The following is a 57,140-nucleotide window of genomic DNA, read 5'->3' on the forward strand; positions in this document are numbered from 1 at the left end:
AAGGATTCCAGCCAAGAGCAGAACGGCGCCTGCCAGAATCAGATCTTTTTTCTTCATATAGTTTTCCTTATTCTGAATCAGATGCCAGCCCATAACAGCAGTGTCAGCAGGAATACAGCACGGAACAGCGTAAAGAGGATTTCATTTCCGTGAAATTCCTTTACCCCGCAGCGGATATTACCTTTCGGACACGTATCAATACATTTCTGGCACTGGAAACAGTCGCCGGAGATCTCCACGTATCCATCGGATGGCAGTTCCACCGCTGACGGGCACTGTCTCGTGCAGGCGCTGCAGCCGCGGATGCAGTTTTCGCGTTTCCGGTGCAGAGTAAAGAACGGCAGGATCGGAAGCAGAGAAAAGACAGCTCCCATTGGGCACAGGAAACGGCAGAAAAAGCGCTCCTCAAAGAACATGCCGACCAGGATCAGCACCAGAAGAACAATGCCTGGAATATAAGAGGAAAGTCGGAAATTTCCCGCATGCAGCATGGAAAAGACATCCCACGGGCTTGTTCCTCTTGCTTTCTGATAAACTCCTGCAAAGCAGCAAAGAGCAATCAGAAGCAGAATGCCGTATTTGACCAGCGCCAGTTTTTTTGCCAGCTCCGGTTTGATGCATCTGGGCTTCTTTTTACGTTTCTTACAGATTATACCATAAATTGCGTGCATTGCATCCCCCAGACTTCCAAAAGCGCATGCAAAACCGCAGAAAAATCTGCCGAAAACAATCGTAAATGCACAGACAAGAAGCAGAGCCGACACAAACGCGGTCATCTCAATTTTTTCACCCTGTCCAAGCTGCGTAAAAATGTATTTCACTCCGTTAAATGCAGCGGTAAATACTGACGGAAGAAACAGGAAATATAAAAGCTGGATTCCGGCACGCAGGCAGGAAACGATCTGTTTTCTCTTCTTTGCCGGTAATGTGGATAGATCTAAATTTTTCATGTTATTTCTCCGCCTTTTCTATTGCTTCCTGCGCCGCATTTCTGATACCGGTGGAGCTGAATGTTGCTCCGCTGATCGTATCAACATCGGCGGACTGTGCCTCAATAATCTTTGGAATGATCGCCTCCGCGTTTGACAGATACGCACTGTCCTCGCCGTCGGCGGATGTGATGGCAAGATCGGTAATCTGGCCGCCCTCTACGGTTACTTCAACTGCAATGGTGCCGCCGAAGCCGTCAGCTTCACCGTCATACGTACCGTCCACGTACTGCCCTTCTGCTTCTGCTGCTTCACTTGCGGCCGTATCCGCCGTGTTGGATGCAGCTGCTGCGGCCTGCAGATTTTCCTTCTGAAGCTGGGTCGTCTCAAGCTCTGCCGAGAGCCGCGCGATCTGATCCTCTTTGTCTCTTTTATCGAGTACGGTATTGTAGCCGATCAGAACAGCAGCAATGACAGCGACATTCAAAAAACGAACAATCAATTGTCTCATCTGTTTTCCCCTTTATTGCGTTACTTTCGCAGCATCCAGCGCATTCCGGCATGCCTCAAGAATGGCTTTTGAGGAGCAGGTTGCACGGGAAACGGTGTCGATGTTTTCAAGCGTTCCGGTTTCCAGAATCTGAGCGGAAACGCCTTTGATTTTGGAGGTTCCTTCGGATGCGCGGCGGATGTAGGAGGCATTCTGACTGTCTCCGTCACCGGTGATGTTGCTTAACGCTACGATTTTATCGTTTTCAATTGTTACCGTCACAGAAAGCTGATAAGCGGTAAAATCTTCATCTTCATCCGGCTCGCAGACGGCAATCGCTGTGTATTCGCCGTCCTGATAGATCTTTTGTTCCGGAGTTTCCGTCGGGGTTGGTGTTGGCGTCTCAGTTGGCTCCGGGATTTCGGTCGGGGTTGGTGTTTCCGTCGGTGTCGGGGTTGGATTTTTCTTTTCCTCAGTTACGCGTTCTGCCTCTTTTAAAGCTTCCTCGATTGCCGCAAGAATTCCCCTGGAGCTGTAGGTTGCGCCGGAAACGGTGTCAACTTCCAGTGTCTGGTTTTTCACAACGTCCTTTGCTGTCTGTTTTGCGCGTTTTAAGAATGCTTCGTCATCTTCACTCTCGGTCACGAGAATTGCCTTGATCGTCTCATCCTGAATGACAACTGCCGTTGTAATGTCTCCCAGATAGCCCTCGCCGGTTCCGTAGTAAATGCCTTCCTCGTATGGGAATTTTCCTTCCGGAATCGTTGTGGTTCCGCCGCTGCTCGTTCCGTTATCCGGAACGGTCTCGCCGTTTGTTGCCTTCTTCGCATTTTCCAGCGCCTGTTTTACTGCGTTCTGGATGCCGCGGGAGCTGTACGTTGCGCCGGATACGAGATCCACATCGGTTTTCTGTCCGTCTACGATGCGGTCCGCTACGACTTTGGCACGGTTGAAGAATGTCTCGTCATCTTCGTTTTCCAGAATCAGTACCGCTTTGATCGTCTGATCCTGCAGGGCTACCGCCACTTTGATGTCTCCCTGGAAACCGGCGGCCGTGCCGTAATAAATTCCGTCCTGATAAGGGAAACTTCCCTTGGATGCAGACGAATTGTTATTGTTCTGATTATTATTCTGGCTGTTGTTTCCGTTGTTTGTATTGCTCTGGCTTCCTCCGTTTGTACTGGAAGACCCGTTCACTGCCGCCTGACTTAAGGCACTCCGCACAGCTTCAATAATACCGCGGGAGCTGTATGTCGCGCCGGAGACCGTATCCACATTCGTACTCTGTGTTGAGATAATCGTCGAAATCAGAGAGGAAGCACTGGAAAGGTAGCTTGGCGTATCGCTGTTTTCCACAATATCAATCGAAGCAATTTTTCCGCCGCTGACAACAACGCAGACTTTCATTGTGCCGCCAAATCCTGTTCCGGTTCCGTAATACGTTCCATCCCGGTAGGCAGCCGGTTCTTCGATTTTAGATACTGTAACGGTTCCGCCGGCAGAGGCTCCGCCGCCTGCCGCTCCTGATGCGGATGCCGGTTCTGAAGTGTCCTCCTGACCGGTCAGTGCATTTTTCACGGCTGCAAGGATACCTTTTGAACTGAAAGTTGCACCGGAAACCGTGTCCACATCCACACTCTGGGATGCGATGATACGGTCGATAACTCCCTTCGCACGGTTCAGGAAAGCTGCGTCCTCGCCGGGAGCGCTTACAATCGAGATCGACTGAATCGTTTTGTCTTTCAATACGACAGAGACTGTAATCGTACCGCCAAAACCTGTTCCGCTTCCTTCGTACGTTCCGTCCGCCAGCTCAAAGCTGCCGGAACCGACGGCTGCGACAAGTTCTGCTTCGGTATCGGTTGTCTTTTTGGTATCGTCCTTCTTTTTTGTATCATCTTTCTTTTCCGCTGCATCGGTATCCTGTTCCGGCTCCGGTGTCACCAGTGCCTCCGGCTGCTCTACGGCGTAAACCGGTGCAGTGTAGCCGTTCAGCGAAATACCGGCACAGGCTGCTACGATAACTGCCGCGAGAGCCGGTGCAAATGCTGTCAGTTTTTTCCATTTTCCCATGGTTATGTATCACCGTCTTTCCTGATAATGTTTGTCTCGTGATCGGATGTGAAATCGTCAGCAATTCCTTCGGTTACATACAGAACGCCGTCCGCATCCTCCAGAATGGTGTCAAATTCATCGCTGTGTGCACGCCAGTATTCGGCCGCCTTGTCCTTCCCCATGATGAAAAGAGAAGTAGAAAGGCCATCCGCCAGTGTTCCGTCAGCACTTACGATCGTCACCGACACCAGACCGTTATTTGCCGGATGACCGGTCGATGGATCGATGATGTGATGATATTTCATGCCGTCCTGTTCGAAATACCGCTCATAGCCGCCAGAAGTAATAACCGCCCGGTTGGCCGTCGAGAGAATGCCGAGATAATCATCCTCTGCCTCCGGACTCTGCACGGCAACGCGCCATTTACTGCCGTCCGTTTTCGTGCCGACAACCTGAACGTTTCCGCCGAGGTTGATGAGCCCGCTCGTCACACCGCATTCCCGGTAAATATCGGCGATTCTGCCGGAGGTATAGCCCTTTGCGATTCCGCCGAAGTCAATTTTCATGCCGTCCTTGGCAAAGCTGATGGATGCGCTGTCCTTGTCGTATAGGATATCATTGGCATCGGTCAGCGGAAGGAGGCTTTCGATCGTCTCATCCGAAGGAATCGTATAATTTCCGGTTGTAAAACCCCAGGCGTCCATGATCGGATAAATTGCGATGTCGAAAACGCCGTTTGTGCTGTCATACAGATCCAGCGAGCGTTCCAGCAGATAGGTGGTATCCTCCGATAAGGTTCCGCCGCCGTTTGCATTGATCTGCGCTACTTCACTCGTCTTCTCTCCGGTCGACAGAAGTGCATCCAGCCGCTCAATCTCCTGCTGCGCCTGATCCACCGCCGTTTCTGCATTCGGACCATAGGCAGTGACCGTCATGTACGTATCCATCGCAAAAATATCTCGGCTGCTCGATGCATCTGCGGCATCGGAAGAAGCTGTGGATGATGCGGATTTCTGCGTGGAATTCTCTTCCGAAGCGTCAGAACTGCTCGAAGACTCCGAAACAGACGCCGGCTGTGTCTGACTTTCACTGCTCTCCGGCTGCGCTGCTGTCCCCGCACCGGAACATCCGCCGACCGTCATCACCATGGCAAGACAAAATGCTGCAACAATTTTCTTTTTCATAAATAAAACTCCATTTTTTCTTATGTTAGGAAATCCTAACTTTGGTATTATAACATTAACTCGTAACTTACGCTATGAATTACTTGATAAAAGTTTTTCAATTAGCGTTCTGCATCTGATAAATTTTCTCATTTTATGTACTCTAAATCAAGTGGATTTTACTGGAATTCAAGCAGCGATATACAAAAAGCCCCCACAGCCGCATTGCTGCGGCCGCGGGGGCTTTAGAAATAACATTTTCAGAAATTACATATGATCGTGGCAGGTACGTGCAATTACGTCCATCTGCTGCTCTTTTGTCAGGTCGATGAATTTAACTGCATAGCCGGATACACGGATTGTGAAGTTTGCATACTCCGGTTTCTCCGGGTGCTCCATTGCGTCGATCAGTTTTTCGGTTCCGAATACGTTTACGTTCAGGTGATGTGCACCCTGCTCGAAGTATCCGTCCAGAACGTGTACCAGGTTCTCGGTACGCTCTTCGTCGTTGTGGCCAAGTGCGCCCGGGTTGATGGTCTGGGTGTTGGAGATTCCGTCCAGAGCGTCCTCATACGGCAGTTTTGCTACAGAGTTCAGGGAAGCAAGAAGTCCGCTCTTCTCTGCGCCGTAAGACGGGTTAGCTCCCGGAGACAGAGGCTCACCGGCTTTTCTTCCGTCCGGCAGAGAACCAGTTGCTTTACCATATACAACGTTGGAAGTAATGGTAAGGATAGAGGTAGTCGGCTCAGAATCACGATAGGTATGGCAGTATTTCAGTTTGTCCATGAAGGTACGAAGCAGCCATACAGCGATCTCGTCTGCTCTGTCATCGTCGTTGCCGTATCTTGGGAAGTCGCCGGTTGTCTCGAAGTCAACAGCCATTCCTTCTTCGTCACGGATAACTTTAACTTTAGCGTATTTGATTGCGCTTAAGGAGTCTACTACGTGAGAGAATCCTGCGATACCGGTTGCAAAGGTACGTCTTACATCGGTGTCGATCAGAGCCATCTCTGCTGCCTCATAGTAGTATTTGTCATGCATGTAGTGGATCATGTTCAGAGTTCCAACGTACAGATGAGCCAGCCAGTCCATCATAACGTCGTATTTCTTCATAACCTCATCATAGTCCAGATACTCAGCAGTGATCGGCTGATATTCCGGAGCAACCTGCTGTTTTGTCTTCTCGTCTTTACCGCCGTTGATCGCGTACAGAAGGCATTTTGCAAGGTTTGCACGAGCGCCGAAGAACTGTATCTCCTTACCGGTCTCGGTAGCAGATACACAGCAGCAGATGGAGTAATCATCGCCCCATACCGGACGCATTACATCATCGTTCTCATACTGGATGGAGCTTGTCTGTACAGAAATATGAGCTGCATATTTCTTGAAAGCTTCCGGAAGATTCTCAGAGTACAGAACAGTAAGGTTCGGCTCTGGGGACGGTCCCATGTTTTCCAGTGTATGCAGGAAACGGAAATCGTTCTTTGTAACGATAGAACGTCCGTCGATTCCCATACCGGCAACTTCCAGAGTAGCCCATACCGGGTCACCGGAGAACAGCTGATTGTAAGACGGAATTCTTGCGAATTTAACCATACGGAATTTCATTACCAGATGGTCGATCAGCTCCTGAGCCTCTTTCTCGGTCAGGATTCCTTTTTCGATATCTCTTTCGATGTAGATGTCAAGGAAAGTAGATACACGGCCAACGCTCATTGCAGCACCGTTCTGAGTTTTGATAGCTGCAAGGTATCCGAAGTACAGCCACTGAACAGCTTCTCTTGCGTTCTTAGCCGGCTCGGAAATGTCATAGCCATAGGACTGTGCCATAACTTTCATATCCTGCAGTGCTCTGACCTGGTCAGCGATCTCTTCTCTTAACTGGAAGTCACCACGACGCATTCCCTGACGATTTGTTGCAGCGAAGTCTGCTTTTTTGCGCTCGATCAGGTAATCAATACCGTACAGAGCAACACGACGGTAGTCGCCTACGATACGGCCACGGCCATAGGTATCCGGCAGACCGGTCAGGATTTTATTATGACGGGCTTTCATCATCTCTGGTGTGTAGATGTCGAATACACCCTGGTTATGTGTTTTGTGATATTTAGTGAAAATTTCATGAAGCTTCTCACTTGGTTTGTAGCCGTAAGTCTCGCAGGACTGCTCAGCCATTTTAATTCCACCATACGGCATAAATGCACGTTTCAGCGGTTTGTCTGTCTGAAGACCAACTACCTGCTCCAGATCTTTCATGCTGTCATCGATATATGCTGCGCCGTAAGCTGTGATTCCGCTTACAACGTCTGTCTCCATATCCAGAACGCCGCCTTTTGCACGCTCTTCTTTCTGGAGTTCCTGTAATTTGCCCCACAGACGGTCTGTAGCCTCTGTTGGTCCCTCCAGGAATTTCTCATCTCCGTCATATGGAGTATAGTTGTTCTGAATAAAGTCACGTACGTCGATGCCTTCTTTCCAGAGTCTTCCGGTAAAGCCATCCCACTGTTCAAATTCTCTCATTTGCTTTGTTCCTTTCTGGTGTTATTTTGTTTCGTCACGCTCCGGCATCTTCTTTGCACCGGGCATGAACACCTCCGCATGCATAATATAACAAATCTCTGCTTTCCGCGCAAGATATGCACTTGAAAAAATACAAGGAAAACCACAAAATCTTGTATTTTTATAAGAACAAAATCTACATGTGGCGCTTTTCTTTTATGCCCCGTATCCGATTTCATATATCTGCTCTGCAAAGTCACAAATAACATATGTTCCATCGGAAAATTCACTCTTCTGTACGCTTCCGTCCACCGTCATACACTCGTGGCGTACCAGTTCCAGGAGTGCCGTTTTTTCATGCAGCTCCGTTACAACGCGGCATCTTTCTGTCATCTCTTCCAGACTGATTTTCTCCCCGTCAAATGCACCATCTGTATTCGGATATGCGCCGTCCCGTACAAGATACGGTGCACCGCCTGCAAGAAGCGCATACAGCATATAGTCCTCGTCTTTTGAAACACGGTCCATCATCCACGGCTCGATCACACAGTCATGATACACAAGATTAAAGAGCGGCACCGGGATTCCTTTTTTCGGTGTCTCTGCCGGGCGCAGCATAAAGTCGTACGGCGCATAATGGCAGAATACCAGATACGGAACGGCCCAGTCGCTGACCTCCTCGGAGCTTGAGAGAATCCCCTGTGATAGCAGCCAGGAGAAGCAGTTTCCGCGGTACGTATAGCAGTCTCTTCTCGTCATCACATGCTCCGGATTTGCGCACTCGTCGCCCTCGTTGCACGTAAACACATCGAGGTATGCACCGTCAAGCCGGATTCCGTTTTTCTTCAGCTCGGCAAAATTCCGTTTCACATAGAACGGTGCCTGCGTTGCACAGAGATAGCTCTGCGGTCCGCCCGCCCAGTAACTGTGTCCCGGTATCGTTCTATCCGGAAGGCGGCAGGCATAATTTTCATCGTAGCTCGGCGCTGCATGGTAATAATCGCGGTACTGGTCGTGAATACCGAATTTGTAGCCGAAATCATGCATCGTATCGACAAGCGATTTCATGTCTTCCCATCCGCCGGCCGCTTGGCATGCCGGTGTGTAGTCCGGATGCTGGTTGTCATACCCCGGTTCTGCCCAGCCGTCCAGATGAAGATAGACTTTCTCTACGCCGAGATCATGAATTTCGCGGATCTGCTGTTCGCGCACGGAAAACGGCACTACGCGGTTATTTTTCTCCGGATTCTGCGGATCGAAAAAGCCGGACTCCGGCTGCACAACCGTCTTGATTCCCGTATGAACAAAACACGTTCCCACAAGATCGTGAATGGACGGATTCTGTACTGCCTTTTCTTTCAAAGTGCGCAGATGGCCCTGTTCCCGTACATACTGACGGTATGTTTTGCAGAGGTCGTTATAATCGCAGTTATTTAAAAACGTATAACGGAATACGCGGCGGTAATTCATTGTTCCAAGGCTTGGCTCCAGCCATGCCCCCACGCTGGTATACGGGCCGCCTGCCGGGTGCTCTGCCTGATAACCGACGTTCCACGGTGTTGTACAGATCGCTGTATAGCCGCATCTTTCCTTCACCTGGCCAAACCACGGCATATAGCCGCCGGAGGTCTCAAATCTGCCGTCAAACGAAAGCTTTCCAAGTTCCGTCTTCCAGGTATTCGGAATCAGAAGTCCCTGTCCCTCGGTAAGGAGTGTATACCAGTCATCGCGCCCGTTTGTAAACTCCATTGCCGTCGGCCACAGCACCTTTACCGGATGCAGTCCCTCCTCGCAGAGCGGAATCCACTCCATCCAAAATGTTTCATCCACAGCTTCGATCCAGATAATCGTCTCGAAGGCATACGGTGTTCCCGCAAATCCCGCATAACGGCTCCGGATGCCGCATCCGACGCCGAAGGAATAGACCTCATGGGAAATCTCCTCTGCATCCAGGAAACGGTATGTTCCCTCTGCAAAAATCAGTTCCGGTGTCTTTTTCGGATCCGTATTCCAGACAACGCCGTCTTTTTCGATCCTAAGTCCCAGCGTCTCTTCATCGAGCATCACAGCAAGCGATCCGCTTTCTATTTTTTTCATCGTGTGATATTCCCCTTTTTCTTTATCATATGCGTTCCAAACACCAGAAAGGCGCAGAGAACCCGTCCGCCTTTCTCTGCACGGTTCCGGATTTTCTGCGCCTTTTTCCACCTAACTTACATAATCTCTTCTTTTTCTACGACTTTACCGTCTCTCCAAATTCTCTCCAGATCGTAGAACAGGCGGTTCTCCTCATCAAAGATGTGGATGACAACATCGCCGTAGTCCATCAGAATCCAGTTTGCGGTCTGATAGCCTTCGATCTGTTTTGGATGTACGCCGGCCTTTCCGAGTACCTCCTCCACGTTGTCTGCCATTGCCTGCACCTGGTTACGGTTGCTTCCGCTGGCGATCATGAAATAATCTGCCAGGGTAGAAACATGGGTAATGTCCAGAATGCGGACATCCATTGCTTTTTTATCTTCCAGTGCTTCCAGTGCAAGTTTTGCAGTCTGTTTTGCTTCGCTCATTTATACTTCCTCCTTTGCCGTCCGTTCCCGGTGCAGTGCCTCATAGAACTGATATGCCTGCTCCGTCATCGGGTCCATCGTCTTCGGGTTTTCCGACAGATACGCCATACTGTCTTTTAAAATTTCATACATGCATTCGTCGATATCGGTGAATGCCAGCTTCCGAAGGCGGGTAAGATGAGGCGCCTTGTTTCGTGCCGGCTCGATATAATCTGCGATATAGATGATCTTCTCCAGCAATGTCATATCTTCTTTTCCTGTCGTATGCCAGGTGATGGCGCTTAAGATCTCCGGATCTTCCACCTTATACTTGTCCTTCGCCAGAAATGCACCGAGCTTGGCATGGATCAAAAACGGATTGTTCCGCTCAAACTCAGTGATTTCAATCTTATTTTTCTCACACATGGTGATTTTTTTCTTATTCGGAATGCATTTTGCACAGTCGTGAAGCAGTCCCGCGACACGGGCTTTTTCGAGATCCTCGCCCCATACCATCGCCATGGATGATGCGGTAAACATCACACCGAGCGTGTGATGATAGCGGTCTTCATCGACTTCCTTCTGGAGTTTTTTGTCCAGTTTCCATAAATCGTACTGTTCCATCCTGCTCTTCCTCTAATCCTGATAGATTTTCTGCTCCTGAATGTAGGAAATCACAGAATCCGGCAGATAGTATTTCACGGATTTTCCTTCCCGGATCCATTCCCGCAGTTCGTGGGAAGAAACATCCAGATTCGGTGTGTCGAGTTTCAGAAAGGTACCGTGAAGTTTTTCTGCATTTCGTTCCATACAGGCCAGAAGCTCTTCCTCTTTTGCCAGATCCCTGGTCGCCACAAGGATCTTTGCCGCGGCGCAGATCCGCTCTGGATTTTTCCACTCATCAAAATAGAACAGGGAATCCGCTCCAATGATAAAGTAAAACTCCGTGCCCGGATGTTCCTTCCGCATCGCCTCAAGCGTCCGATAACTGTAGGTATAGCCCTCATCTTTCATCTCTTTGGTGCAGAGCACAAAATGCGGATTGGATGCGATGGCACGGCGCACCATCTCGACACGCTGTGCATCCTTTGCCTGTCCCGCCCGGTTCCGCTTATGTGGCGGATTTCCGGCCGGAAGAAACCAGACTTCATCAAGCCCGAACTGCTCGTACGCCGCCTCGCCAAGGATCAGATGACCGATATGAATGGGATCGAATGTGCCTCCCATAATGCCAATTTTTCTGTTTTTCTTTTCCATACGTTTTCCTCAAAAAGCGCCGGAACTGCAGCGGTATGCTCCGGTCCCGGCGGTTCTTTCCTGCGGATTATTTCGGAAGCTGAATTTTCTTTTTCTCTTTTTTGCCCTCTTTGTACAGCACGATCTTTTTGCCGATCACCTGTACGACCTGGGAATTGGTGCGTTCTGCCAGAACTTCTGCGATCTCTCTTGGATCATCGAGGCAGTTCTGCAGTACATTGATTTTAATTAGTTCTCTCGCCTCAAGTGCCTCTGCTACAGCAGCGGTATGCTCCGGCGTGATGCTGCTTTTTCCTACCTGCAGGATCGGTTCCATGGTCATGGCAAGGCCTTTCAGGTATGCTCTCTGCTTGCTGGTCATACGTCTCCTCCTTCGTTATTTATTCGTTCTATTTATAATAATCAAATTCAAATCCATACATCTTGACGGTATCGCCTTCCTGGATGCCGGCCTGCTCGAGTTCGTCTAAGATACCGGTATCTTTTAAGAACCGCTGGAAGAAAGCAAAACCTTTCTCGGAATCCAGATTGGTGTAGCCGAGCATTTTCTCGATCTTCGGTCCCTCGATGATGAAGCGGTGCTCGTCCTCCGGGTCCTGCTCGACGGTGTACGGCAGGTTCTCGGCAAGAAGCATATCCTCCGGGAAGAATTCCTGCTCGAAGACCATACGCTCTTTCGGAAGCTCATCGAGTTTTTTCTGTACGGCATATAAAAGCTCTTTTAAGCCTTTTCCGCTGACGGCAGAAATCGGATAAACCGGGATGCCTTTCGGCTCGAACTCTTTTTTCAGACGTTCCACCGGATCCTCTTCGCCCTCTTCTACATAGATCGCATCGGTCTTATTGGCCGCGATGATCTGCGGGCGTTTTGCGATCTCCGGGTTATAGGCTTCGAGCTCTTTGTTGATCTTGTTGATATCATCCACCGGATCTCTTCCCTCGGTCGATGCAACGTCTACTACATGGATCATCACGCGGGTTCTCTCGATGTGGCGCAGGAATTCATGGCCGAGGCCGACTCCTTCCGATGCACCCTCGATCAGTCCCGGGATATCTGCGATAACAAATCCGCTGCAGCCCTCAAGGTCTACGACACCGAGGTTCGGGGAAAGTGTGGTAAAGTGATAATTTGCAATTTTCGGTTCTGCATTTGTCACGCGGGAAAGCAGGGTCGATTTTCCAACGTTCGGGAAACCGACGAGTCCGACGTCCGCGATGACTTTCAGTTCCATTCTTACTTCCAGCTCCTGTGCCGGCTGGCCTGGCTGGGCGTATTTCGGAACCTGCATGGTAGCGGTTGCGTAATGCATATTTCCGTTTCCACCTTTTCCGCCTTTTAATACAACCTGACGGCGGTTTTCACCGGACATATCTGCGATGACTTTTCCGCTCGCAGCGTCCATAATGACGGTTCCTTCCGGTACTTTCAGGACAATATCTGCGCCGTTTCCGCCATGGCATCTGCGTTTTCCGCCCGGCTCGCCGTCGGTAGCAGAAAACTTTCTTCTGTGGCGGTAATCAACCAGTGTATTCAGTCCTTCGTCAACTTCAAAAATAACGTCTCCGCCTTTGCCGCCATCGCCGCCGTCCGGCCCGCCGTTCGGTACAAAAAGCTCTCTGCGGAAACTGACATGTCCGTCTCCGCCCTTACCGGAGCGGATCAGAATTTTTGCTCTGTCTGCAAACATGGTATTCTCCTGTCTTGTTTTATCTAAATCCCAATCGGTCTGCTGGACCTTTAATTATTATTAACAAAAACGGCTTCAAACCTCTTAAGATTTGAAGCCGCACCTTTGTCTTACTCTTCTGTTGCTACCGGATATACGGAAACCTGTTTTTTGTCACGTCCTTTTCTTTCGAAAGCTACGCGTCCGTCAACCATAGCGAATAAGGTATCGTCTTTTCCGATTCCTACGTTCACGCCTGGATGAATCTTGGTTCCACGCTGTCTGTAAAGAATGTTTCCAGCCTTTACAACCTGTCCGTCAGCTCTTTTTGCTCCTAATCTCTTGGACTCGGAATCTCTACCGTTCTTGGTAGAACCAACTCCTTTTTTATGAGCGAAAATCTGAAGGTTCATATTTAACATGGTATTACACCTCCTTGAATGCGATCTCTAAGTATTGTGCTCCATAATCGCGGCGGATACTTTCGAGGCCCAGCAAAAGTGATTTTACAAGAAGTGCGGTACTTTCAGAATACCCATTCGGGAATGAAAAATACACGTATCCATCTCCAGCCTCACTTATAATCAGATCCTCTGTCAATGTTTCCACGGAATTTACGGTGTTTACAATCAATGCGGAGACAGCGGCACAGATGATATCCTGCCCTTCCTCTGCATAGCCTGCATGACCGTTTGACTCCACGGAGATGTACTCGCCGTCAGACTCTGTTACGGTTATACAAATCATAAGACTTAAGCGTTGATTTTTTCAATCTTCACTTCAGTGTACTGCTGTCTGTGACCGTTTTTCTTATGATAACCAGTTTTTCTCTTATACTTGTAAACGATAACTTTTTTGCCTTTACCGTTTCCAACTACAGATGCGGTTACGGATGCATTTTTAACGTCCTCGCCAACTTTCAGTCCGTCATTGCTTACTGCAAGTACCTGATCAAAAGTTACGGTTTCTCCAGCTTCAACGCCAAGTTTCTCTACTCGGATAACATCGCCTTCAGCTACCTTGTACTGTTTACCACCTGTTGCAATAATTGCGTACATATGGCACCTCCCTATCAATTACTCGCCAGATTCGGTGGTCTTTCGACTCTTTTACCTCTCTGTGCGGCATACTTCTACAATATATCATCACGTCTGCTGTTTGTCAATAGTATTTTTCAGGAAATTGCAGATTTTTTTTCACATGCAATTGCCAGTGCGCCAGGTCCGATGTGGCAGGCAACGCTTAAGGACAGTGGATGCGCATCGACTTCAAAATCCGGGAAGGCTTCTTTTACTTCGACAATCCATCCATCGATTACTTCTTTGTCGTTTGCGGTATAGGCAATGTGAAGTCCCATGATGCCGGCTGCACGCTCTTTTGCGAAGCGTTTGTCCATATCTTTTTTCATAGCCTTGATCATGGCTTTCTTTGCCTGTTTCACACCGCGCGCTTTTTCAAACGCGTCAAGCTTCTCTCCCTGGATCGTCAGCACCGGTTTGATATTTAAAACGGTTCCGATCATGGCTGCTGCCGGCGTAACGCGGCCGCCTTTTTTCAGGTATTTTAACGTATCTACCATAATATAGATACTTGCATCCAGCGCATCCTCTTCCAGAATTGCTTTGATGTCTTTTGCTGCCACGCCGCGGTTTGCCATTTTCTTTGCATCCAGAACAGACTGCTGCTGCGTAACGGAGATTCTCTGGTTGTTGACAACCTGCACTTTTCCTTCATAGTCCTCGGACAGCACGGTCGCTGTATCACAGGAGGTGGAAAGGCCGCTTGACATCGGAATGTAAACAATGTCATCGTACTCTTCGAGAATTTTGTTCCAGAAATCCATCAGATCTCCCGGAGACGGCTGAGATGTGGAAACAGCCGCATCCTCTGCCAGAATCTCGTAAAACTGTTCCTGTATCAGGTCGATATCCTCAAACTGGATTTTTCCGCGCATGAAGAAAGGCATCGGAAGGACAAAAACGCCCAGCTCTTTCGCCTGACTCTGTGTAATACCGCTGTTGCTGTCGGTAGCAATAGCTGTTCTTGCCATAGTTCTTATTCCTGCTGTCTCTTTTTAGAGAAACAGCTTTTCCTTTCTGTAATATCGTGTAACGCTTGATTTGCTGTTATTCTATCATAAATCGTACCTGTTTTCTACCCGGCTTGGACATTTCTGCAAAATTGCTCAAACTGCTTTTGATTCTTTTTACATCATACCAATACCAAGAAAAAACAGTCCGCCAAGGATCAGCAGAATGGTCGGAATTACGATTTTTGCAATGGTCTTTTTTCTTCTCTCCTTCGGGAAAAATCCTTCGCTTTTTGTCTGCTGGTACATCAGAAGACGGCTTCCCATATAAAGACCGATCGGCATCAGCGCCGCTTCGATCAGATACATGCCGATGTACGTTTCCGTTGCGTATCCGCTGCCTGCTGCTGCGTTCCCCTGCGAGAACATATAGAGGAAGCTTGCCGCAATGCTCGCCACAATCGTCGATGCGTTATGGACGAAATGAAACAGCGAGCTGTAAAACATGTTGTCGGTCTTCATCCGAACATACGAGAGAACGATTCCCATCATCATCATCGGAAGAAAACGGACGATGCTCATGTGGAAAGCGCCAAAATAAACGCCCATCAGAAGCAGCATCACCCATTTCTTTTTGATTCCGCGCAGGCTGTACTGCAGAAGACCGCGGTGCAGTGCTTCTTCACAGATGGCCGGTGTCAGCGCAACGACAAGCAGCTCGCCGAAATAGGAAAGGCCCGCCATACTGCTGTCCATGGATTCCGAGAGGCTTGCGTATTCCTGCGGGAAAATCCATTCCATCAGAAGGAAAAGGGCAAGCACACCGCGGTACGTCACATACCACATCAGAATGGTTCCGAGGATTCCGGCTCCATCCGGCTTTTTTAATGGGAACACTTCTTTTAACGGAATATGAAGTGCCCGTACGACGAGAATGGATCCGATCAGGAATACAATGATCTCGTCCAGCGCATTTCCATACATCCCGCCTGCAAGAACCAGCGGGATTCCGGCGAGATTAAAAAGAACCATCAGAAAGGCAAACACCAGCAGGCCCTGCCATGGTTTCAGTATCTTTTCTTTTTCCGCCGGATGCGGCCGTTTTGCCGGCATCTGGTTTCGAAAGGGTTCGTAAAGATATGGGGTATCATTTTCATTGAGGTGAATCGGTTTCTTTTGTGGTTCCATATTCATTCCTCCTTTGTAAGGTCACCGTCATTTCATCTGTTCTGCCAGCGGCCGGCGGATTTTCTTTCTCGTCAGTTCCACGAGATGAAGCGCCGTCATATCCACAACTTTGGTCTGGACGGGATCTTCCCGCACAAGACCCTGCAGGAAGCCGAGAAGGCGCTCCTCCTGCTCTTTTTCCGGCATGTTGATAAAGTCAACCAGGATCAGACCGGAAATCCCGCGCAGGCGGATCTGGCGGGCGATTTCGCGGGCTGCCTCCTGGTTTACGCTGTACAGAAACGTATTTTTCCGTCCGCCGAGCTGCTTTCCGCTGTTCACATCGATCGCGGTCAGCGCTTCGGTCGGTTCGATCACGAGGAATCCGCCGGAAGGCAGATCCACACGTTTGTCGAGTGCCTGTTTTACGTGATTTTCGAGATTTTCTTTCTTTGTCAGTGTGGTAAGCTGATCCTCATACCAGGTCAGGCGGCAGTCGTGAAAATCATGGCGCTCCAGATATTCTCTGCAGATCTCATACGTTTCTCTGTCATCTGTCACAAGTTCTGAAACTGACGGTGCATACCGTTTGACGAGCTCCGGCACGGCATCTGACGCCCGATACAGGCAGGAGTACAGGCTCCGCATCGTTCCATACTGGACAATCCGCGCGAGTTTTTCGGACAGCTCGAGATATTCCTGCCGGATCTCTTCTTCCGAAGCATCAGCGGATGCGGTGCGGAAGATCACGCCAAACGGAAGGCTTCCGCCGGAAAGCTCTGGAAACATCCGGCTTCCCAGTTCTTTTAACCGTTTTTTCTGCTCCGGCAGAAGGCGTCCCGAGCATGAGATTTCCGGCTTTCCATAATAGAGCGCCAGGGCACTTCCCGAAAGAGAAAGTTCTGCTGTCGCCGACGGAAGCTTCGTTTTCTGCGCTTCCCGCTGGATCTGCACGACAATTTCATCTCCGACATGCAGTTCCGTTCCCGGTGCTTTTTTCAGAAGATACCCTTCTTTTACACGGGACAGATCAAGAAAACAGCTCTGCTGCTCCGCAAACGAGACAAATGCCCCGCGGATCCCGGGCGCCAGTTTTTCCACCCGGCCGACATAGATATTGCCAAGCAGCGTTTCCTTCTCCCTGCAGAGGGCCGTCAGTTCGACCGGTCTTTCTCCTTCCACCAGCGTGTGTACCAGGTAATCTTTTCCCTCCCACGGCAGATGGGCAATGACAACTCGTTTACTCAACTTCTTCTCCTAATGCTTCCAGCGGAACCAGCTTTCGCTCTTCTTCCGTTCCGATGTCTGCGTAAACTTCCTCGCGCAGAATCGTGTATGCAAACGGCGGCAGTTCAACCCCGCACCATTTGCAGAACGCTTCCATCACGAGCTCCGGTTTCAGGTTCGAAACACTTCCGGTGGAGAGCTGCATCCAGACACCGCTTTTCTTTGCTTTCATATCGTAAATCCATGGGCGGATATCGGTCAGCTTTTCGCTTCGTTTTGTCTTTCGCATGATCTCAATCTGCGGAAGTGCAAAAAACACCGGTACTTTCGTTTCCAGATCAATCTCCGGCATTTTTCCCTCGCGGAACTGCACGAGATAATCGGCTCCTGCTACGAGAGACATTGCCTTGCTTGCTTTTCCATCCGGCACATGGCGGGCGGAAAGCACTTCCATTCCCTCAACCATCGTCGCATTCAGACGTTTTACAATCTCGTCGGTTTTCATATCTTCCGCGAGCACCATATCGAAATATTCACCGGTGCTGCTGATGCCGACACCGAGCGGAGAAGCAAACGACAGCAGCATGTGCGGGCTGAAGCCCTCGGAATAAGCGATCGGAAGTTCCGCACGGCGGATTGCTTTCTGGAAGTAACGCATCACATCCAGATGACCCACAAATTTCATCACACCTGTTTTGGCAAACTTAATTCTGATTTTCATAGCAGACACCTCCTCCGAATGATTTTGCTCCGCAGCCGGAACACTGCATCTTACAGTTCGGGGTAACGGTTTCCTGCTGTGCCCGCTCCCATTCGCGGATCAGGAATTTTTTCGTCACGCCGATATCAAGGAAATCCCACGGAAGGATCTCATCGGTGCTGCGCTTACGGCAGGCATAGAACGAAACGTCAATGCCGGTCTCTGCAAACGCTTCTTCCCAGGCATCTTTCCGGAAATACTCGGACCAGGCATCGAAAATAGCACCTTTTCTGTACGCTTTTTCAATAACTTCGGCACATTTCCGGTCACCGCGTGCAAGGAATCCCTCCAGAAGGGAAATATCTGCCTCATGATAAATGTAACGGATGCTCTTCTGATTCAGCTGTGCGCGGACCTCTGCCTTTACAATCGCCGCTTTGTCAAGAAACTCCCTCTCCGTGTTCATCGGTGCCCACTGGAACGGAGTGAACGGCTTCGGAATAAAGAACGAGGAGCTTGCCGTAATCTGGCATTTTCCGTTTCTCTGGTCTTTCGGAATCTCATAGTAACGCTCTGCGATCTTTTCCGCCAGATGCGCAATTCCTTTGATATCATCCTCGGTCTCGGTCGGAAGGCCCAGCATGAAATACAGTTTTACTTTATTCCAGCCGCCCTCAAACGCTTTTCCGGCTCCGTCGAGAATGACTTCCTCGGTCAGACCTTTATTAATAACATTCCGCATCCGCTGGCTTCCCGCCTCCGGTGCGAAGGTCAGGCTGCTCTTTTTGATATCCTGTACCTTGCTCATGACATCGAGGGAAAATGCGTCGATTCGAAGAGACGGAAGGGAAATATTGACACCTTTTTCCGGGCAGCTGTCGATCAGATAGTTGACAAGCTCCGGAAGATGGCTGTAATCACTCGAGCTCAAAGAACTCAACGAAATCTCATCGTGGCCGGTATTGCGCAGCATATGGGTCGCAAGTTCTTTTAACTTCTCCACATCGCGCTCTCTTGTCGGACGGTACACCATACCCGCCTGGCAGAAACGGCAGCCGCGGATACAGCCGCGCTGGATCTCCAGAACGACACGGTCCTGTGTTGCCTTGATAAACGGCACGACCGGTTTCTCCGGATACGTTGCCTCGGTCATATCCATGACGAGCTGTTTTTTGATCTTTTCCGGCGCTTCCGGGATGGACGGCGTAAAGGCTGCAACGGTTCCGTCCTCGTGGTACGTTACTTCATAAAACTGCGGTACGTAAATGCCCGGGATCTGGCATGCCTTTTTCAGAAAATCCAGACGGGTTCCGCCGTTCTTTTTATTTTCCAGATACGTGTCGAAAAGCTGGTCGTACACAACCTCACCCTCTCCGATGTAAAACAGGTCGAAGAACGGAGCGATCGGCTCCGGGTTGTACGTACACGGGCCGCCGCCGATGACGATCGGGTCCTCGCCGGTACGCTCCACCGCATGCAGCGGGATTCCGGCAAGGTCGAGCGCCTGCAGAACGTTTGTATAACACATCTCATACTGCAGGGTGATGAACAGGAAATCCTCGTTTTTCACCGACTCCTGGGATTCCAGGCCGAACAGCGGAATGTTCTGTTCACGCATCACGCGGTCCAGATCCGGCCATGGGGAATAAACTCGCTCGCACCACATGTCCTCGCGTTTGTTGAACATATCGTACAGGATCTGGATGCCAAGGTGGGACATACCGATCTCATACACATCCGGGAACAGGAATGCGCCGCGCAGGGCTACTTTCTCTTTGTCTTTTACGACACTGTTGAATTCATTTCCAATGTATCGCGCAGGCTGCTCAATCTGGAGCAGCACTTCTTCTGGCAATGCTAATTTTCTCATGCAATTCTCTCACTTGTTCTTATTTTTATTTGTCCAGATACGCCGCAAGCAGTTCCAGCGTATTCTTCACGCCGTCCACATGGCTTCTCTCATATCCATGGGATGCGTACACACCGGCGCCGATCAGGGCATGGCGTGCGTCTGCGCCGCCGCGGAGCGTTGCCTCCACGTCAGAGCCGTAGTGCGGGTAAACATCCGCCGCATAGTCGATTCCGTTTGCTTTTGCTGCCGCAATCAGCTCACCGGTAAAATCGTAGCTGTAAGGGCCGCCGCTGTCTTTGACGCAGATGGATACCTGATGCTCTTTACACTCCAGTCCGTCGCCGACACAGCCCATATCAACAGAAAGGATATCCGTCACACCCTCCGGCACGGAAGCAGATCCGCCGTGGCCGACTTCTTCGTACACGGTGATGTGCTGATAAACCGGACGGGACGGTGTGATATTTTCTTCTTTTAAATACTTCGCATAGCCGAGCAGGATTGCAACGCTCAGTTTATCATCGAGAAAACGGCTCTTGATGTATCCCTTCTCGGTGATGCGGGTTCTCGTCTCAAAGCAGACGATATCACCGGTCTCGATGCCGAGCGCTTTTGTCTCCTCTTTGGAGAAGACCATCTCATCCAGAACGACCTCCATATTGTCGTAGGTGCGGTCCTGCTGGTCGTAGGAACCGTTGACATGGATCGACGGGTTGTTCATCTGGAAGCAGCCCTCGTACCGTTTTCCGTCTCTTGTGATGACAACGCAGTTTTCCGTCTCCGCATTGTTCGGATTCATACCGCCGAGCGCGGTGAGACGAAGACGGCCGTTTCCTTTCACTTCCGCTACCATGCCGCCGAGCGTATCGGTATGTGTCTCCACAAGGACACCGCCGTTTCCTTCACAGCCTTTGGCAAGCTGCACCAGAAGGCCGCCCTTTGTGGTGATCACCGGCGCATAGCCCATCGCTTCGTACTCTGCTTTCAGCCATGCAATGGCATCTTTCGTGTAGCCGGTCGGGCTGTCGATGGAGAGCAGTTTTTTCAGTTTCTCTGTTATAAAATCAACATAAACCTTTGTATTTTTCATGTTTCTTCCTCCATTTTTGTTTCTGTTTTTTCTTCTTTTTTCGAAACATTTTGAAACAGAAACTGCAGATTTTTTTCTTTCCGAAAAAAGATCCTGCCCTTCATCATACCACAGAAATAAATTGGATACAACCATCGGAAAACGGAAAAATGGAAATAAGGAAAATGTAACTGGACAAACTACCATATGCCATGCTATGTTTGAAGAGGGGGATACATTATTAGCTGTTATTCAAAAAAGTTTCTTCTATAATAAAATGAAGGTCGCCTCAAATTCAAATAAAGGAGCAAAAAAATGGACACAAAAGAACAGGCATCGCAGCCTGCATTACAAACGTTAAAAGAATATGCTGTCATTACCGCAGCTGTTCTGATCATGGACATTGGAATTTATGTTTTTAAATTCCCCAATAATTTTTCTTTCGGCGGTGTATCCGGTATGGCCGTTGTCATCTGCCGGTTTCTTCCGTTCACTGCCTCACAGATCAACCTTTTTATCAACCTGCTGCTTCTGCTGGTTGGTTTTGCTGTGCTGGGGCGGAACTTCGGCGTCAAGACAGCCTACGTGACCGTGCTTTCCTCGGTTCTTCTGAACATTTTTGAAAAGCTGTTTCCGATGGCACATCCGCTTACCGATGAGATCATGCTGGAGCTCTGCTTTGCCATTATTCTTCCGGCACTGGCGGCAGCACTGCTGTTTTTTGAGAATGCCTCCGGCGGCGGCACAGACATCATCGCCATGATTATTAAAAAATATTCTACAATGAATATTTCCACTGCCCTGCTGGTGACCGACCTCATCGTTGTCATCCTTGCTTTCCTGATTTTCGATACCTTAACCGGACTTTGTTCGGTTCTCGGTCTGATAGCGAAAACACTGCTGATTGACAAAACGATTGAGCGGATGAAGCTGAATAAATTTTTTACGATTATCTCCAACAATCCGCAGCCGATCTGCGATTTCATCACAAAGGATCTCAATCACAGCGCAACCCTTTACGACGCCGTCGGCGCTTACTCCGACCAGCAGCGGACAGTCATTCTCACGGTTGTGGATGTCAAGCAGGCCGTCTATCTTCAGCGGTTTATTCATGATACCGAGCCGACCGCGTTTATTGCGATCACAAAGAGCAGCGAAATTATCGGAAAAGGCTTCATGAGTTATATCTGATCGATTCAAACCATATTTTTCACGCAAAAAATCCGAAGGTTTTTGACGCCTTCGGATTTCTTTGTATGTGCTTATTCTGTTTATTTCTCTTCTGCTTCTTCGGTATCTTCTGCCGATGCTTCTACGTTGTGGGAAGCCATCAGACTTACGACAATGGATTCCGGATTGGTCTTTATGGTGATATCCGGGTCAGCGGCCAAGGACAGATCTTTGACGCGGATGACATCACCGATCTTCATCTCTCCGACATCGACCATTACCTGATCGACCAGGGATGCCGGGTATGCCATGTAGGCAACCTCGTTCAGATCCTCCTGCAGAACGCCTTCTGCGATCTTTTCATGGTTTACAAGGACAATCTCTGCAACGGAATGAACTTTCTCGTTGCTGACCAGTGCCTGGAACTCGATCGAATCGATCTGTCCGGCTACCGGGTTATAATCAACATTTTTGATCAGGACATCGTATGCGGTTCCGTCGACATCCAGCATAATCTGGCTGCCTTTGTGGTCTGTCTTCAGCAGTTTCTCGATATCTCTTTTTACCATCTTAACTGGAATGGATTCTTTCATCTCTCTGCCGAATACATTGCCGACAACGTATCCTTCTCTTCTAAGTCTTTTTGCTTTTACATCCAAACTTCTCTTTTCAGCTTTTAAAGTATTCATTTACCTTTTCCTCCAAAAATCTGATTCTTAGCAGGCTTCTTATCTTGTGAAGGGTGTTAAGTTTGCTTTGCCTTGTGGCTATGAATAAGTTTCTTGGAACAGGATGTTTGGGAACATGCAAGGAAGAATTGGTTTCTTGTTGATTCCTTTTCTTTGTTCTAGATGTAATATAATACCACAAACACGATTTGTCAACCCGGATTTTCCGATTTCACAGTTTCTTCACATTTTCAGCACGCTTCCTTATATTCCATCAGTTTCTGGCGTGCTGTGCGGTTCAGACTGCGCGGTACAGCAATCTCAATCGTCGCATAATGATCACCGTGCACGTTCGCATCTTTCATCGATACCATGCCCTTGCCGCGCAGACGGAGCTTACTGCCGGACTGTGTTCCTTCCTTGATTTTGCAGACCACATCTCCGTACAGTGTCGAGACACGCGCTTCACCGCCAAAGACTGCCGTTGTGTATGGAATCTGAATCGTCGTGTAGATGTCCATTCCGCGCCGTTCAAAGCCTTTCTTTTCTTCTACATTGACCTTCAAAATCAGATCGCCGCGGCGGCCGTTTGATCCTGTATGGCCTTTGCCGCGCAGACGGATGCTCTTTCCGCTCTCGATACCGGCCGGGATTTTAACCAGCAGCGTATTGGTCGTTCCATCCGGGTTCCGCAGGGTAATCTGTTTTTCACAGCCCGATGCCGCTTCCTCCAGGCGGATCGAAACCTCAGCGTGCAGATCGAGATCCTCTGCCGTACCGCGGCCGGAAAATGCATCCTCAAACGGATGTCTGCTACTTCCCGAACGCGTATACCGCTCGCTTCCGAATCCACGGCTTTTGCCATGAAACATCTGATCAAAGAAATCGCCGAACATATCGTCCGCGTTTCCTTCAAAGTGAAATTCGTGATAGCCGCCGTTGTTTCCGCTTCCGCCGAACGGGTTTCCATACGCACTGCCGTACGGATTTCCACCGCCCTGCTGGCCGTACGCGCCGGCTCCCTGGTCGAACGCCGCGAATCCGAACTGATCGTACATTTTCTTCTTTTCCGGATCGCTTAAGACAGAATACGCTTCTGTCACTTCCTTAAATTTCTTTTCCGCATCCGGGTTTCCCGCATTCGTATCGGGATGATATTTTTTCGCCAGTTTCCGGTATGCACGCTTGATTTCTTTCTCGTCTGCATTCCGGCTGACGCCTAATACTTCATAATAATCTCTCTTTGTTTCCATCATCAGGCACCTCCAGTCAAGCCTTTTCCTGATTTCCCAGGTGAACAATTCCTGGCTCTCTTTATCTGTTCTATTTGTACTATAACACGCATTTTTTACACTGTCAATTCTTTTCACGGAAGATTCAAAATTCCTATACGAATTGAAAAACCTGCCGTGCACTGTTACAATAAGAGATATACGATTCTCACGATTTTTTATGGAGGTACTTGATTGATGCATTCCATTTTCTGGTTCCGCACCCGGCAGTGGGTGTTGAGCCGCGTTCTTCATCTGACAGAGCATAAGAAACAGACACTCCTTGCAGCACCGGATGCCGTTCTGCTGCTCCCCACGTTATTCCGGAAACGCCGGATCTCCCGGATTCTCCTGGTGACTACCCCCGGCTTTGTCCGCCGCGGAACACTGACGTCTCTGCTGGACGGCTGTAAAAAAGAAAACATTTCCGTCACCATTTTCTCCGAAATCGCCCCGGATCCGCAGATTGAGAGCGTGGAACAGGGTTTCCGTCTTTATCAGCAGATTCAGGCGCAGGCTATCCTCGCCATCGGCGGCGGATCCGTTCTCGATGCAGCAAAGCTGATCGGTGCCCGCGTCTGCTGTCCGAAAAAGACGGTTCCTGCGATGCGGGGCCTCCTGAAAGTCCGTCGGAAACTTCCGCCGCTGTTTGCCGTGCCGACGACAGCCGGAACCGGTTCGGAGGCAACGGCGGCAGCTGTCATCACAGACTGTATCGACGGGAAACCATACAAATACGCCGTCAATGACCTCTGTCTGATCCCGGATACGGCAGTTCTCGATCCGCGTCTTACGATCAGCCTCCCGTCCTCTATGACCGCAGATACCGGTATGGATGCCCTGACCCATGCCATGGAAGCTTTTCTGAACCTCTTCGCCTCCCACAGCGTGCAGAATGCATCCATCGAGGCAGTCTGCGAAAATTTCCATGCCCTGCCCGAAGCCTGGCGTGACGGCTCCCGTCTTGCCGCACGGCAGGAAATGCTTCATGCATCGTATCTGGCCGGTTTCGCTTTTACCAACAACTTTGTCGGCTACGTCCATGCCATCGCTCACGCCGTCGGTGCACTGTACCACATTCCGCACGGAAGAGCCAACGCGGTTCTGCTGCCTGCTGTTCTGCGCGAATACGGTTCCTGCATTGCGCCTAAACTTGCCGTTCTCGCCGATGCGCTTTCTCTCGGCGGAGATACCGTTTCTGAAAAGGCTGAGCGGATGATTGCAGCTATCGAGGCTATGCGCGATTCGTTTGACATTCCATCCACTCTGCCACACCTTTCGCCGAATGATTACACAGAAATAGCACGCCGTGCTTTAAAAGAAGCAAATCCCACCTACCCTGTTCCGCAGATCTGGGATTCTGAAAAAATCTTTTCTGTGCTCCGCCGTGTACAATCCTAAAGCCGCTGTTTTCTCGAATTTAAATTTGACAGAACGCAAAAAACATGGTAATTTATTAGAGATATCGCATAGAGGAGTGAATAAAATGAATAAAAGAACCATGAAAAAAATGGCCAAAGCGAAACAGCAGGCTGCAGAAGCTGCAAAAACAGCGGAAACCGTTGTAAAGACAGCGGCACCGGCAAAAGAAGTAAAACCAACGACTGAAAAAACCTTACATACAGAAGCAGCAGAAGGAAAAGCAGAAGCTGCAAAAGAGCCGAAAAAAGCAACCAAAAAAGAAACCGTTAAAAAAACAGTAAAAAAGGAGACCACGGAAACCATGGCAGAAGCAACCAAAACCCCACGTAAAATGACAAAAGTATCTGATACCGTTCTTGAGATCTTCGAGACAAAAGTATCTATGAAAGACCTCGAAGCAGTCATCAAAAAAGAAGTAAAAGCAAACGGATTAAAAGGCGAGATCAAAATCTACCTGAACGCAGAGCAGAGAGCCGCTTACTACACCGTAGACGGACAGGGATCTGACGATTTCAAAGTAGATCTGACCACTCTTGCTGAATAATTTTTCTGTCAGCTGATCTATCAGAACAGACCAAAAGCGGCATGTCCGAAACAAAGTCTTCCGGATTTTGTTTCGGACATGTTTTTTGCTGTCTGTTCCCAAACCCCAAAAAACGACAAGGTATTTTTCTATGAAAACTGTAAACCATCTCGGAACCGATCCGATCGGAAAACTGGTTCCCCGTATTGCTTTTCCGAGCATGCTGGCACAGTTCGTGAGTGTTCTGTACAGCATTGTAGACCGTATGTACATCGGCCACATTGCCTCTGTCGGTGATCTGGCGCTCGCGGGTGTCGGCGTCTGCGGTCCCATTCTCACCATGATCGGCGCGTTCTCCTCCCTCATCGGGGTCGGCGGCGCACCGCTGCTCGGCATCCGGCTCGGAGAGAAAAATGAAAAAGAGGCATCCCGCATCCTGGCTAATGCGTTTCTGATGCTTGTTTCCCTGTCTCTCGTTCTGACAGCCGCGGCGCTTTTTTTAACCCGCCCGATGCTGATGGCATTCGGAGCCAGCACCGTTACGTATCCTTACGCCAGAGCCTATTTTATGATCTACGTTTCCGGCTCTGTGTTTGCGCTTTTATCGACCGGCCTGAACCAGTTTGTGATCTGCCAGGGCTTTGCCAGTGAGGGAATGAAATCTGTTCTGCTAGGCGCCGTCCTGAATCTGCTGCTGGACCCTGTGTTTATCTTCGTTCTGCATCTCGGCGTGCGTGGCGCAGCAATTGCAACCGTGCTCTCCCAGATCGCAAGCTGTCTGTATGTGCTGCATATTCTGTTCGGAAAGACGATTCCGATCCGCATCACCTTCGGCGGGTATTCATTTGCGATCATGAAACGCATTCTGACAGTCGGTTTTACTCCGTTTCTAATCATTGCCATCGACAATGTGATGATCATTGCGATGAACGCCGTCCTGCAGCGGTATGCACCCGCCGGACAAGGAGACAGCTTCATCACCTGTGCAACGATCGTTCAGAGCTTTATGCTGATTATTACGATACCGCTCGGCGGAATCAGCGGCGGAACGCAGTCAATCCTCGCATACAATTATGGAGCTGGAAATTCCGGGCGTATTCTTGAGGCACAGAAAACCATCATCGCACTCTGTGCCGGATTTACGACCTTGATGTTCCTCGTCTCCAATGCCGCCGGAACGCTGTTTGCGCAGCTTTTTACTTCCGATCCGCAGATCGTCTCGATGGTGGTCCGCGCGATCCATATTTCGACACTCTCAGTCATTCCGCTCGGCATTCAGTACGAGATTGTAGACGGCTTTACTGCAATGGGCTGCGTGCGCTATTCGTTTGCACTCTCCTTCTTCCGGAAATTCGTCTACTTTACCGCTCTGTTTCTTCTGCCGCGGTTCTTTGCACTGGAAAACATCTTCTACGTGGAACCTATTTCCGACCTGATCGGGCCGGTTGTCTCAATGATTGTTTACTGGACTTCGATTCAGAAGATTCTGAAACAGCGGGAAGAGGCGGTACGGCTGATGCACACAAAAAAAGCATAAAAAATCTCATATCAAAAAAGCTGTTCTTTTCCGCGGAGTTTTCAAAACTCTCACCAGAAAAGAACAGCTTTTTCTGCTTCTGTTAAAATGTCTTCGGCATCGGAACGGTTTCCTGTACTTTCAGACCGTATTTTGCTGCCAGCTGCAGTGCCTTCTGTTCCGTCTCCGGATTCCAGACGGCTTTCGGCGTATGGGCATCACAGCCGAAAACGGCGGTGTTTCCTTCTTCGCCGGCGATCTTCCAGAACTTCTCGTTCGGATACCATCTTTCTTCCATCAGACCAAGGAAATTGATCTCCAGCGGAATGTTTCTCTTTTTCACCTCACGGCAGAGTCTCCGGTATTCCCGGTCGAACACTGCTTCGTCGCCGTTGAATAAAAAGAGATCCGGGTGTGCCAGATACAGGTATTTTCCGGTATCGATGCCTGCCAGGCACTGGTCCACATACTGTTTCAGGTAGCTTCCGTCTGTTGTTCCATGGCCGCTGTAGAGAATCTTTTCGATCTCATTTCCCAGGCTGTGCTGGCCAAGCACAAAGTACTCAAACGGATAGTCCGACAAAAAATCAATCAGCTGATCCCAGAATCTCGGGAAATACTCTGTTTCGAGTCCGAGATGGATTTCAATATCCTTGTCATACTCTTTTTTCAATGCCAGCACGGTGTCTACATAGCCTTCCACCTGATCGAGCCGCATCCGCATGCCGGAATCGTAGCCGTCCGGGAACGGATAAGGCGAATGGTCGGAAAAACCGAGAATTTTAAGGCCGCCCTCAATCGCGCGCTCCACATACTCCCGCTCCGTTCCGTCCGCATGGCGGCACCGCCATGTATGGGTATGATAATTTGCAATCATGATCTGTAACCTTCTTTATTTTGTATCTTATTCTGCTGCTTCTTTGGAGATATCCGTTCCAAAATATTTTTCCGAAAGCTCTGTCAGTGTTCCTTCTTCTGCGAGCTCGCCAAGTGCTTTGTTGACTGCCTCAAGCAGCGTCTTGGTCTCATCGCCTTTTTTCATCGGAATACCGACTTTTGTGGATTCCGGATCGAGACATGCAATTTTGATCTCTGCATCCGGGTGTGCTTTCATATAATCGTAATACGTTACCTCTGCGTTCAGAGTTGCATCGATACGGCCGCTTAAGAGAAGCTCGAAAGTCTGCTCCAGATCGTCAACACCGGTAACGGCTGCGCCATATTTCTCGGCAACTTCTGCATACGTACTGGAAATGGTGTTCGCGGTGCTCTTTCCGTCGAGATCCTCCATGGACTGGATTTCATCGTTAGCAGAGTTTACGATAACAGCGGTGCGGTTGTATGCGTATGGATCGGAAAAGCTGTATTTCTCAGCGCGCTCCTCTGTGATATCTACGCCGTTTACCATGATATCGTACCGGCCGGAATCGATTCCTGCAAGAAGGCCGTCCCACTCACCCTCTACAAAGGTTGCTTTCACGCCGAGTTTCTCTGCGATCTGCTGTGCCACTTCTACGTCATAGCCGACCAGGTTGTCGTCCTCATCGTGATACGTCCACGGTGCCCAGGTTCCTTCCATTGCCACAACGATCTCACCCTTGCTCTGGATCTGCTCTAAAAGATCCCCAGACGCACTTGCAGAAGATGCTGATGAAGAGGAAGAAGCACTGCTGTTATCTGCCGTGCTGTTTCCGCATCCGGTCAGTAAAAAGGATGATGTCAGGATACCTGCCAGAAATACTGCTGCCATTTTCTTTTTCATAATATTCGCCACTCCTTTTTTGTTTTGTTCTGGAAGAAGCTGCCTTTGCTTCTTCTGTTTTCTTTATTGCAAACTGTCCGGATTCCGTGCTCCGGGCAGGATTTGCCGCTTTGCGGGATACCTTACTCGTAATGCTGTTCAATATTCTGCAAAAATGTTCTCGTCCGCTCTTCCCGCGGATTTGCGAAAAATTCCTTCGACGGACCTTCCTCAACGACAACGCCGTTTTCCATAAAGACAACTTTGTTCGAAACGTTTCTTGCAAAGCCCATCTCATGCGTGACAACGAGCATTGTCATTCCCTCTTTGGCAAGCTGGCGCATAACACCAAGCACCTCGCCGGTCAGCTCCGGGTCGAGTGCTGAGGTCGGCTCATCAAAATAGATAATTTCCGGATCGGTTGCCAGTGCACGGGCGATTGCCACCCTCTGCTGCTGTCCGCCGGAAAGCTGATGCGGATAGTAGTCCGCACGGTCCAGCATGCCTACTTTTTCAAGCGCTGCACGCGCTTTTTCCTCCGCCCTGGTTTTTGGCATTTTTCTGCCGATGATCAGGCCTTCGGTTACGTTATGAAGGGCTGTTTTGTTCAGGAACAGGTTATAGTTCTGAAATACAAATGCGGTTTTCTGACGGATCGCCGCGATATCTTTTTTGCTGATGTTGTGGAACGGATATTCTTTCCCGTCAAAGATCAGGCTGCCGCCGTCCGCATGCTCCAGAAAGTTGACACAGCGCAGCATCGTCGTTTTTCCCGAACCACTCGGACCGAGGATTGCAACAACATCGCCCTGTTTTACTTTTAAATCTACACCTTTTAATACTTCCAGGCTGCCGAACGCTTTCTTTAATCCTTTAATTTCCAGCATGGCTTATTCCCCTTTTTTCTGATATGTACTCAGTTTCTTCTCTCCGATTCCCTGCAGCTTCGTGAGCACAGTGGAGAACAGCAGGTAGATCAGTCCTACTTCAATATACAGTGCCAGCGGCTCATGGGTGCGCGCTACAATCCGCTGCGTTACCATAAACATCTCCGTTACGGTGATATTTGCGGCAAGGGAAGTATCCTTTACCATGGCGATCAGAGAGTTGGAAAGCGGCGGGAAAGCGGTGCGCATCGCCTGCGGAAGGATAATTCTCCGCATGATCTGCAGATACGACATGCCGACACAGTAGCCGGCTTCGAGCTGGCCTGCCGGAACGGCTTCCAGGGCCGCACGCATCGTCTCGGCACTGTAGGCGCCCTCATTCAGGGAAAAGACGAGAACTGCCGCCGGAAACGGATCGATCAGAATACCGGCGCGCGGAAGTCCGTAAAACACAACGAAAAGCTGGACCAGAAGCGGGGTTCCGCGGAAAATCCAGATATAGAAACGTGCAATCTGACGAAGGCCTTTGATGTTTGCAAACTGTACCATAGCCATTGCCGTCGCAATTACAAGTGCAATGGAAAACGAGATTACAGTAAGCGGAATCGTCACCTTAAGGCCCGGCAGAAAGATTTTCCAGAAAGAATCCAGAAGAATATTCCATAATCTTTCGCTCATTTCGATATATCCCCCTTATTTTTACATTTTCCTAGATAGGATAACACTTCAAGTCCGCTTCAAGTCAAGTGTTTTTTCATATACCCCTCCCCCGCATGCAAGAATCCCCGGGAAACACGTTTTTCAACGGCCCCGGGGACACTTATTTATGGTTGGTTTTAAGAGGAAGGATCTTGTCTTTTTTTATGGTATTATGTTATTTACTGCTTAGTCCTGTGTCACATTAAATGCTCTTGCACCAGGGTATACAGCGGCCGTTCCAAGTTCTTCTTCGATTCGGAGAAGCTGGTTGTATTTTGCAACACGCTCGGTACGGCTCGGTGCACCGGTCTTGATCTGGCAGGTGTTCAGGGCAACAGCCAGGTCTGCGATGGTGGTATCCTCGGTCTCACCGGAACGGTGGGAGGAAATTGCGGTGTAGCCTGCTTTGTGAGCCATTTTGATTGCCTCAAGGGTCTCAGATACAGAACCGATCTGGTTCAGTTTGATCAGGATGGAATTTCCGCAGCCAAGGGAGATACCTTTTGCCAGACGCTCAGTATTGGTTACAAACAGGTCGTCACCGACAAGCTGTACTTTTCCGCCAAGCTCTGCGGTCAGCTCTTTCCAGCCTTCCCAGTCTTCTTCATCCAGAGCATCCTCGATGGAGATGATCGGATATTTCTCTACCAGTGCTTTCCAGTGAGCGATCAGCTCTTTGGAAGTAAATACAGTGCCGGCTTTCGGCAGTTTGTATTCACCCTTGGTTCCTGTCTTCCACTCGGAGGAAGCAGCATCCATCGCGATCTTGAAGTCTCTGCCTGGCTCGTAGCCTGCTTTTTTCACTGCCTCAAGAATGGTCTCGATGGCTTCTTCATCGGATTTCAGAGCCGGTGCAAAACCGCCTTCATCTCCAACCGATGTTGCCAGTCCGCGCTCTTTTAAGATGGCAGCCAGTGCATGGAAGACCTCAGCGCACCATCTTAAGCACTCTTTGAAAGAAGATGCTCCAACCGGCATGATCATGAACTCCTGTACATCCAGGCCGGAAGAAAGTGCGTGGCATCCGCCGTTGATGATGTTCATCATCGGAACCGGCAGACGATTTCCGGAAACGCCGCCGAAGAAGCGGTACAGCGGAATCTCAAGTGCGTTTGCTGCTGCTCTTGCGCAGGCAATGGATACAGCCAGAATGGCGTTTGCACCCAGGCGGGATTTATCTTTTGTTCCGTCTGCATCGATCATGGCTTTGTCTACAGCGTAGGTATCGGATGCATCCATACCTTTTAAGGTATCGTTGATGACGGTGTTGATGTTTTCTACTGCTTTCTGCACACCTTTTCCAAGGTATCTTGCTTTATCTCCATCTCGTAATTCCAGTGCCTCAAACTCACCGGTAGATGCGCCGCTTGGTGCCATGCCGCGCCCTACAACGCCCCCTGCAAGAACAACCTCAGCTTCTACGGTTGGGTTTCCTCTGGAATCCAGAATTTCTCTTCCTTTTACTTCCTCAATTTTCAGGCTCTTCACTTTTCGTGTGCTCCTTTCTCGTTTGTTTCTGGAGTTTCCCGCCTGCGAAGTGTCCAAGATCCGCAGACGGGAGATAACAATGATTGATTCACTTTGGTTAGTCTTTACTAACTGTAATTCATTATAACTAATTTTTTGAAAATTGCAAGTGGGTAAAGTGATACTTTTTCTCAGAAATGCAAAAAGTTTTTCTGTTCTTATTTTTCCTGTTTAAATGCCTCTTCCAGCGTATGCCATCCAAGCACTGCACATTTCACTCTTGCCGGCATGTGGGAGATGTCCTTCAGTGCACCAGCCTCCTCGAGTTTGTCAATCTCCTCGTCGGATGCTTCTCCTTTGATCATGCGCAGAAACAGATTTCCCAGGCGCAGTGCCTCGTCCTTCGTCTTTCCGATGATCATGCCGAGCATAATGTCCGCCGATGCCTGCGAAATCGCACAGCCGTCGCCCACGAACGCACCGTCCGTGATCACATCGCCGTCGACTTTTAATTTCAGCCAGATATCATCGCCGCAGCTTGGGTTGACGCCCTCGAGTACGATGTCCGCATCCGGCAGATCATGCTTGAATTCCGGACGCAGATTGTGCTCCGTCAAAATTTCGTTATAAAATCCTCTACTCTCCATAGCCCATTCTCCTTCTGATTGTGGATACACTTTCGATCAGTGCATCAATCTCTTCCGGTGTATTATAAAACATCATGCTGGCTCTTGTCGAACTTCGGACGCCAAGATATTCCAGAAGCGGCTGTGCACAGTGGTGGCCTGCCCGCACATCGATGCCGTCAGAAGAAAGAATTTCGCTCACATCGTGCGGATGCACGCCGTCAATCGTAAACGAAACGATGCCCGTATGGTTGGCCGGATCTTTGGAACCGAGGATATGAACGTACGGCAGCGCGCCGAGTCCTTCCATAGCACGTTGCGTCAGTTCCAGCTCTTTTTTCTGGATATAATCAAATCCTTTTTCCTGCAGATACCGGATCGCTGCGGCCAGCCCCACCGCACCGGCTGCATTTACCGTTCCCGCCTCAAATTTCTGCGGAACCGGTGCAAAAACGGCTCCGTCGCGGTGAACGGAATCGATCATCTCGCCTCCGGTTAAAAACGGCGGCATTTTTTCCAGCAGTTCCAGTTTTCCATACAGACAGCCGATTCCCATCGGGCCCATCAGCTTATGGCCGGAAAAGGCGAGAAAATCTGCATCCAGCGCATGTACGTCGACCGGCATATGCGGAACGCTCTGGGCGCCGTCCACAACGACAACGGCTCCCACGCGGTGCGCCATCTCCGTGATTTTCTGGAGCGGATTCACGCAGCCGAGCACATTCGATACCTGCGCAACAGCCACAAGACGTGTTCTCTCATTAATGCCCTTTTGGAGCTCCTCATCGGTCAGCTCGCCCTCACTGGTACATTCCAGATAATGGAGCTTCGCCCCAGTCATACGCGACACCATCTGCCACGGAAGCAGATTGCTGTGATGCTCCATGATTGTTACAGCGATCTCGTCGCCTTCCTTTAAAAAGTTCAGGCCATAGCTGTATGCCACAAGGTTCAGGCTTTCCGTTGTATTCCGGGTAAAAATAATCTCCTCCGGCTCTTCTGCATGAATAAACTCCTGTACGGTCTTTCTTGCCTCCTGATAGCTCTCCGTCGCCTCCAGGCTTAAAGGATAGAAGCCTCGCAGAGGATTTGCATTTTTCTGTTCGTAAAATTCCTGTACTGCAGCAAGAACGCATGACGGGCGCTGTGCCGTCGCCGCGTTGTCCAGATAGATCGTGTCCATTTGCTGCAGAAGCGGGAAATTTTTTCTGATGTTATCTGTTGTCACGGTCAAGCACCTCCGCAAGCTGTGTTTTTACTTTCTGTTCGATGTCCGCATCGCCGATCTTCTGGATTTTTGCTTCCAGTTTCGCCCGCGCTATCGTATTTTCTGCCTGTGTACGGTCCATGCCGCGCGCACCGAAGTAAAACAGTGTCTCTTCATCGAGTTCTCCGATTGCCGCGCCGTGGCTTCCCTGTACGTTTTCCTCTGCACAGAGGATCACAGGAATCGTCTTGTTGACTACATCATCGCCGAGCAGCAATACCTGTTCTGTCTCTGCTCCGACGGAATCTGCCGAACCGCGCACAAAGTCGATTGTGCCGCGGAAGATCTTTTCCGCCGCATCCATCAGCGTTCCGTCTGCCTGGATCGTGCTCTCGGTTACTTTTCCGAAGTGGCGCACATTCAGATTGACATCAAATTTCTGCTGATTCTGCAGAAGATAGCCGATTTCTGCCTGCAGTGATGCGTGATCCTTCTGCAGTTCGGTCCAGATACCGTCATAGACATCGCCTTTTCCGACAACGACCTGTAAAAGATCCAGTGCACCATTTTCCTCGCAGATGCATCCGACATCATTTAAAAGCTCCTGTTCCTCACCGCGCATCATCACCTGCACGAGCCGGATGCGGCTGTTTTTTTTCGCGTAAAGTTCTGTCCGCACCGCGAGCTGTCCCGCTGCCTGTGCCGGTTCAAATACCTCGAAAACGGTAAGGGAAGCTCCCTCTTCTGCCGCCGCGCGGATCTTTCCGGATGAAACCTTCTCTTTTCCCTGTCCGATGGAAAGCGTGACCTGTTTCGTCTGCCCCTCCTTTGCAGAGACACTCCAGTTTTTCGTCTGCTCCGGTGCAAAAAGGACATCCGTCTCTTTTCCTGCCCCGGTATTCATAGCTTCCGGAAAACCCGTTATCTCATCATCCGCAGACGGCTCTTCCGCGCAGATTTCACACGGCGCACCCGCCGCCCATTTTACTTTTGTATCATTTAATCCCAGCCAGTACCATGTTTTCGATGGAAGCTGGTTGATTTTCATGCTGTTCTGTTCTTCCATGTGTCTGGCCTCCTTATCCAATGCTGCCCTTCATCTCGAGGCGGATCAGATTGTTCATCTCCACCGCATACTCCAGCGGCAGTTCTTTTGAAACATCATCCGCGAATCCGCTGACGATGCACGCTCTCGCATCCTCTTCCGTCATGCCGCGCGACATCAGATAAAAGACGGCTTCATCGCTGATGCTTCCGATCTGTGCTTCATGGCCGATGTTCGCATCTTTTGTACGGATATCCATCGCCGGAATCGTGTCCGACCGGGAGATGTCATCGAGCATCAGAGACTGGCAGGAAACGGCTGATTTCGTGTTCTTTGCCGCTTTTGTTGCAGAGACTGACGAACGGAAGGTGCTGATGCCTCCGTCCTTCGAGATCGATTTCGTGTTAATATAGGAACTCGTATCCGGCGCGCTGTGGACAACCTTCGCTCCGGTATCGAGATTCTGGCCCTTACCGGCGAACGTGATGCCGGTAAATTCCATCTTTGCGCCTCTTCCTTTCAGCACGCTCATCGGGTACAGGTAGGAAACGTGGGAGCCGAATGAACCGGAAACCCACTCGATTTTTCCGCCCTCCTCGACCTGCGCGCGCTTCGTGTTCAGGTTGTACATATTCTTCGACCAGTTTTCAATCGTAGAATAACGGAGTCTTGCATTCTTTCCGACAAACAGCTCCACACATCCGGCATGGAGGTTGGCCACATTGTATTTCGGTGCGGAACAGCCCTCGATAAAGTGAAGGTCCGCGTCCTCATCGACAATAATCAGCGTATGCTCGAACTGGCCTGCGCCCGGCGCATTCAGGCGGAAATACGACTGCAGCGGGATTTCCACGGAAACCCCCTTCGGCACATAGACAAACGAACCTCCGGACCAGACGGCTCCGTGCAGTGCGGCAAATTTGTGGTCGGTCGGTTTCACCAGTTTCATAAAGTGTTTCCGCACCATATCCGCGTACTCACCATGCAGCGCACTCTCCATATCGGTATAGACAACACCCTGCGCCGCAACTTCCGCGCGGACGTTGTGATAGACCAGCTCCGAATCATACTGTGCGCCCACGCCGGCGAGTGATTTCCGCTCTGCCTGCGGGATGCCGAGACGCTCAAACGTATTTTTGATGTCATCCGGCACATCGGACCACTTTGCTTTCATTTTGGTATTCGGGCGGACATACGTTACGATGTCATCCATGTTCAGAGCCTCGATCGACGGACCCCAATCCGGAATCGGCATCTGGTTGTAGATCTGTAAAGAACGCAGACGGAACAGCTGCATCCAGGCAGGGTCTTTCTTCTCATCCGAAATTTTCTGTACAATTTCCGGCGTCAGGCCGGCTTTTACTTTATAGGCATCCTTTTCATCGTCTTTGAAATCATAGATGCTTCGGTCAATATCCTCTACATAACTTTTTTCTCTCACAGCGTTTTCATCCTTTCTGTACCTTCGGTTTTACGCCAGTGACTTTTCGTATTTTCCAAATCCGTCCCGGTTGATCTCCTCTACAAGAGATGCATCGCCAGTTTTGACGATTTCACCTTCCACCATGATGTGGGTCTGATCCACCATCAGCGATTCCAGAATCTTCGTGCTGTGCGTGATGATCAGAAGACTTCCTCCGCATTTTCTGCGGTATGCCTCAATTCCGGCAGAAACGGTGCGGACCGCATCGACATCCAGGCCGGAGTCGGTCTCATCGAGAATGGTAAGGGACGGCTCGAGCATCAGAAGCTGCAAGATCTCGGCTTTCTTTTTCTCACCGCCGGAAAATCCGACATTCAGATCACGGTCTGCATACGACGGATCCATCTGCAGAACTTCCATTGCTTTTTCCAGTTCTTTCCGGAACTCAAACAGACGCATCCGTTTGCCGGTCTTTAACTCGACGGCGCTGCGGATAAAAGAGCTTAAGGTTACGCCAGGCACCTCAAGCGGATTCTGAAACGAGAGAAACAGTCCCATTTTGGCGCGTTCATTGACCGGCTCTTCTGTGATGTTCTTTCCCTGGAACCAGATTTCGCCGCGTGTCACGTTATATTTCGGATTGCCGAGCAGCGTATTGCCAAGCGTCGACTTTCCGGTACCATTCGGTCCAAGCAGCACATGCGTCTCCCCTTTTCCAATCGTAAGATTGACGCCGTGCAGGATCTCTTTTTCTTCTACATTTACCGTTAAATCTTTCACTGTTAAAAGATTTTTTCCCATATTGATATCCTCCTTATTTTGCTTCGAGGTTAAAATCTCTGTTTTCGCCTCCGATTGTAGATCTTTTTTCCGAGTATTTCAATCGGATTTATATATTTGAAAAATTTTATCAAAAAACGCACCTGCCGCCGGATTTTTTTTCCGCACGACAGGCGCGTTTTCTATCAACATCGTTTCAGCCGATTCCGCCCAGCACGATTCCGAGAATCAGAACCAGCACACAGATCGGCACGTAGATATATTTGCAGATCGGATAATACAGATCCGTGAATTTGCTGCTTCTTCCCTTGTCTACCTGGGACTGCACATACTTCTTTCCGCAGATCCAGAAGAACATGACTCCGGCAAGGCCGGCGCCGAGCGGGCAGATGTAGATCGACAGAACATCCATCCACTGGGATACAATGCCCTGGATCAGAAGAGATACGACCACACCGATAACCCCGATCACACCGCAGGCTGCTACTCTTCCGAGATGAAATTTTTCCTGTACCGTTGCAATCGGTGCTTCGTACAGGTTAATCAGAGAGGTAAGGCCGGCAAAAAAGACAGCGACAAAGAAAACGATTGCGATCAGCGCGCCACCCGGCATAGACTTTATCAAATTCGGAAGGAAAATGAACAGAAGTCCAGGTCCTCCTGTATTTAACTGTGCTCCCGTAGTTGCCATCGCCGGGATAATAACCAGCGCAGCAAGCATAGCAGCGAGCGTATCAAAAAATGCTACTCTTCCGGCGGCGGCCGGAATATTTTCTCCATCTGACAAATAGGAACCATAGATCAGTGTTCCGTTTCCGGCTACAGACAGGGAAAAGAATGCCTGACCAAGTGCAAAAATCCAGGTCTTCGGATCTGCAAGTGCTTTTGGTTCCACACGGAAAATATAACGGTATCCATCCGCTGCACCGGGCTGAAAGGCAACATAGATACCAAGTGCAACAAACAGGAGAAAGAAAACAGGCATCAGCACCTTATTGACCTTCTCAATTCCCTTACCAACACCAAATGCCAGAATGACCATCGCAACCACAAGAGCTACGATCTGCCAGAAATTGTTTCCAAACGCAGATGCCATGGATTCAAACGCTCCGGCAAAATCCTCTACGCTCACAGCTGACAGTGTCTTTCCGGTAAAGGTTCCGATCATGTACCTGAAAATCCACCCCATGACAACCGTATAACCGATCGCCATTGCCAGGGAACCCAGCACCGGAATCAGACCAAGCGCCTCTCCGGCTTTTCGTTTTCCTTTCGTTTCACATGCAAAACCGAACGCATCAACCGGACCGGATCTTGTGGCACGGCCAAAACTCATCTCCCCGCTCACACCGGTAAAGCCGATCAGTGCAACGAACAGGAAATACGGAATCAGAAAGGAACCTCCTCCGTACAAGGAAACCCGGGTAGGGAACATCCAGATGTTGCCCATTCCAACTGCAGAGCCGATGCAGGCCAGGATAAATCCCCACCGACTGTTAAATGACTCTCTCTTTTTCATACTGCTCTCCCTTTTTCTTACTTTTTCTGAAGATATCATGGCCAAAGTACCTTTTGACTCCAACATCTTCTGAATATTTTATCATAAGCTATTGGGAAAAGCTATAGCATTTCTCATCTTCCTGCAACTTCACTTTATATTTTATGCTTTTTCCGCCTTGCTGCTGCCATTCCCGCGGAGAACATCCGCAGTGGCGTTTGAAATAGCGGCTGAAATGAGACAGATTGGAAAAACCGCAGATTTCCGCGGTCTGTCCGATGGAAAGTGCCTGATTTGTCAAAAGATTTTTCGCCTTGTCGAGCCGTACTTCAATCAGATCGCTGTGCGGGGTGCTGCTGAAAAACTGTTTATAATAAGAATAAAACTGGCTTTTTTCCATATTGGCCATCTGGCAAAGCTTTTCTGTCGTCCAGCCTTTCTCATAATGGCTCAACATCTTAAGGCGCAGCTCCTGGAATTCCTGATACAGTCCGGCCGGCTCCTCTGCCGCTTTCTGGTACAGCCGCATACCGCGCGATGCCGTAATCATCATCTGACGAACCAGTGCTTCCTCATATTCCACTGCGTATGGATCTTTCACAATATATTCCCTCTGCAAAAGGCGAATCAGCTCATCAATTGCTTCCGTATTCTGTGGATAAAAAACAGCATTCTGCGGAATTCCATACGTTTCACCCAGATTCTTACCGCACCAGAAATGGACATAGCTGTTGCGAAACTTCTGAACAGCCTGATAATGCTGCTCGTGATCCGGCGTGTAAAAAAGGCAGGCATTTTCCTGTGCAATGAAAAACGCAGTTCTGTCATACACCTTCATCGGCGTTTTAAACAACAGAAACAGATAGTCCCCGCTGCCCTCCGGCCGATATATCGTCTCATAATCGGCGTTGGATCTATTATATTCACAAATATGAACTGAAAATTCCATTCTTCTCGTTTCCCCTTTTCTTTTCTTCTCCCTATTTTACCGCAAAACCGGAAAAAAAGTCAAATTTGCCGGACAAAAATCTCTGGTTTTTTTCTATCTTCCTGTTAAAATTGAAACTATCCAAAGCGAAAGCGAAACGGTGGAATAAAATCATAGACACGCCGGTGATCCTTTGTTTTTCTGGATCGTGTCTGAAAACGAACATTTCTTTTAACAGGAGGATTTTTAAGTATGAAAAAAGCAGAGATTATCATTGACAAATATTTTCTCACCGGAAAAGTTGACAAACGAATCTTCGGTTCCTTTATCGAGCACCTGGGACGCGCCGTTTACGAAGGCATCTATCAGGAAGGAAGTGCTCTCTCCGACGAGCAGGGCTTCCGAAAAGATACCCTGGATCTTGTCAAAGAGCTTCAGGTACCGATCGTCCGTTACCCGGGCGGAAACTTTGTCTCGGGCTATCACTGGGAAGACAGCGTAGGTCCGAAAGACAAACGGCCTGCAAAACCGGATCTTGCCTGGGGCGTGATTGAGACAAACGAATTCGGTCTGAATGAGTTTGCGGACTGGTCGAAAAAAGCCGGCAGTGATATTATGATGGCCGTTAACCTCGGAACCCGCGGACCGGAGGATGCCAAAAATGTGCTGGAGTACTGCAACTTCAAGGGCGGCACCTACTACAGTGATCTGAGAAAATCCCACGGTTACAAAGATCCACACAACATCAAACTCTGGTGCCTCGGCAACGAGATGGACGGACCGTGGCAGATGGGACATAAGACCGCTTCTGAGTACGGACGTATTGCAGCAGAGACTTCCCGTCTGATGAAATTCATGGATCCGACGATTGAAACTGTTGCCTGCGGAAGCTCCAATCTTACGATGCCAACCTTCGGTTCCTGGGAATATACGGTTCTGGACGAATGCTATGATGAGGTGGATTACCTTTCTTTACACCAGTACTACGGAAATTATGCAAATGATACTGTCGATTTCCTGGCAAGCTCCAAGGGCATGGATGATTTCATCTCCGGTGTAGTTGCGATCTGTGATGCAGTCAAAGCGAAAAAACACGGCAAAAAGCAGATTAACCTTTCCTTCGATGAGTGGAACGTATGGTATCACAGCAATGAGCAGGATCAGAAGCTGGAGAAATGGGTACGCGCACCGCATCAGCTTGAGGATGTTTACAACTTTGAGGATGCACTTCTCGTCGGAAGCATGCTGATCACACTCCTGCGCCACGCAGACCGTGTCAAGATTGCCTGCCTCGCACAGCTTGTCAACGTTATCGCTCCGATCATGACATCCGATACCGGTGCATGGCGTCAGACGATCTTCTATCCATACATGCATGCAAGCGTATACGGCCGCGGAACCGTCTTAAATACACAGGTTCTGACACCGGTTTACGAGAGCAAAACGTACGGCGAAGCTCCGTATCTCGATTCTGTCTGCATCTGGGATGAGGAAAACGATGCACTGACCATTTTTGCAGTCAACAAGAGCCTGGATGAGGATATGGAGGTTTCCTGCGATCTGCGTCAGTTCGAAGGATGTCGTCTGGCTGAGCACATCGTGCTGACAAACGACGATATGAAAGCGGTCAACACCGAAGCAGATCCGAACCACGTTGCTCCGACCCATTCCGATGCTACCAAACTGGAGAATGGAAAAATGCACACCGTTCTTGGAAAACACAGCTGGAATGTGATCCGTCTTACAAAATAATGGAACCGTATAAGGTATGGCCTGAAAAACAGAACATCTGAATTTTTCATCCAAACATATGCATAAAGGAGTTTTATTTTATGGCACAGGCATATTTATTTGTTCATTTTCGGGAAAAAACAACACCGGACGGCGAACAGGTTTATTTCGGCATAAGCCGCGATGGTTTCCACTGGGAAGCTGTCAACGACGGCGTTCCGGGTGCCGGCCAGGGATATGTGCCGTTTGTTGCAGACAGCCTTGCTTCCGGAAAATTTGTTCGTTCTGATGCTTCCTTCTCGTTCCCATACGGCTACAAGCATGGAACGATTCTTCCGATTACAGAGGAGGATTACGAGCGGATCAAAAACCAGGACTGGTCAGATCACGGATATCAGTAAAATCGCTGTCCGCCTGATGGGATTTTCATACAAAAAGAACTGCGGCAGGCTTCCTTTTGGGGAAGTTCCTGCCGCAGTTCTTTTTCGCTTTTCTTTTCCGACAAAACCCATCCGCTTCCTTTTTGTTCTGGCGGACAGTACCTTTTCTGCAGATTGGTAAATGTATCGTTTTGATGGTGTCTGAATTTTTCTTTATCTCTGTGCCTGTGCAGCGGTTCTTGCATGGAACATGCGGAAGACGCCGGTCTGCTCGATCAACTTCGTCAGGCTATAGAAAATGATGGAATCGATCGGCCACATAATCAGGTTCTTTAAGGCACGTGCCGGAAGAAGCACCATGATTCCTTTTCCATACAGCATGCTGATCCACAGGGTGTTCAGCAGTACGTTGACAGTCAGCATAACGATGAACTTGGCTGCAAGCACACGTTTGATGGTCAGTTTTTTGCGATAGTAGAAGCATCCATACATAAAAGATGCCAGCATCGCATTAAAGGTGAATCCGAAGAAGAACGGGCCGCTCGGTTTCAGGAAGTATTTTACGACATCAAGAATGCCGGAGAAAAGACATCCTGTCACTGGTCCGAACAGGTAATCGACAAGGCGGTTCGGGATTCCAGAAAATCCGATGCGGACATAAGGTCCGATATCAATCGATGCTACCTGGTTCAGAATCATCGCCAGCGCTGCGAACATGGCACAGGCTGCGAGGGTTGTGACTGCTTTCAGCTCTTTTGCTGACTGCAGAAACATGTTTTTTGTTTCTTTTGCTGTTTCATTTGCATTTTTCTGCATAAAAAAATTACCTCCTTTACAGATATCTGACTACAATAGGAGATAATCTCTTGTCTCTATCTTCTGTTGCAGCGAGATGCAATTCATATACCGCAAGATTTTCTCTTTTCGTCTCCCTGGCTACTCTCTATCCTGGGAGCACTTTACGCATATGAACTTACTCTGCAGTTGTTTTTGTCCTGCTCATTATATAGTAAAATCCCCTTGATTTCAAGAGGATTTTACATTTTTTTCTAATTTTTTACGATCAAATATCAGCCCTGCATTTTACGGTCTTTCCGGTGATAAAACGGAGACAAACGCAAACTTTTTATCCAGCAGTTTTCCCATCAGCACAATGCCTTTTCCCATCGTAAAAGCAGCTGCTACCGTTCCGATTCCAAGACCTTCGATTCTTCCAAGTCCGAAGAAGGTGAACAATGCGGCTGTTGTCTGGGCTGTTGATCCAGAAAAGGGACAGTTGGGAGTTGGTCAGTGATCGGGTGACGGGTGGTCGTCAGCAATCGGTCACTGGATCAACTGGGTTGCCCTTTGACAACAAGATCTTTCTTCTTTTATTTTCGGATCTGTCCCGTTCCGTATACGATATTTTTAATCGATGTCAGCGCCAGCAGTCCCATCGGGCCTCTGGCGTGGAGTTTTTGGGTGCTGATTCCGATTTCGGCGCCGTAGCCGAATTCGAAGCCGTCGGTGAAGCGGGTGGAGGCGTTGACGTAGACTACAGCTGCATCGATTTCGTCCAGGAATTTCTGGGCGTGGGTGTAGTTGTTGGTGATGATTGCTTCGGAGTGTTTTGTGTTGTAGTGGTTGATGTGTGCAATCGCTTCGTCGATGGAAGAGACGGTTTTGATGGACACGATGTAGTCGAGATACTCTTTTCCCCAGTCCTCTTCTGTCGCTTCTTCTGCTTCCGGCATGTATTCTCTTGCCTTTTCGTCTGCGCGCATTTCCACATGTTTTTCTTTTAATCGTTCCTCCAGAACCGGGAGCAGTTTTTCACGTACATTTTCGTGTACCACAATCGATTCACATGCATTACATACGCCAACGCGCTGTGTTTTTGCGTTCAGAATAATATCCACTGCCATGGAAAGATCGGCTGTCTCATCCACGTAGATATGACAGTTTCCGGTTCCCGTCTCAATGACAGGAATCGTGCTGTTTTCCACGACAGCGCGGATCAGTCCGGCGCCGCCGCGTGGGATCAGGACATCGACATAGCGGTTCATCTTCATAAACTGCGCCGTCGTCTCGCGGGAGGTATCTTCGATCAGAAGCAGGGCGTCTTCCGGCACCTGCTCCTCTTTCAGTGTTTTCCGAAGAGAGGCAACAATCGCCGTATTCGAGTGGATTGCATCGCTTCCGCCTTTTAAAATCACGACATTTTCCGTTTTGAAGCAGAGTGCAAATGCATCCGCCGTCACATTTGGGCGTGCCTCGTAGATGATGCCGACAACACCGAGCGGAACACGTTTCTGTCCGATCAGAAGACCGTTCGGGCGTTTTTTCATTCCCAGCACTTCCCCGATTGGGTCGTCCAGTTCGGATACCTGACACATGCCTTCTGCCATTGCTTCAATCCGGCTTTTGTCCAGAAAGAGCCGGTCCAGAAGTCCCTGAGACATGCCTTTTTCTTTTCCATGCTCCATATCCAGCGCATTGGCCGCGATAATCGTTTCGGCGTCTGCCACAAGGTTTTCCGCTGCTTTTTTCAGCACACGGTTTTTCTTCTCCGTCTCCATGATTCGAAGCACAGGCTCCGCCTGGCGGGCTCTCGTTCCGATTTCTTCCAGCTTCATCATACTCGTCTCCTCCTCGTGTTGTCTTATCGTAATTGGCTTAACGGTAAATCTTCTGCTCTGTCACCAGCATCTGCGGCAGAACATCCGTCTCTTCAAACGGCACCGCATCAAACAGCTGAAACTCAAACGCCGCTGCAACCGTTGTAAACCCTGGATGTGCGGCAAGAAAGCGGTCATAAAATCCTTTTCCATATCCTACTCTGTGGCGCGCCGGATCAAAGGCCACACCGGGTACCAGCAGAAAGCCCTCTTCCCGCGTGCAGACCTTTCCGCCGTCCGGCTCAATAATGCCAAAATAGCCGGATTTCAGCGTGGAGAAATCTTTGATCTCATAATAAACCATATCATCGCCTTCCACGCGCGGCACAGCGACCGTCTTTCCCATTTGCAGGGCCTTCTCGATCAGATCCCGTGTCATGACTTCTTTTTTGAAGTCCATATACGCAAAAAAGCAGTCCGCATCCAGAAACTCCGGCAGAGCCGTGATTTTTTCATAAATCATACGGCTCTTTTCCTGAATTTCTTCCTGTGTGGCTGCTCTTCTTCGGGCAAAAACTTCTTTTCTAATGTTTCCTTTTGCTTCCATAGCGCTCCCCCAGATTTACAATTGTTCCGTCTTTCTCCTGCACATCAATATTGTCGAGCTGGGTACGGAGGTTCATTTTCACGGCTGCAATATATTCTCTCCGCAGCTTCTGCTGCTCTTCTTTCTCCGCCGGTGTCAGCCCCTCTGCTTTCGCCTTGCGGGCAAGTTCGTTGATTCTCTGTATATTAATTTCCATTTTCTGTATTTTTCTCCTTTGTTTCAACTCACAGTCGGTATTTTCACAGAGTCTGACATGTCGAAAATAGTTCGACTGTGACTCGCCTCATGTCAGTGGAGGATACCGATTTCTCTCCGCCTGCCACTACCGTTATGTTTCTTTTAACAATTCATCCCACCGCTTTAGAAGCGAGGGACTTGCTTGATTCGGTTAAATGACCGGATTTTCTTTTTATCTTACCGCAAAACACAGGATCTGTCCAGCCGATCTGAGAAAAATCCTGAAATCCAGCTTTATCACCGGATTTCAGTCTCATCTGCATAATTATCTAAAACAATCAGAACCCATGTTTTTCCAAGATTCAGTTTAATCTCCTCTCCATTGCTGTCCCGGTACTTTGTGACACCCCACGGATCATCCTTGCTCCATGTCACGTCGATGGCCTTTCCGCTTGTGATATACGTTCCCATTCCGCCGTTTACCACATCAATATCGAGATATTCCGCATTGTCATCATACTTTTTCCAGGAACAGTACTGCACGATAATGTTCTTCACCGCAAGCTGTTCCTGTGTCATCTCATCGATCTGCGGTTCCCCGAACTGATAACGCAAATACGTGCCGCTCGCCTCATCGTACGAAAACCATGGATTATTGTGGAAATATCCGCCCGGTGCCACATAGGCGGCATTTCGTCCCTGTTCCAGCGTTTCCGGTTCTGTCTCGGATGCAAACTGGAAAAATCCGTCATAACCGTCTTTGTAAGATGTCCGGTAGCCGCAGAGATCGATTCCCGCTGCAATCCCGGCCGCATCCAAATACGCATTGTGCGGCGACGGACGATCCGACGTCCGGTAATACACCTGTTCCGAATACTCCATGCCATTCACATTGTCTATGTGATCCGATTCGAGCAGCGGAATCGCATACGCCGCCTGTCCATAGTGGTAATACAGAGCGTCAAATCCCGCTGCCAGATACACATAATATTCGCGGCAACTCCGCACCGATCCGATCTTTTCGAGATCATCATAGTTTTCAAACAGCCCCATCAGGCGCGTAATGCCGCCTTCGACCGGCGCTTCATAGATCACTCCCGCACGGCTGATACCGCTCTGCGGGCAGGCGCTGATGATATTGCTCAGCATAACCGCCACCGGGCGCCTTCTTCCCTGTACTTCGGCGACAGGTTCTCCTGTCAGATAACTTTTCACCATACCTTCCGGCAGCGCATCCTCCGCGGGTGTCGGCTCAATCGCTTCCGGAACCAGCGGTTCCGGTGCCGGATCTTCGGTCGGGGCCGGTGGTTCCGTAGCTTTCGTTTCTGTCTTGCTTTCCCCTGCTGTCTCTTCTGAGACATAAGAAGTTCCTGCCGATGCAGTTTCCGGTGCCGTTTCCCCAATTTTCCGGCATCCGAACAGCATCATGCTTCCCAGCAGAGCAATCCCCAATGTGTAAAACCCTCTCTTTTTGATAAAGACCCCTCCTTTTCTTCTTTCAATCAGTCTCTTGTGATACCGAGACGCTGCAGCACCTCTTCCTGCTTTGCCTCCATCACGGCTGCTTCCTCCGGTGTCATATGATCATAACCCAGAAGATGCAGCATACTGTGTGCAACAAGAAAAGCAAATTCGCGTCTTAAAGAATGACCGTATTCCTCCGCCTGCGCTCTTGCGCGCGCAACAGAAATCACAATATCACCCAGCATCAGCTCACCGCTGTCCGGGTTAAAACAGTCATCTCCCTCTTCCGTCTCCAGAAAATCGAACGAAGCCGGAGAAGGATAATCTACCATCGGGAAAGAAAGCACGTCTGTCTCCCGGTCAATGTTTCTGTGTTCCCGGTTCATGGTGCGGATATTTTCCGGATCAGTCAGAATCAGTTCTACTTCTGCCTCATACGGGCACGCTTCCTGATCCAGCACACCATTGATTACCGCTGCTGCAACCTCTTCCGGATCAAATCCAAGGTCAAAATCCTGTTCATTTTCAAACGTCAGTGTCATTTATTTTCCCTCCGTTTTCTCGTCGTACTTTTTGCTCTGCCGCTGTGATTTTCCGGCTTTGCTTTCTTTTCATATTCATCGTAAGCCTGTACAATCTTCTGCACCAGCGGATGACGGACAACGTCCTTGCTCGTCAGCTCGCAGAAGGAAATTCCGTCTACTTTTTTCAGTACCTGCATTGCCACATCAAGGCCGGAGCGTGTACCGGAAGGAAGGTCCTTCTGAGAGGCATCTCCGGTTACAATGACTTTGGAACCGAAACCGATACGGGTCAGGAACATCTTCATCTGCGCCGGTGTCGTATTCTGTGCCTCATCAAGGATAATAAACGCATTGTCGAGCGTACGGCCTCGCATGTACGCGAGCGGCGCAACCTCAATCAGGCCTTTTTCCATGTTTTTCTGGAAGCTCTCTGCTCCCATGATCTGATACAGCGCGTCGTAGAGCGGCCGCAGATACGGGTCAATTTTACTCTGCAGGTCGCCAGGCAGGAAACCGAGTTTTTCACCCGCCTCAATCGCCGGACGCGTCAGGATAATACGGCCTACCTCATCGTTTCGGAATGCCGTGATCGCCATCGCCATCGCAAGGTACGTTTTTCCGGTTCCGGCAGGGCCGACGCCGAAGACGATCATCTTTTCCCGGATCGCATCCACGTACGCTTTCTGACCGAGTGTTTTCGGTTTGACCGGACGGCCTGCGACCGTGTGGCAGATGCAGTCACTGTCGATTTCAGCAAGGCTGCTTCCGCTGTCCTCCATAACAAGTGAGATTGCATAATTGACGTTCTGTGTGTTGATATCATTTCCGCGGCGTGAGAGCTCCAGAAGCTGTGTCAGACATTCCTTTGCGCGCGCTGCATTCGATGCCGGGCCCACAATTTTTAAAACGCCGTCCCGGGAGATCAGCGTAACCGCCAGGGATCTCTCCAGGATTTTGATGTGTTCATCAAACTGGCCGAATACTTTCTTTTCATGTTCGATGGGCAGTTCCATCTGCAGTTCTATCATGTTGTTATTGCTGTTCATCTACCATTGTTTCCTTTCCATCCGACATCTTCTGCATTTCGCAGGGCTGTGCTTCTACGGCCCGTTCTATCACGCGAAGTGTCCCTTTTGTGATACATGACGTATCGTTAAGTTCTATTGTAACATGATTCTCCGATATTTGAAGTCCTTTTTCTGATAAATTTCTGTGGAATTTCTGATAATTCTGCGAGGCTTTTTCTTTTGCCTCGTGTTCTGAGTAGGTTTCTTTCTGAACTTCAAAAGGAAATTTCTGACGGTAGCCGAAATAAAACGGAAGGGCAAAGTTTTCTGTCAGATAAAGCTGCTGAAGGGACACTTCCTCGTCTGCTCCATTTTCCCTTTTCTCTGTTTTCTGATCCGCCGTTCCGGTCATGCTCCGCAAACTCTCCACAAAATTCTCCGGCAGCAGATTTCCAAGGAAAAATCGGTAAGCAGAAATCTGGAATACCGGCGTTTTTTTCTCTGCTTTCTGATATGTCCGTACCGTATGGGAAAGCGGAAAGGTATCATAATAGTACCACGTCGTCTCAAGGTCAATATCCGCGTCTGCGTGAACATAAGAATAATCATACGTTTCCCCACTGTCATTCACAAGCGGAATCTCGCCCTTTACAAGAATGTCTCCCGCTTGACATGTATCACCGGGGAGCACCTGCGGAATGCCGTTCCGTGTGATAATACGCACGACCGTCCCTTCTTTTTTCGCCACAAGATTCTGCGGATCATCTGCTTTTTCTTCGATCACATAGCCGTCTACGTTTTCTTTTACCGCAAGGACAAGCTGCGTCCCTTCTATTTTTGCGGACACCCAGGTCAGATTCGGAAACTGCTCCCGCAAATACGATGCGGTCTGGCTGCAGTCCACACGTTTTTTCCAGCTTCCATGATGAATCCCGGCCGCGTCAAGGCTGTTTAAGATCGTCTGCGTACTGTTCGCGTAATTTCCTTCCACATGAATATTCCAGATGAACTGCGACAGCGTGTAAAGTCCCGCCAGGCAGAGAAAAATACCAATAAAAAATGCCTTTCTTTTTAAACTTCGCCGGTAAAAGAAAGGCAGTCCCTGTTTTTTCTGTATTCGGATGCGCACACCGCTCTTGCGGCGGATCGGCAGGAGGCGGAAAAAATCTTCCGGCAGAAGGCTCATCTCAAAGCAGCCCTGATGTTCTGTCACGTCCCACAGTGTGATGTTATGGTGCCCGCACAGATTGAAAAAACGCTCCGGTTCACGGCCCGTCACACGAATCCGCACACTGCCTTTCCAGAAAACCTTTCCCCTCTGCAAACGCACACCCCCTTTTCAGCATTGGAATGATTGGAATCATTACACTTATTGAAACGTCGCCTGATCGATTCTCCCTTCCACCCGCATCTCCTCCCCGGAATACGAAACAATCCGGATTCCCTCTCCCACAAGGAGCAGCCTGCCATATTGTGTAAGCACACAGAGGCGGCACGCATTATATTCCAGAATCCTGCGGAAATTTTCAATCTGCACTTCTCTCCCGCCGTAAAACGTCACAACCGGCTCGCCAAAAGCAAGATCTGACGGAACCTGCATCGCCGAAAGCAGCTCCCCGCCCGGCGGATGGAGTGATTTTTTCTGCTTTTTCTTTTTTCGCATCCAAAACCTCCTCCGCTTTGCGGGTCTGCTTTTTGTTCTATCGCTATTTTATGCAGAAAAAAGCACAAAAATACCCCACAGCCGCTGGGGTTTCCTGCCCGATCAGGCTGCGGGGTTTCATTTCTCTTTTTTAAAAACATTTTTTGCAGGGTTCATACCCCTGGGCTTCTGCATTTTCTCTCGTCATCTGAGCTTCCGTTACCTGTGGTTCTTCAGCAGTCACTGCCGGCTGCGTTTCTTCCGCTGCCTGCGTTTCAACGGTTTCTTCCGCCGCAGCTTCTATGGTTGGCTCAGGGGTCGGCGTTTCGGTTGGAGCAGCCGTTGGAGTTGGTGTCTCAGTCGCTGTCGGTGTTGGTGTTTCGGTCGGCGTCGCTTTTTTCGCCGGCTCTGCCGTAGCGCTGACGGAAACAGACTCCGCAGATGCTTCATTCCCCCTCCTGTGTATTTTCTGAATTTCTTACAGCGAAATCCTCTATTATAAATACGTTTGAAAGAATGGAAAATTACATCACAGATTACGATTCTTTATAGAAAATCATGCTGAACCATATGACCATATGCTCGCCGAGGTAATAATCCATCATGTTTTTTTCAATCAGGTTTGCAACAACGATGCCGTGGCTCTCGATGCATGGATGCATCAGTTCAAGATGGCGGCAGCCGCCTCTCGGGTAGGTACATTTATCACAGAGCTGGCAGGAATCGGAGGAAAGGGCGAAGGTGAGCAGGGTTTTGTCTTTTAAATGCTGCTCGATTTCGCGTGTGATTTTTTCGTGCTCCGATTTTGTTTTTAATGTCTCATCCATATCCATGATGTTGTCCACTTCTGCGATGCTGGAGAAGAACAGAACGTGATCGTAGTTCATGCAACGCTCCTTACAGACTTCAACAGTGCCGACCGCCGGCGGGCAGGACCAGGAGGCTCCGTAGCGGGAGCACTCCTTTTTGCAGATCTGGCGGACCCGGTCATTGAATTCGATGTCCTCCGGTTTTACAAATGCATACTGATAGATAGGAAACTGGGTAATATATTCTTCGATTTCTGTCTGTGTCATTTTGTCATCCCTTCTCTTTTGTTACAGATCTTTTTCAAAAAAAGCAAATACCATATTCCAGTACGTCTGGAGCATGCGCCCTCTGGTTCCAAACAATTCATGCTTTGCGCCCGGTACTTTTACCATTTTTGCCATGCCGGGACGGCGTTCTGCCATTTTCCGGATCATCCGCTCCTGGGCACGGTTGGACACAAGATGATCGTTCTCCGCCTGAAATAAAAGGACAGGAGCCTCGATCCGTTTCCATCCGCTCCGCATCAGATCGCGGTACAGATGTGCGGCGGCATGGAGCCATCCGTAAGAAGCGGCATTTAGGTGATACAGCGGCTCTTTTTCCCGCTTCTGCTGGTAATAGAGAAAGCGCGGACGGGAGAGGGACGAACTTTGTTTAAAGCTTTCGATTCCCTGGTATGGTTTCTGTCCTACCACATACTGTGTGCCTCGTTCTGTGGCACAGGCAAAAGCTGCGATCCGTTTTGCATCGGCGAACGGCACTTTTCCGGTCAGCGGACGGATCATCGGCGAACTCAAGACCACTTTCCGGAACAGATGCGGCGCTTTGGCGGCCGCTGCTGCTGCGATTCCGCCGCCCATCGAGTGAGAATAGAGAACGAGCGGAAGACCGCATGCCTCTGCTTTTGCTTTTCGTGCAACAAAGAGCAGATCTTCTACATAACGATGGTAGGAATCGACATAAACAAGCGACGGATCATCCACCAGACGGTAGCTCTTTCCGTGGCCGCAGTGTTCCGGCAGATAAACATGAAAATGCTCTTTGATAAAATAATACACGATCTCTTTATATTTCTCTGCATTTTCCGTAAAACCGTGTGAGATTACAACAACACCTCTCGGGCGGAATGCGCGGTAACGAAGAACATGAATCGGATGACCGCTCTCCCTTTCCCAGTAAAATTCTTCTGCATGAGCGGCGAGGTACGGCTCCACACCATTCTGCATCCGCTCCGCGTAATTTTTTTCCTGTAATACGCGTGTTCTCATTAGCAAATCACCTGCTTTCATCCAGATACGAAAGGATATCCTGAAGATTGTCGATGGTACAGTCCGGTGTAACTTCAATTTTGTTCGGAAGATGATCCGGGTTGTACCAGCAGGTCAGGATTCCTGCATTTTTTCCGCCGCGGATATCACTTGTGAGGGAGTCGCCGACGATCACAACCTCATCCGGTGCATAACTTCCGATTTCGTTCCATACCGCATCAAAAAAAGCCTTCTGCGGCTTGTCCACACCGACCTGTTCCGAGATAAAAACGCCGTCCAGAAGCTGATCAAGCCCGGAAAAGCGGAGTTTACGCTCCTGTGCAACAGTGGTTCCATTTGTTACTGCATACTGTTTTACGGTAGCTTTCAGCCGTTTTACCAGTTCATCTCCGTGATCGCAGAAGAAAGCCTTATCGCCGAGGCGGATCTGATATTCATCATTGAATACCTTTACCTGATCCGTCGGCAGTCCTTCCGATTCAAAAAATTCATGGAATCGTCCAAGCATCACCTGTTCTCTCGTAAGCTCTCCCGTCTCCAGCCGCTCCCAGTAACCGCGGTTGATCACGCTGTAGCGCTGCAGCATTTCGTCCGTGCAGGTTCCCATATGAAACTTGTTGAAACAGTACTCAATTGCATATCGTTCCGACATCTTAAAATTCAGAAGTGTTCCGTCGATGTCCCACAAAATTACTTTTATCAAAGAGAAATCCTCCCTTGGTTTCATTTGTATTTTCCAATTATCTGTTTTTCATTCTAGCATAGATTACAAATACGATCAATTGTATTTTAGGCATTGTATCTTTTGAGAAAAAGTGCTACGATAAAAAAGAATTTCCGTGAAAAAGAAAAGGAAGAAGGAAGAAACACTATGAAATTTACTTATCCAGCCGTTTTTTATAAAACCGAACAGGGAACCTACGAAGGTTATTTTCCAGATCTCGCCTGCTGCTATGCAAAAGGGGATACCCTCGACGAGGCGCTGGAAGATGCCATTCACTCCGCCTATGACTGGATCTCTCTGGAACTGACGGAAGAAGAACCTGATTTTCCGCCGGTATCGGATGTGGCAGATCTCGGGAAAAGCGAAGGTGAAATTGCAAGAAATATTGCCGTCAACATCCGGCTTTTTGAGGGATGGGACGAATAAGTTCAAAAAAGAGAAAGAAAACCGTATTGCTGCGATATTCAAAACGCGGCGATACGGTTTTCTTTTTATCTCTTCCAGGTTTTCAGCATCTCTTTTTCTTCTTTGCTGATCCGCAGCGACTCTCTGATTTTCTGAATTGTTTTGTTATGTGTCCAGTCATCGAGACTGTTTTCTTTCAGCAGTTTCTGTGTTTTTTCCGGAAAATGAATATAACAGATCGATACTGCCCAGGCGACGGCCATTTTTACGTAATAGCCATCGTGATGAATCTTTTTCATCTCCTCCAGCACAGCATCGATATACGCTTCGTTGATAAAAAAGTCCAGCAGACACACAACACCAAACCGGATTTCATATTCCCGGCTGCTTTTCAGCCATTTCTGCAGATATCCATACCAATACTCCTGGTCTTTCTTCATAAAATGGCACGTTGCACAGGAGCTGTCACAGATTCCCCAGCTGTTGATCATCGGCACGAAGCGGTCCAGTTCTGCCGTCTGTTCTTCACGGGTCAGCTTTCCGTAGCCGATCATCATTCCGCGGATCAGAAGCTCCTCGTAGACTTCCGGATTAAACTGTTCGGTATAAACTTCATAATGGTCTCTTGCTGTCGCTTTTGCAATCCGTCGCGAAACCGGAATGCGGACACCAAGAATCCGACAGTTCTGTCCCGGAACAAGAGAGCTGTGAAATTCCCGGTATTTTGCATCTATATTGCTTTCCAGTTCTGCCCGAATGGCCTGCATTACTTCCTGTTCCATATGATTTCCCCTCTCTTTTCTTTCTCTTTAAGATGTTTTACACGCTTTTTACAAATGTTTAACCCTGTTATTTCTGCACTTCTGATAAGATAAAATTAAAGTAAACGATAACATCCACCCTGCCAAATGCCAGATCTTTTCCGGCTGAAAGGTGAGTCTTATGAGAAAGAAATATACATTTTTTCAAAATATCCCATTCCTGTGCAAATTTCAGAAGCAGCCAGCCCTTGCAGAAGAAGCGCCAGTTGTTTCCACAACGCTGTCTATTCCGTTTTCCGGACCCGCAGAAAGATCCTTATATTTTACCGAAAACCCGGATTTTACCGCTCCCTCTGCCGGTATCCATTCCCGTCGTTTTCCGGGAAGCCGGATCTTTCTATATTCCAGCGATCCCGAGCACGATCTTGCGGCAGTTCCATCCTCTCTTTTCGATGTGCTGCACCGCTATTTTGCCGTCCATTCACCGGATGATGTCGTTTTATGGAAAGATGGCATTCTCTCCTTCCAGACCATGGAAAATCAGCCGCAACCGTTGACTGCTCTTTGTACACCGGATGATGCACGGGATTCCAAAATCATTCCGTTCCCCACACTGTCAGAACGGCAGCGCATTTTACAGTAACTGCTATTTAGCCAAACCAGCAGGAGCATGATGGAAAATACCCCTTTCCGTCATGCTCCATTTTTTACTTAATTCCGAGAATTCCACTAATCCGCTCTTTCGAAAGCCCCGCGCCGATTACAATCAGCACTTCCTGGCTCTCCGGCACTGCCTGGAATGTCATCTGTTCCCGCGTCGCATTGATTTCGCTCCACACAGTTTCGCCCGTCTTTACAATTCCTTTGATCCGGAATACATTGCCGCATGATGAATCCGCAAAGATTGCTTCTGCTGCCTTTTTCAGCGCTTCTTCCGTAATCTTCGGCTCCAGAAAGCAGAGCGAATCAAATGTCTGCTGCTCGCCGAAATCCAGCTTCCGGTAATCCTCCGAACGGTAATTGCATTCGGAGAGCATTTTGAAATCATCCTCTGTCAGATCATCCCAGTTTTTCTGTAAAATTTCTGCATCAGAAAACTGTCTTCTGCAGCCTGCCTGCTCGAGCGTGCGGTTCAGATGGGCAATCGTTTCTTCTTTCTTTTCCTCCGAAACATTCTGTACTTTGCTCAGCACGATTTTACCAGCGTTCGCCGCCTCGGAAGCCAGCAGATACTCTTCTTCCTCCGACAGCTTCTCATCGAGCCCGGCATCCAGAATCGTGATGACGCTTCCCGCCTCATACCAGCGGTTCAGCGGCTCGTCATACAGCGTGTCAAAGAACTCATCCACATCGTAAATCCCCGACGGTTCCACGAGAATGCGGTCGTAGCCGCTCATGCCCATCGAGATCAGTTTCGTGCGGAATCGTCTGCGGTGTGTCTCTTTGTCGCATCCGCCGGAAATCATCTCCAGCTCGCACTGATCGCCGCGCAGTTCCTGCAGAAGCAGCATATCCACATTGACTGCCCCAAAATCATTCTCCAGGATGCCGATGTTCTTTCCCTGTGCCATCAGATACTTTGCGTACTGTTTCAAAAAAGTCGTCTTCCCTGAGCCAAGGAAGCCTGTAATCAGATCAATTTTAATCATTTCTGCTGTCCTTTCTGCTGTCTTTTTCCGTCTGCAGCCTGCGGAGCTTCGAACACTCTATTTTCGTCTGCGCTCTTTGCCGGTAAATATATCGATGTCTATGCGCCATACGGCAACGCGCTCCACCATCTCCGGCAGAAAAGCGATCTTCGCCTCCGGTGCGATATGCGCCATGATTTTTTCCAGGCCTTTCTTCTTTACCTCCGGATCTGTCACCTCCGTGATGGTTCCGTTTCCCATGATACTGCGGTACGCATAGGAATACGCACACGTATAGTCACCTGTAATCACTTCATGGTTGTAATCCATCTCCACCGCCACGCGCGGATCCGCTGCAAATGCAGCCGCCTTCCGCCCTTCTTTTGCCCCATGCAGGTACAGACAGACGTGAAGAGTTCCATCTTCTTCCCGGACATCATATCCATAATTCATCGGCACGATAAACATGCCTTCCTCATCCATCGCCCCGATCCGCACAACCTCGCAGCTTTCCAGAATTTCTCTTAAAATTTCAGGATCTGTAATCTCCCGCTTTTTTAAACGCATTTCACGCATCGCAATCACACCTCTCTTATTCGCAGCTATTTATGATATGGCTCCCCGCAGTTAATGCGGTAGCTCCGGTAAATCTGTTCCAGCAGAATAACCCGCATCAACTGATGCGGAAATGTCATTTTCGAAAAACTGAGCGCATAGTTCGAACGCTTCAGAACTTCCTCGCCAAGCCCTAAGGAACCACCGATCACAAAAATAATATGGCTCGTTCCCTGCACGCCGAGCGTATCTATTTTCTGGGCCAGCTCCTCGGATGTGAGCTGTTTTCCCTTAATTTCCAATGTAATCAGATAAGCGTCATCCCGGATATATTTGAGAAGGCGCTCTGCTTCTTTGTTTTTGATATTTGTCTCTACGGTTTCACTCGCGTTGTCCGGTGTCTTTTCATCCGCCACCTCGATAATTTCCAGCTTTGCATAGCGGCTGAGGCGCTTCGAATACTCGGCAATCGCATCCCGCAGATATTTTTCTTTGATTTTTCCTACTGTCAATACTGTAATTTTCATTCTGTAATCTTAAAACCCTTTCGGATATCTGTCAAAAACACCAAAAGCCATATAGATCACTTCTTGTCCGCGTCTATATGGCTTTTAGTTTAGAAAAGCAATGCCTTATGCATTTTTGCTTTTGATATACTCATCAATTCCTTTAGCTCCGGCTTTTCCGGCACCCATAGCAAGGATAACGGTTGCTGCACCTGTTACAGCGTCACCGCCGGCGTAAACGCCCTCTTTGCTGGTCTTTCCGGTTTCTTCCTCAGCTACGATACATTTTCTTCTGTTGACATCCAGACCGTAGGTGGTGGAAGAAATCAGCGGGTTCGGGGAAGTACCAAGAGACATGATAACTTCGTCTACTTCAATTTCGAACTCAGATCCTGGAATCTCAACCGGTCTTCTTCTTCCGGAAGCGTCCGGCTCGCCAAGTTCCATACGGATGCAGCGGATACCGGTTACCCAGTCTTTGTCGTCGGTCAGAATTTCTACCGGGTTGGTCAGAAGGTCGAAGATGATACCTTCCTCTTTTGCATGATGAACTTCCTCTGCACGGGCCGGAAGCTCTGCCTCAGAACGACGGTAAATAACGTGTACCTCTGCGCCGAGACGAAGTGCGGTTCTTGCAGCGTCCATAGCTACGTTGCCGCCGCCGACTACAGCAACTTTCTTGCCGTGTGCGATCGGGGTATCGTAATCATCGCGGAATGCTTTCATCAGGTTGTTTCTGGTCAGGAACTCGTTTGCGGAGAATACGCCGTTTGCGTTCTCACCCGGGATTCCCATGAACATCGGAAGGCCTGCACCGGAACCGATGAAGACTG

Annotated in this window: 61 protein-coding genes and 1 riboswitch (2 of these 62 cut by a window edge); of the genes, 8 read left to right on the forward strand and 53 right to left on the reverse strand. The window is 49.2% G+C overall.

From position 1 onward, the window contains the following. From PGS38_RS06515 to PGS38_RS06615, 21 genes are all read right to left on the reverse strand, one after another. A protein-coding gene (locus PGS38_RS06515; RefSeq protein ID WP_117804978.1) for a NusG domain II-containing protein crosses the window boundary here: on the reverse strand, window positions 1–57 show its beginning. Its footprint begins 327 nt before the window's first position; the window shows 57 of its 384 coding nt (coding positions 1–57); the start codon lies at window positions 55–57; the stop codon falls past the left edge of the window. Window positions 58–77: 20 nt separating this feature from the next. Continuing rightward, a complete protein-coding gene (locus PGS38_RS06520) occupies window positions 78–950 on the reverse strand; it encodes a 4Fe-4S binding protein (RefSeq protein WP_117761496.1) in 873 nt (290 codons plus the stop codon). A gap of 1 nt (window position 951) precedes the next feature. Then, a complete protein-coding gene (locus PGS38_RS06525; protein ID WP_055228158.1) occupies window positions 952–1,440 on the reverse strand; it encodes an FMN-binding protein in 489 nt (162 codons plus the stop codon). Between the two features lie 12 nt (window positions 1,441–1,452). Next, window positions 1,453–3,492 (reverse strand): FMN-binding protein, encoded by a 2,040-nt coding sequence (locus PGS38_RS06530; RefSeq protein WP_117761495.1) that lies wholly within the window; start codon window positions 3,490–3,492, stop codon window positions 1,453–1,455. 2 nt (window positions 3,493–3,494) lie between these two features. Next, entirely contained in the window at window positions 3,495–4,658 is a 1,164-nt protein-coding gene (locus PGS38_RS06535) for an FAD:protein FMN transferase (RefSeq protein WP_117804979.1), read from the reverse strand. Window positions 4,659–4,904: 246 nt separating this feature from the next. Further along, window positions 4,905–7,157, reverse strand: a complete 2,253-nt coding sequence (pflB, locus tag PGS38_RS06540; protein WP_117508947.1) for a formate C-acetyltransferase — start codon at window positions 7,155–7,157, stop codon at window positions 4,905–4,907. A gap of 195 nt (window positions 7,158–7,352) precedes the next feature. Beyond that, window positions 7,353–9,233: a DUF5696 domain-containing protein gene (locus PGS38_RS06545; RefSeq protein ID WP_055267920.1), complete on the reverse strand. Its 1,881-nt coding sequence runs from the start codon at window positions 9,231–9,233 to the stop codon at window positions 7,353–7,355. Between the two features lie 116 nt (window positions 9,234–9,349). After that, the gene (gene rsfS / locus PGS38_RS06550; RefSeq protein WP_022462899.1) at window positions 9,350–9,703 is read right to left on the reverse strand and encodes a ribosome silencing factor; all 354 of its coding nucleotides are present in this window, start codon (window positions 9,701–9,703) and stop codon (window positions 9,350–9,352) included. Beyond that, on the reverse strand, window positions 9,704–10,306 hold the full coding sequence (gene yqeK / locus PGS38_RS06555; protein ID WP_117801121.1) for a bis(5'-nucleosyl)-tetraphosphatase (symmetrical) YqeK: 603 nt from the start codon (window positions 10,304–10,306) through the stop codon (window positions 9,704–9,706). It lies immediately after the preceding gene. Window positions 10,307–10,318: 12 nt separating this feature from the next. Then, window positions 10,319–10,939 (reverse strand): nicotinate-nucleotide adenylyltransferase, encoded by a 621-nt coding sequence (nadD, locus tag PGS38_RS06560; RefSeq protein ID WP_118640606.1) that lies wholly within the window; start codon window positions 10,937–10,939, stop codon window positions 10,319–10,321. A 67-nt stretch (window positions 10,940–11,006) separates the two neighbouring features. Next, entirely contained in the window at window positions 11,007–11,300 is a 294-nt protein-coding gene (gene yhbY, locus PGS38_RS06565) for a ribosome assembly RNA-binding protein YhbY (RefSeq protein WP_022462902.1), read from the reverse strand. A gap of 28 nt (window positions 11,301–11,328) precedes the next feature. Continuing rightward, complete coding sequence (gene obgE, locus PGS38_RS06570; RefSeq protein WP_022462903.1) at window positions 11,329–12,627, reverse strand: GTPase ObgE; 1,299 nt, start codon at window positions 12,625–12,627, stop codon at window positions 11,329–11,331. Window positions 12,628–12,737: 110 nt separating this feature from the next. Further along, window positions 12,738–13,028 (reverse strand): 50S ribosomal protein L27, encoded by a 291-nt coding sequence (gene rpmA, locus PGS38_RS06575; RefSeq protein ID WP_022462904.1) that lies wholly within the window; start codon window positions 13,026–13,028, stop codon window positions 12,738–12,740. A gap of 4 nt (window positions 13,029–13,032) precedes the next feature. After that, window positions 13,033–13,353: a ribosomal-processing cysteine protease Prp gene (locus PGS38_RS06580; RefSeq protein ID WP_055228163.1), complete on the reverse strand. Its 321-nt coding sequence runs from the start codon at window positions 13,351–13,353 to the stop codon at window positions 13,033–13,035. 5 nt (window positions 13,354–13,358) lie between these two features. After that, entirely contained in the window at window positions 13,359–13,664 is a 306-nt protein-coding gene (rplU, locus tag PGS38_RS06585) for a 50S ribosomal protein L21 (RefSeq protein WP_022462906.1), read from the reverse strand. A 116-nt stretch (window positions 13,665–13,780) separates the two neighbouring features. After that, window positions 13,781–14,656 (reverse strand): DegV family protein, encoded by an 876-nt coding sequence (locus PGS38_RS06590; protein ID WP_119188716.1) that lies wholly within the window; start codon window positions 14,654–14,656, stop codon window positions 13,781–13,783. Between the two features lie 156 nt (window positions 14,657–14,812). Next, entirely contained in the window at window positions 14,813–15,823 is a 1,011-nt protein-coding gene (locus PGS38_RS06595; RefSeq protein ID WP_055267901.1) for a type II CAAX endopeptidase family protein, read from the reverse strand. A 27-nt stretch (window positions 15,824–15,850) separates the two neighbouring features. Beyond that, on the reverse strand, window positions 15,851–17,050 hold the full coding sequence (locus PGS38_RS06600) for a ribonuclease E/G (protein ID WP_118594426.1): 1,200 nt from the start codon (window positions 17,048–17,050) through the stop codon (window positions 15,851–15,853). Beyond that, window positions 17,043–17,750: a TIGR03936 family radical SAM-associated protein gene (locus PGS38_RS06605; protein WP_117508951.1), complete on the reverse strand. Its 708-nt coding sequence runs from the start codon at window positions 17,748–17,750 to the stop codon at window positions 17,043–17,045. Before PGS38_RS06605 ends, PGS38_RS06600 begins: the two co-directional genes overlap by 8 nt. Beyond that, a complete protein-coding gene (locus tag PGS38_RS06610; protein ID WP_118594425.1) occupies window positions 17,734–19,599 on the reverse strand; it encodes a TIGR03960 family B12-binding radical SAM protein in 1,866 nt (621 codons plus the stop codon). Before PGS38_RS06610 ends, PGS38_RS06605 begins: the two co-directional genes overlap by 17 nt. 25 nt (window positions 19,600–19,624) lie before the next feature. Further along, window positions 19,625–20,671, reverse strand: a complete 1,047-nt coding sequence (locus PGS38_RS06615; protein WP_117509152.1) for a M42 family metallopeptidase — start codon at window positions 20,669–20,671, stop codon at window positions 19,625–19,627. Window positions 20,672–20,965: 294 nt separating this feature from the next. On the opposite strand from PGS38_RS06615, the gene PGS38_RS06620 reads away from it, so the two are divergent. Further along, the gene (locus PGS38_RS06620; RefSeq protein WP_055267889.1) at window positions 20,966–21,841 is read left to right on the forward strand and encodes a YitT family protein; all 876 of its coding nucleotides are present in this window, start codon (window positions 20,966–20,968) and stop codon (window positions 21,839–21,841) included. An 80-nt stretch (window positions 21,842–21,921) separates the two neighbouring features. On the opposite strand, the gene PGS38_RS06625 is transcribed toward PGS38_RS06620, so the two are convergent. Next, complete coding sequence (locus PGS38_RS06625) at window positions 21,922–22,509, reverse strand: 50S ribosomal protein L25 (RefSeq protein WP_118600932.1); 588 nt, start codon at window positions 22,507–22,509, stop codon at window positions 21,922–21,924. Window positions 22,510–22,739: 230 nt separating this feature from the next. Beyond that, a complete protein-coding gene (locus PGS38_RS06630; protein WP_117804994.1) occupies window positions 22,740–23,741 on the reverse strand; it encodes a DnaJ C-terminal domain-containing protein in 1,002 nt (333 codons plus the stop codon). Window positions 23,742–23,957: 216 nt separating this feature from the next. Between PGS38_RS06630 and PGS38_RS06635 the strand changes: the two genes are divergently transcribed. The 3 genes from PGS38_RS06635 to PGS38_RS06645 all read left to right on the forward strand — a co-directional run bounded on the left by PGS38_RS06635 (window position 23,958) and on the right by PGS38_RS06645 (window position 27,241). Next, a complete protein-coding gene (locus PGS38_RS06635) occupies window positions 23,958–25,160 on the forward strand; it encodes an iron-containing alcohol dehydrogenase (RefSeq protein WP_055267885.1) in 1,203 nt (400 codons plus the stop codon). 85 nt (window positions 25,161–25,245) lie between these two features. Further along, entirely contained in the window at window positions 25,246–25,725 is a 480-nt protein-coding gene (locus tag PGS38_RS06640; protein WP_055267883.1) for a DUF6465 family protein, read from the forward strand. A 130-nt stretch (window positions 25,726–25,855) separates the two neighbouring features. Further along, window positions 25,856–27,241 carry an MATE family efflux transporter gene (locus PGS38_RS06645; protein ID WP_055267881.1) on the forward strand — a complete coding sequence of 462 codons (1,386 nt, stop codon included), beginning with the start codon at window positions 25,856–25,858 and terminating at the stop codon, window positions 27,239–27,241. Between the two features lie 82 nt (window positions 27,242–27,323). On the opposite strand, the gene PGS38_RS06650 is transcribed toward PGS38_RS06645, so the two are convergent. The 12 genes from PGS38_RS06650 to PGS38_RS06705 all read right to left on the reverse strand — a co-directional run bounded on the left by PGS38_RS06650 (window position 27,324) and on the right by PGS38_RS06705 (window position 39,542). After that, a complete protein-coding gene (locus PGS38_RS06650; RefSeq protein WP_055217914.1) occupies window positions 27,324–28,097 on the reverse strand; it encodes a histidinol-phosphatase in 774 nt (257 codons plus the stop codon). 27 nt (window positions 28,098–28,124) lie between these two features. Continuing rightward, window positions 28,125–28,982, reverse strand: a complete 858-nt coding sequence (locus tag PGS38_RS06655) for a transporter substrate-binding domain-containing protein (RefSeq protein ID WP_055217916.1) — start codon at window positions 28,980–28,982, stop codon at window positions 28,125–28,127. Window positions 28,983–29,104: 122 nt separating this feature from the next. Further along, window positions 29,105–29,848 (reverse strand): amino acid ABC transporter ATP-binding protein, encoded by a 744-nt coding sequence (locus PGS38_RS06660; protein WP_055267879.1) that lies wholly within the window; start codon window positions 29,846–29,848, stop codon window positions 29,105–29,107. Between the two features lie 3 nt (window positions 29,849–29,851). Continuing rightward, window positions 29,852–30,526 (reverse strand): amino acid ABC transporter permease, encoded by a 675-nt coding sequence (locus PGS38_RS06665; RefSeq protein ID WP_022462789.1) that lies wholly within the window; start codon window positions 30,524–30,526, stop codon window positions 29,852–29,854. 207 nt (window positions 30,527–30,733) lie between these two features. Continuing rightward, window positions 30,734–32,035, reverse strand: a complete 1,302-nt coding sequence (eno, locus tag PGS38_RS06670) for a phosphopyruvate hydratase (protein ID WP_055217920.1) — start codon at window positions 32,033–32,035, stop codon at window positions 30,734–30,736. 197 nt (window positions 32,036–32,232) lie between these two features. Then, complete coding sequence (sufU, locus tag PGS38_RS06675) at window positions 32,233–32,661, reverse strand: Fe-S cluster assembly sulfur transfer protein SufU (RefSeq protein WP_055267877.1); 429 nt, start codon at window positions 32,659–32,661, stop codon at window positions 32,233–32,235. After that, the gene (locus tag PGS38_RS06680; protein ID WP_118659664.1) at window positions 32,651–33,868 is read right to left on the reverse strand and encodes an aminotransferase class V-fold PLP-dependent enzyme; all 1,218 of its coding nucleotides are present in this window, start codon (window positions 33,866–33,868) and stop codon (window positions 32,651–32,653) included. The genes sufU and PGS38_RS06680 overlap by 11 nt, the downstream gene beginning before the upstream one ends. Then, a complete protein-coding gene (locus PGS38_RS06685) occupies window positions 33,855–34,913 on the reverse strand; it encodes a SufB/SufD family protein (protein WP_118659666.1) in 1,059 nt (352 codons plus the stop codon). The genes PGS38_RS06680 and PGS38_RS06685 overlap by 14 nt, the downstream gene beginning before the upstream one ends. Window positions 34,914–34,926: 13 nt before the next feature. Then, window positions 34,927–36,333: a Fe-S cluster assembly protein SufB gene (gene sufB, locus PGS38_RS06690; protein ID WP_118659668.1), complete on the reverse strand. Its 1,407-nt coding sequence runs from the start codon at window positions 36,331–36,333 to the stop codon at window positions 34,927–34,929. A 30-nt stretch (window positions 36,334–36,363) separates the two neighbouring features. Beyond that, a complete protein-coding gene (gene sufC / locus PGS38_RS06695) occupies window positions 36,364–37,116 on the reverse strand; it encodes a Fe-S cluster assembly ATPase SufC (RefSeq protein WP_055217927.1) in 753 nt (250 codons plus the stop codon). 175 nt (window positions 37,117–37,291) lie between these two features. Further along, entirely contained in the window at window positions 37,292–38,614 is a 1,323-nt protein-coding gene (locus PGS38_RS06700) for a sodium-dependent transporter (RefSeq protein WP_055217929.1), read from the reverse strand. Window positions 38,615–38,702: 88 nt separating this feature from the next. Further along, window positions 38,703–39,542 carry a helix-turn-helix domain-containing protein gene (locus PGS38_RS06705; protein ID WP_117761482.1) on the reverse strand — a complete coding sequence of 280 codons (840 nt, stop codon included), beginning with the start codon at window positions 39,540–39,542 and terminating at the stop codon, window positions 38,703–38,705. A 231-nt stretch (window positions 39,543–39,773) separates the two neighbouring features. On the opposite strand from PGS38_RS06705, the gene arfA reads away from it, so the two are divergent. After that, entirely contained in the window at window positions 39,774–41,273 is a 1,500-nt protein-coding gene (arfA, locus tag PGS38_RS06710; RefSeq protein WP_117801108.1) for an arabinosylfuranosidase ArfA, read from the forward strand. Between the two features lie 80 nt (window positions 41,274–41,353). After that, window positions 41,354–41,653 (forward strand): hypothetical protein, encoded by a 300-nt coding sequence (locus tag PGS38_RS06715; protein WP_118594421.1) that lies wholly within the window; start codon window positions 41,354–41,356, stop codon window positions 41,651–41,653. A 192-nt stretch (window positions 41,654–41,845) separates the two neighbouring features. Here PGS38_RS06715 and PGS38_RS06720 read toward each other — a convergent pair whose 3' ends face one another. The 13 genes from PGS38_RS06720 to PGS38_RS06780 form a co-directional block, all read right to left on the reverse strand. Next, the gene (locus PGS38_RS06720) at window positions 41,846–42,448 is read right to left on the reverse strand and encodes a folate family ECF transporter S component (protein WP_022461732.1); all 603 of its coding nucleotides are present in this window, start codon (window positions 42,446–42,448) and stop codon (window positions 41,846–41,848) included. Between the two features lie 67 nt (window positions 42,449–42,515). Next, window positions 42,516–42,615: riboswitch (THF riboswitch) on the reverse strand. A 100-nt stretch (window positions 42,616–42,715) separates the two neighbouring features. Beyond that, entirely contained in the window at window positions 42,716–42,868 is a 153-nt protein-coding gene (locus tag PGS38_RS06725) for a DUF6198 family protein (RefSeq protein WP_156338179.1), read from the reverse strand. 134 nt (window positions 42,869–43,002) lie between these two features. Beyond that, complete coding sequence (locus tag PGS38_RS06730; RefSeq protein WP_119188721.1) at window positions 43,003–44,247, reverse strand: glutamate-5-semialdehyde dehydrogenase; 1,245 nt, start codon at window positions 44,245–44,247, stop codon at window positions 43,003–43,005. 40 nt (window positions 44,248–44,287) lie between these two features. Then, window positions 44,288–44,836, reverse strand: a complete 549-nt coding sequence (locus PGS38_RS06735) for a 5-formyltetrahydrofolate cyclo-ligase (RefSeq protein ID WP_199695857.1) — start codon at window positions 44,834–44,836, stop codon at window positions 44,288–44,290. Next, window positions 44,814–45,032 carry a DUF896 domain-containing protein gene (locus tag PGS38_RS06740; RefSeq protein ID WP_055267865.1) on the reverse strand — a complete coding sequence of 73 codons (219 nt, stop codon included), beginning with the start codon at window positions 45,030–45,032 and terminating at the stop codon, window positions 44,814–44,816. Before PGS38_RS06740 ends, PGS38_RS06735 begins: the two co-directional genes overlap by 23 nt. 278 nt (window positions 45,033–45,310) lie before the next feature. After that, a complete protein-coding gene (locus PGS38_RS06745; protein ID WP_055267863.1) occupies window positions 45,311–46,465 on the reverse strand; it encodes a DUF3048 domain-containing protein in 1,155 nt (384 codons plus the stop codon). A 50-nt stretch (window positions 46,466–46,515) separates the two neighbouring features. After that, entirely contained in the window at window positions 46,516–47,019 is a 504-nt protein-coding gene (gene ybeY / locus PGS38_RS06750) for an rRNA maturation RNase YbeY (protein ID WP_055228185.1), read from the reverse strand. Continuing rightward, window positions 47,016–48,047, reverse strand: a complete 1,032-nt coding sequence (locus PGS38_RS06755) for a PhoH family protein (protein WP_055267861.1) — start codon at window positions 48,045–48,047, stop codon at window positions 47,016–47,018. The genes ybeY and PGS38_RS06755 overlap by 4 nt, the downstream gene beginning before the upstream one ends. Further along, entirely contained in the window at window positions 48,034–49,332 is a 1,299-nt protein-coding gene (locus PGS38_RS06760) for a sporulation protein YqfD (RefSeq protein WP_055267859.1), read from the reverse strand. Before PGS38_RS06760 ends, PGS38_RS06755 begins: the two co-directional genes overlap by 14 nt. A gap of 45 nt (window positions 49,333–49,377) precedes the next feature. Continuing rightward, window positions 49,378–49,671 carry a YabP/YqfC family sporulation protein gene (locus tag PGS38_RS06765; RefSeq protein ID WP_055267857.1) on the reverse strand — a complete coding sequence of 98 codons (294 nt, stop codon included), beginning with the start codon at window positions 49,669–49,671 and terminating at the stop codon, window positions 49,378–49,380. Between the two features lie 515 nt (window positions 49,672–50,186). Further along, window positions 50,187–50,726 (reverse strand): DUF2284 domain-containing protein, encoded by a 540-nt coding sequence (locus PGS38_RS06770; RefSeq protein ID WP_055217961.1) that lies wholly within the window; start codon window positions 50,724–50,726, stop codon window positions 50,187–50,189. Window positions 50,727–50,747: 21 nt separating this feature from the next. After that, entirely contained in the window at window positions 50,748–51,728 is a 981-nt protein-coding gene (locus tag PGS38_RS06775; RefSeq protein WP_118594418.1) for an alpha/beta fold hydrolase, read from the reverse strand. Window positions 51,729–51,735: 7 nt separating this feature from the next. After that, window positions 51,736–52,431: a YjjG family noncanonical pyrimidine nucleotidase gene (locus PGS38_RS06780; RefSeq protein ID WP_158564995.1), complete on the reverse strand. Its 696-nt coding sequence runs from the start codon at window positions 52,429–52,431 to the stop codon at window positions 51,736–51,738. 168 nt (window positions 52,432–52,599) lie between these two features. Between PGS38_RS06780 and PGS38_RS06785 the strand changes: the two genes are divergently transcribed. Then, the gene (locus PGS38_RS06785; RefSeq protein ID WP_270476083.1) at window positions 52,600–52,878 is read left to right on the forward strand and encodes a type II toxin-antitoxin system HicB family antitoxin; all 279 of its coding nucleotides are present in this window, start codon (window positions 52,600–52,602) and stop codon (window positions 52,876–52,878) included. 65 nt (window positions 52,879–52,943) lie between these two features. Here PGS38_RS06785 and PGS38_RS06790 read toward each other — a convergent pair whose 3' ends face one another. Continuing rightward, on the reverse strand, window positions 52,944–53,639 hold the full coding sequence (locus tag PGS38_RS06790; protein ID WP_022462562.1) for a DNA alkylation repair protein: 696 nt from the start codon (window positions 53,637–53,639) through the stop codon (window positions 52,944–52,946). A gap of 160 nt (window positions 53,640–53,799) precedes the next feature. Between PGS38_RS06790 and PGS38_RS06795 the strand changes: the two genes are divergently transcribed. Beyond that, window positions 53,800–54,261, forward strand: coding sequence for a hypothetical protein (locus PGS38_RS06795; RefSeq protein WP_117812766.1), 462 nt, complete (start codon window positions 53,800–53,802; stop codon window positions 54,259–54,261). Window positions 54,262–54,325: 64 nt separating this feature from the next. On the opposite strand, the gene PGS38_RS06800 is transcribed toward PGS38_RS06795, so the two are convergent. The 4 genes from PGS38_RS06800 to gltA form a co-directional block, all read right to left on the reverse strand. Continuing rightward, the gene (locus tag PGS38_RS06800) at window positions 54,326–55,267 is read right to left on the reverse strand and encodes a GTP-binding protein (protein WP_117812765.1); all 942 of its coding nucleotides are present in this window, start codon (window positions 55,265–55,267) and stop codon (window positions 54,326–54,328) included. 57 nt (window positions 55,268–55,324) lie between these two features. Continuing rightward, a complete protein-coding gene (locus tag PGS38_RS06805) occupies window positions 55,325–55,822 on the reverse strand; it encodes a pyridoxamine 5'-phosphate oxidase family protein (protein ID WP_117812764.1) in 498 nt (165 codons plus the stop codon). 26 nt (window positions 55,823–55,848) lie between these two features. Further along, the gene (gene rlmH, locus PGS38_RS06810; protein WP_117508974.1) at window positions 55,849–56,328 is read right to left on the reverse strand and encodes a 23S rRNA (pseudouridine(1915)-N(3))-methyltransferase RlmH; all 480 of its coding nucleotides are present in this window, start codon (window positions 56,326–56,328) and stop codon (window positions 55,849–55,851) included. A gap of 105 nt (window positions 56,329–56,433) precedes the next feature. Then, window positions 56,434–57,140, reverse strand: partial view of an NADPH-dependent glutamate synthase gene (gltA, locus tag PGS38_RS06815; protein ID WP_022462566.1) — the 3' portion only. It continues 688 nt past the right edge of the window; only the last 707 of its 1,395 coding nucleotides appear in the window; its start codon lies off the right edge, out of view; it ends in the stop codon at window positions 56,434–56,436.

The organism is Fusicatenibacter saccharivorans (assembly GCF_027667425.1).
Classification (GTDB): domain Bacteria; phylum Bacillota; class Clostridia; order Lachnospirales; family Lachnospiraceae; genus Fusicatenibacter; species Fusicatenibacter saccharivorans.

Coding starts and splice junctions, on each gene's coding strand:
- PGS38_RS06530 (WP_117761495.1), bottom strand. CDS start 3,492: ATGGGAAAATGGAAAAAACTGACAGCATTTGCACCGGCTCTCGCGGCA.
- PGS38_RS06535 (WP_117804979.1), bottom strand. CDS start 4,658: ATGAAAAAGAAAATTGTTGCAGCATTTTGTCTTGCCATGGTGATGACG.
- PGS38_RS06740 (WP_055267865.1), bottom strand. CDS start 45,032: ATGGAAATTAATATACAGAGAATCAACGAACTTGCCCGCAAGGCGAAA.
- PGS38_RS06700 (WP_055217929.1), bottom strand. CDS start 38,614: ATGAAAAAGAGAGAGTCATTTAACAGTCGGTGGGGATTTATCCTGGCC.
- obgE (WP_022462903.1), bottom strand. CDS start 12,627: ATGTTTGCAGACAGAGCAAAAATTCTGATCCGCTCCGGTAAGGGCGGA.
- PGS38_RS06650 (WP_055217914.1), bottom strand. CDS start 28,097: ATGATTGCAAATTATCATACCCATACATGGCGGTGCCGCCATGCGGAC.
- PGS38_RS06775 (WP_118594418.1), bottom strand. CDS start 51,728: ATGAGAACACGCGTATTACAGGAAAAAAATTACGCGGAGCGGATGCAG.
- PGS38_RS06765 (WP_055267857.1), bottom strand. CDS start 49,671: ATGCGAAAAAAGAAAAAGCAGAAAAAATCACTCCATCCGCCGGGCGGG.
- PGS38_RS06620 (WP_055267889.1), top strand. CDS start 20,966: ATGGACACAAAAGAACAGGCATCGCAGCCTGCATTACAAACGTTAAAA.
- PGS38_RS06645 (WP_055267881.1), top strand. CDS start 25,856: ATGAAAACTGTAAACCATCTCGGAACCGATCCGATCGGAAAACTGGTT.
- PGS38_RS06625 (WP_118600932.1), bottom strand. CDS start 22,509: ATGAATACTTTAAAAGCTGAAAAGAGAAGTTTGGATGTAAAAGCAAAA.
- PGS38_RS06795 (WP_117812766.1), top strand. CDS start 53,800: ATGAGAAAGAAATATACATTTTTTCAAAATATCCCATTCCTGTGCAAA.
- PGS38_RS06790 (WP_022462562.1), bottom strand. CDS start 53,639: ATGGAACAGGAAGTAATGCAGGCCATTCGGGCAGAACTGGAAAGCAAT.
- yqeK (WP_117801121.1), bottom strand. CDS start 10,306: ATGGAACAGTACGATTTATGGAAACTGGACAAAAAACTCCAGAAGGAA.
- PGS38_RS06770 (WP_055217961.1), bottom strand. CDS start 50,726: ATGACACAGACAGAAATCGAAGAATATATTACCCAGTTTCCTATCTAT.
- PGS38_RS06630 (WP_117804994.1), bottom strand. CDS start 23,741: ATGGAAACAAAGAGAGATTATTATGAAGTATTAGGCGTCAGCCGGAAT.
- PGS38_RS06520 (WP_117761496.1), bottom strand. CDS start 950: ATGAAAAATTTAGATCTATCCACATTACCGGCAAAGAAGAGAAAACAG.
- PGS38_RS06755 (WP_055267861.1), bottom strand. CDS start 48,047: ATGAACAGCAATAACAACATGATAGAACTGCAGATGGAACTGCCCATC.
- rlmH (WP_117508974.1), bottom strand. CDS start 56,328: ATGAAAATTACAGTATTGACAGTAGGAAAAATCAAAGAAAAATATCTG.
- PGS38_RS06685 (WP_118659666.1), bottom strand. CDS start 34,913: ATGGAAGAACAGAACAGCATGAAAATCAACCAGCTTCCATCGAAAACA.
- PGS38_RS06595 (WP_055267901.1), bottom strand. CDS start 15,823: ATGGAACCACAAAAGAAACCGATTCACCTCAATGAAAATGATACCCCA.
- rpmA (WP_022462904.1), bottom strand. CDS start 13,028: ATGTTAAATATGAACCTTCAGATTTTCGCTCATAAAAAAGGAGTTGGT.
- PGS38_RS06660 (WP_055267879.1), bottom strand. CDS start 29,848: ATGCTGGAAATTAAAGGATTAAAGAAAGCGTTCGGCAGCCTGGAAGTA.
- PGS38_RS06735 (WP_199695857.1), bottom strand. CDS start 44,836: ATGGAAGCAAAAGGAAACATTAGAAAAGAAGTTTTTGCCCGAAGAAGA.
- PGS38_RS06615 (WP_117509152.1), bottom strand. CDS start 20,671: ATGAAAAATACAAAGGTTTATGTTGATTTTATAACAGAGAAACTGAAA.
- PGS38_RS06800 (WP_117812765.1), bottom strand. CDS start 55,267: ATGATTAAAATTGATCTGATTACAGGCTTCCTTGGCTCAGGGAAGACG.
- PGS38_RS06590 (WP_119188716.1), bottom strand. CDS start 14,656: ATGGCAAGAACAGCTATTGCTACCGACAGCAACAGCGGTATTACACAG.
- rsfS (WP_022462899.1), bottom strand. CDS start 9,703: ATGAGCGAAGCAAAACAGACTGCAAAACTTGCACTGGAAGCACTGGAA.
- rplU (WP_022462906.1), bottom strand. CDS start 13,664: ATGTACGCAATTATTGCAACAGGTGGTAAACAGTACAAGGTAGCTGAA.
- PGS38_RS06665 (WP_022462789.1), bottom strand. CDS start 30,526: ATGAGCGAAAGATTATGGAATATTCTTCTGGATTCTTTCTGGAAAATC.
- PGS38_RS06635 (WP_055267885.1), top strand. CDS start 23,958: ATGCATTCCATTTTCTGGTTCCGCACCCGGCAGTGGGTGTTGAGCCGC.
- ybeY (WP_055228185.1), bottom strand. CDS start 47,019: ATGACACTGACGTTTGAAAATGAACAGGATTTTGACCTTGGATTTGAT.
- PGS38_RS06715 (WP_118594421.1), top strand. CDS start 41,354: ATGGCACAGGCATATTTATTTGTTCATTTTCGGGAAAAAACAACACCG.
- PGS38_RS06655 (WP_055217916.1), bottom strand. CDS start 28,982: ATGAAAAAGAAAATGGCAGCAGTATTTCTGGCAGGTATCCTGACATCA.
- PGS38_RS06730 (WP_119188721.1), bottom strand. CDS start 44,247: ATGAAGCTGGAAGAAATCGGAACGAGAGCCCGCCAGGCGGAGCCTGTG.
- arfA (WP_117801108.1), top strand. CDS start 39,774: ATGAAAAAAGCAGAGATTATCATTGACAAATATTTTCTCACCGGAAAA.
- PGS38_RS06640 (WP_055267883.1), top strand. CDS start 25,246: ATGAATAAAAGAACCATGAAAAAAATGGCCAAAGCGAAACAGCAGGCT.
- PGS38_RS06525 (WP_055228158.1), bottom strand. CDS start 1,440: ATGAGACAATTGATTGTTCGTTTTTTGAATGTCGCTGTCATTGCTGCT.
- PGS38_RS06580 (WP_055228163.1), bottom strand. CDS start 13,353: ATGATTTGTATAACCGTAACAGAGTCTGACGGCGAGTACATCTCCGTG.
- PGS38_RS06545 (WP_055267920.1), bottom strand. CDS start 9,233: ATGAAAAAAATAGAAAGCGGATCGCTTGCTGTGATGCTCGATGAAGAG.
- nadD (WP_118640606.1), bottom strand. CDS start 10,939: ATGGAAAAGAAAAACAGAAAAATTGGCATTATGGGAGGCACATTCGAT.
- sufC (WP_055217927.1), bottom strand. CDS start 37,116: ATGGGAAAAAATCTTTTAACAGTGAAAGATTTAACGGTAAATGTAGAA.
- PGS38_RS06805 (WP_117812764.1), bottom strand. CDS start 55,822: ATGCGTGAAATGCGTTTAAAAAAGCGGGAGATTACAGATCCTGAAATT.
- sufU (WP_055267877.1), bottom strand. CDS start 32,661: ATGGAGAGTAGAGGATTTTATAACGAAATTTTGACGGAGCACAATCTG.
- PGS38_RS06605 (WP_117508951.1), bottom strand. CDS start 17,750: ATGAAAATCAGAATTAAGTTTGCCAAAACAGGTGTGATGAAATTTGTG.
- yhbY (WP_022462902.1), bottom strand. CDS start 11,300: ATGACCAGCAAGCAGAGAGCATACCTGAAAGGCCTTGCCATGACCATG.
- PGS38_RS06610 (WP_118594425.1), bottom strand. CDS start 19,599: ATGAGAAAATTAGCATTGCCAGAAGAAGTGCTGCTCCAGATTGAGCAG.
- pflB (WP_117508947.1), bottom strand. CDS start 7,157: ATGAGAGAATTTGAACAGTGGGATGGCTTTACCGGAAGACTCTGGAAA.
- PGS38_RS06705 (WP_117761482.1), bottom strand. CDS start 39,542: ATGGAATTTTCAGTTCATATTTGTGAATATAATAGATCCAACGCCGAT.
- PGS38_RS06785 (WP_270476083.1), top strand. CDS start 52,600: ATGAAATTTACTTATCCAGCCGTTTTTTATAAAACCGAACAGGGAACC.
- PGS38_RS06720 (WP_022461732.1), bottom strand. CDS start 42,448: ATGCAGAAAAATGCAAATGAAACAGCAAAAGAAACAAAAAACATGTTT.